This is a genomic window from Mycobacterium kyogaense, from assembly GCF_003254575.1.
In the GTDB taxonomy this organism is placed as follows: Bacteria; Actinomycetota; Actinomycetes; order Mycobacteriales; family Mycobacteriaceae; genus Mycobacterium; species Mycobacterium kyogaense.
Genome location: NZ_QJUA01000002.1, coordinates 113972 through 169554 on the forward strand (window position 1 = coordinate 113972; position 55583 = coordinate 169554).

59 protein-coding genes and 3 pseudogenes (2 of these 62 running past the window's edge) are annotated in these 55583 nt (G+C 68.8%); 28 read left to right on the forward strand and 34 right to left on the reverse strand.

The genetic code is table 11. The annotated features are described in order from the left end of the window. A protein-coding gene (gene eccCa, locus DMB80_RS02525; RefSeq protein WP_111508426.1) for a type VII secretion protein EccCa crosses the window boundary here: on the reverse strand, positions 1-1756 show its 5' portion. The gene continues 1748 nt to the left of window position 1, outside the view; 1756 of the gene's 3504 nt are visible here — the first part of the coding sequence; it begins with the start codon at positions 1754-1756; its stop codon lies beyond the left edge, outside the window. Between the two features lie 95 nt (positions 1757-1851). Here eccCa and eccD point away from each other — a divergent pair, with 95 nt between their 5' ends. Together eccD and mycP are read left to right on the forward strand one after the other, a co-directional pair. Further along, positions 1852-3150, forward strand: coding sequence for a type VII secretion integral membrane protein EccD (gene eccD / locus DMB80_RS02530; RefSeq protein WP_162938392.1), 1299 nt, complete (start codon positions 1852-1854; stop codon positions 3148-3150). Continuing rightward, positions 3147-4439 (forward strand): type VII secretion-associated serine protease mycosin, encoded by a 1293-nt coding sequence (mycP, locus tag DMB80_RS02535; RefSeq protein ID WP_276131512.1) that lies wholly within the window; start codon positions 3147-3149, stop codon positions 4437-4439. Before eccD ends, mycP begins: the two co-directional genes overlap by 4 nt. Here the strand turns inward: mycP and eccB are convergent. Both eccB and DMB80_RS02545 read right to left on the reverse strand, forming a co-directional pair. Next, positions 4404-5768, reverse strand: coding sequence for a type VII secretion protein EccB (eccB, locus tag DMB80_RS02540; protein ID WP_111508428.1), 1365 nt, complete (start codon positions 5766-5768; stop codon positions 4404-4406). The two genes, mycP and eccB, sit on opposite strands and share 36 nt — an antisense overlap. Positions 5769-5814: 46 nt before the next feature. Continuing rightward, positions 5815-6366, reverse strand: a complete 552-nt coding sequence (locus tag DMB80_RS02545; RefSeq protein ID WP_046366595.1) for a CGNR zinc finger domain-containing protein — start codon at positions 6364-6366, stop codon at positions 5815-5817. Between the two features lie 88 nt (positions 6367-6454). Here DMB80_RS02545 and DMB80_RS02550 point away from each other — a divergent pair, with 88 nt between their 5' ends. The 4 genes from DMB80_RS02550 to DMB80_RS02565 are packed head-to-tail and all read left to right on the forward strand — an operon-like array spanning position 6455 to position 9525. Next, positions 6455-7492: an EamA family transporter gene (locus DMB80_RS02550; RefSeq protein WP_111508429.1), complete on the forward strand. Its 1038-nt coding sequence runs from the start codon at positions 6455-6457 to the stop codon at positions 7490-7492. Continuing rightward, positions 7492-8157, forward strand: a complete 666-nt coding sequence (locus DMB80_RS02555; RefSeq protein ID WP_240430972.1) for a cutinase family protein — start codon at positions 7492-7494, stop codon at positions 8155-8157. The genes DMB80_RS02550 and DMB80_RS02555 overlap by 1 nt, the downstream gene beginning before the upstream one ends. 24 nt (positions 8158-8181) lie before the next feature. Next, a complete protein-coding gene (locus tag DMB80_RS02560; RefSeq protein WP_162938393.1) occupies positions 8182-8847 on the forward strand; it encodes a cutinase family protein in 666 nt (221 codons plus the stop codon). Positions 8848-8889: 42 nt separating this feature from the next. Then, entirely contained in the window at positions 8890-9525 is a 636-nt protein-coding gene (locus DMB80_RS02565; RefSeq protein WP_046366592.1) for a cutinase family protein, read from the forward strand. Here DMB80_RS02565 and truA read toward each other — a convergent pair. The 9 genes from truA to dosR all read right to left on the reverse strand — a co-directional run bounded on the left by truA (position 9522) and on the right by dosR (position 15021). Beyond that, positions 9522-10400, reverse strand: coding sequence for a tRNA pseudouridine(38-40) synthase TruA (truA, locus tag DMB80_RS02570; protein WP_111508430.1), 879 nt, complete (start codon positions 10398-10400; stop codon positions 9522-9524). The genes DMB80_RS02565 and truA overlap by 4 nt on opposite strands. Before the next feature lie 7 nt (positions 10401-10407). Beyond that, positions 10408-10995: a 50S ribosomal protein L17 gene (gene rplQ, locus DMB80_RS02575; protein ID WP_111508431.1), complete on the reverse strand. Its 588-nt coding sequence runs from the start codon at positions 10993-10995 to the stop codon at positions 10408-10410. A gap of 95 nt (positions 10996-11090) precedes the next feature. Continuing rightward, positions 11091-12185: a DNA-directed RNA polymerase subunit alpha gene (locus DMB80_RS02580; protein ID WP_276131514.1), complete on the reverse strand. Its 1095-nt coding sequence runs from the start codon at positions 12183-12185 to the stop codon at positions 11091-11093. Between the two features lie 48 nt (positions 12186-12233). Further along, the gene (rpsD, locus tag DMB80_RS02585; protein ID WP_046362732.1) at positions 12234-12839 is read right to left on the reverse strand and encodes a 30S ribosomal protein S4; all 606 of its coding nucleotides are present in this window, start codon (positions 12837-12839) and stop codon (positions 12234-12236) included. Between the two features lie 22 nt (positions 12840-12861). Beyond that, positions 12862-13275 carry a 30S ribosomal protein S11 gene (rpsK, locus tag DMB80_RS02590; RefSeq protein ID WP_043405918.1) on the reverse strand — a complete coding sequence of 138 codons (414 nt, stop codon included), beginning with the start codon at positions 13273-13275 and terminating at the stop codon, positions 12862-12864. 6 nt (positions 13276-13281) lie between these two features. Further along, positions 13282-13656, reverse strand: a complete 375-nt coding sequence (rpsM, locus tag DMB80_RS02595) for a 30S ribosomal protein S13 (RefSeq protein ID WP_046362731.1) — start codon at positions 13654-13656, stop codon at positions 13282-13284. 155 nt (positions 13657-13811) lie between these two features. After that, on the reverse strand, positions 13812-13925 hold the full coding sequence (gene rpmJ, locus DMB80_RS02600) for a 50S ribosomal protein L36 (RefSeq protein WP_003879483.1): 114 nt from the start codon (positions 13923-13925) through the stop codon (positions 13812-13814). Between the two features lie 35 nt (positions 13926-13960). Then, on the reverse strand, positions 13961-14182 hold the full coding sequence (gene infA / locus DMB80_RS02605) for a translation initiation factor IF-1 (RefSeq protein WP_003418601.1): 222 nt from the start codon (positions 14180-14182) through the stop codon (positions 13961-13963). A 188-nt stretch (positions 14183-14370) separates the two neighbouring features. Beyond that, on the reverse strand, positions 14371-15021 hold the full coding sequence (gene dosR, locus DMB80_RS02610) for a hypoxia response regulator transcription factor DosR/DevR (protein ID WP_111508433.1): 651 nt from the start codon (positions 15019-15021) through the stop codon (positions 14371-14373). A 123-nt stretch (positions 15022-15144) separates the two neighbouring features. On the opposite strand from dosR, the gene DMB80_RS02615 reads away from it, so the two are divergent. Continuing rightward, positions 15145-16017 (forward strand): universal stress protein, encoded by an 873-nt coding sequence (locus tag DMB80_RS02615; protein WP_111508434.1) that lies wholly within the window; start codon positions 15145-15147, stop codon positions 16015-16017. A 4-nt stretch (positions 16018-16021) separates the two neighbouring features. Here DMB80_RS02615 and DMB80_RS02620 read toward each other — a convergent pair whose 3' ends face one another. From DMB80_RS02620 to DMB80_RS02655, 8 genes and pseudogenes are all read right to left on the reverse strand, one after another. Next, positions 16022-17497, reverse strand: coding sequence for a sensor histidine kinase (locus DMB80_RS02620; RefSeq protein ID WP_276131513.1), 1476 nt, complete (start codon positions 17495-17497; stop codon positions 16022-16024). A gap of 3 nt (positions 17498-17500) precedes the next feature. Further along, positions 17501-18517: a zinc-binding alcohol dehydrogenase family protein gene (locus DMB80_RS02625; RefSeq protein ID WP_111508435.1), complete on the reverse strand. Its 1017-nt coding sequence runs from the start codon at positions 18515-18517 to the stop codon at positions 17501-17503. Between the two features lie 11 nt (positions 18518-18528). After that, positions 18529-18774, reverse strand: a complete 246-nt coding sequence (locus DMB80_RS02630; RefSeq protein WP_111508436.1) for an acyl carrier protein — start codon at positions 18772-18774, stop codon at positions 18529-18531. A gap of 7 nt (positions 18775-18781) precedes the next feature. Continuing rightward, complete coding sequence (locus DMB80_RS02635) at positions 18782-19915, reverse strand: dihydrolipoamide acetyltransferase family protein (protein WP_111508437.1); 1134 nt, start codon at positions 19913-19915, stop codon at positions 18782-18784. After that, the gene (locus DMB80_RS02640) at positions 19912-20892 is read right to left on the reverse strand and encodes an alpha-ketoacid dehydrogenase subunit beta (protein ID WP_111508438.1); all 981 of its coding nucleotides are present in this window, start codon (positions 20890-20892) and stop codon (positions 19912-19914) included. The genes DMB80_RS02635 and DMB80_RS02640 overlap by 4 nt, the downstream gene beginning before the upstream one ends. Continuing rightward, positions 20889-21863 carry a pyruvate dehydrogenase (acetyl-transferring) E1 component subunit alpha gene (gene pdhA / locus DMB80_RS02645; protein ID WP_111508439.1) on the reverse strand — a complete coding sequence of 325 codons (975 nt, stop codon included), beginning with the start codon at positions 21861-21863 and terminating at the stop codon, positions 20889-20891. Before pdhA ends, DMB80_RS02640 begins: the two co-directional genes overlap by 4 nt. Further along, positions 21860-23641 (reverse strand): annotated as a pseudogene (gene acsA, locus DMB80_RS02650) (acetate--CoA ligase). Before acsA ends, pdhA begins: the two are co-directional and overlap by 4 nt. Further along, the gene (locus DMB80_RS02655; protein ID WP_111508440.1) at positions 23638-23898 is read right to left on the reverse strand and encodes a hypothetical protein; all 261 of its coding nucleotides are present in this window, start codon (positions 23896-23898) and stop codon (positions 23638-23640) included. The pseudogene acsA and the gene DMB80_RS02655 overlap by 4 nt, the downstream one beginning before the upstream one ends. A 159-nt stretch (positions 23899-24057) precedes the next feature. On the opposite strand from DMB80_RS02655, the gene DMB80_RS02660 reads away from it, so the two are divergent. Further along, positions 24058-24489: a nitroreductase family deazaflavin-dependent oxidoreductase gene (locus DMB80_RS02660; RefSeq protein ID WP_111508441.1), complete on the forward strand. Its 432-nt coding sequence runs from the start codon at positions 24058-24060 to the stop codon at positions 24487-24489. Next, positions 24479-25627 (forward strand): Rv2629 family ribosome hibernation factor, encoded by a 1149-nt coding sequence (locus tag DMB80_RS02665; protein WP_111508442.1) that lies wholly within the window; start codon positions 24479-24481, stop codon positions 25625-25627. The genes DMB80_RS02660 and DMB80_RS02665 overlap by 11 nt, the downstream gene beginning before the upstream one ends. 7 nt (positions 25628-25634) lie before the next feature. On the opposite strand, the gene DMB80_RS02670 is transcribed toward DMB80_RS02665, so the two are convergent. Beyond that, positions 25635-26492, reverse strand: a complete 858-nt coding sequence (locus DMB80_RS02670; protein ID WP_111508443.1) for a universal stress protein — start codon at positions 26490-26492, stop codon at positions 25635-25637. A 169-nt stretch (positions 26493-26661) separates the two neighbouring features. Here DMB80_RS02670 and DMB80_RS02675 point away from each other — a divergent pair. Both DMB80_RS02675 and DMB80_RS02680 read left to right on the forward strand, forming a co-directional pair. After that, positions 26662-27321 (forward strand): annotated as a pseudogene (locus tag DMB80_RS02675) (dienelactone hydrolase family protein); the annotation flags it as partial. Then, a complete protein-coding gene (locus DMB80_RS02680) occupies positions 27318-27590 on the forward strand; it encodes an ANTAR domain-containing protein (protein ID WP_111508445.1) in 273 nt (90 codons plus the stop codon). The pseudogene DMB80_RS02675 and the gene DMB80_RS02680, both read left to right, overlap by 4 nt. Here DMB80_RS02680 and DMB80_RS02685 read toward each other — a convergent pair whose 3' ends face one another. Then, positions 27591-28268, reverse strand: a complete 678-nt coding sequence (locus DMB80_RS02685; protein WP_111508446.1) for an SRPBCC family protein — start codon at positions 28266-28268, stop codon at positions 27591-27593. 153 nt (positions 28269-28421) lie between these two features. On the opposite strand from DMB80_RS02685, the gene DMB80_RS02690 reads away from it, so the two are divergent. Genes DMB80_RS02690 through DMB80_RS02725 form a run of 8 tightly spaced genes read left to right on the forward strand, consistent with a single transcriptional unit; the run spans position 28422 to position 36801 of the window. After that, entirely contained in the window at positions 28422-28886 is a 465-nt protein-coding gene (locus DMB80_RS02690; RefSeq protein ID WP_111508447.1) for an Hsp20/alpha crystallin family protein, read from the forward strand. A 7-nt stretch (positions 28887-28893) separates the two neighbouring features. Next, positions 28894-29610: a hypothetical protein gene (locus DMB80_RS02695; RefSeq protein ID WP_240430973.1), complete on the forward strand. Its 717-nt coding sequence runs from the start codon at positions 28894-28896 to the stop codon at positions 29608-29610. A gap of 53 nt (positions 29611-29663) precedes the next feature. Further along, positions 29664-31328 (forward strand): NAD(P)/FAD-dependent oxidoreductase, encoded by a 1665-nt coding sequence (locus DMB80_RS02700; protein WP_111508448.1) that lies wholly within the window; start codon positions 29664-29666, stop codon positions 31326-31328. Between the two features lie 11 nt (positions 31329-31339). Continuing rightward, on the forward strand, positions 31340-32755 hold the full coding sequence (locus DMB80_RS02705; protein ID WP_111508449.1) for an ATP-binding protein: 1416 nt from the start codon (positions 31340-31342) through the stop codon (positions 32753-32755). Positions 32756-32767: 12 nt separating this feature from the next. Beyond that, complete coding sequence (locus tag DMB80_RS02710) at positions 32768-34255, forward strand: ATP-binding protein (RefSeq protein ID WP_111508450.1); 1488 nt, start codon at positions 32768-32770, stop codon at positions 34253-34255. Positions 34256-34293: 38 nt separating this feature from the next. Then, the gene (locus DMB80_RS02715; RefSeq protein WP_111508542.1) at positions 34294-35154 is read left to right on the forward strand and encodes an LLM class F420-dependent oxidoreductase; all 861 of its coding nucleotides are present in this window, start codon (positions 34294-34296) and stop codon (positions 35152-35154) included. Positions 35155-35179: 25 nt separating this feature from the next. Beyond that, on the forward strand, positions 35180-36175 hold the full coding sequence (rfbB, locus tag DMB80_RS02720; RefSeq protein ID WP_111508451.1) for a dTDP-glucose 4,6-dehydratase: 996 nt from the start codon (positions 35180-35182) through the stop codon (positions 36173-36175). Next, positions 36172-36801 carry a dTDP-4-dehydrorhamnose 3,5-epimerase family protein gene (locus DMB80_RS02725; RefSeq protein WP_111508452.1) on the forward strand — a complete coding sequence of 210 codons (630 nt, stop codon included), beginning with the start codon at positions 36172-36174 and terminating at the stop codon, positions 36799-36801. The genes rfbB and DMB80_RS02725 overlap by 4 nt, the downstream gene beginning before the upstream one ends. A gap of 103 nt (positions 36802-36904) precedes the next feature. Here DMB80_RS02725 and DMB80_RS28885 read toward each other — a convergent pair. After that, positions 36905-37816: pseudogene (locus tag DMB80_RS28885) on the reverse strand (CopD family protein); the annotation flags it as partial. A gap of 56 nt (positions 37817-37872) precedes the next feature. On the opposite strand from DMB80_RS28885, the gene DMB80_RS02735 reads away from it, so the two are divergent. From DMB80_RS02735 to mmsB, 3 genes are read left to right on the forward strand one after another with little or no spacing between them, the layout of a single operon-like run. Next, positions 37873-39393 (forward strand): CoA-acylating methylmalonate-semialdehyde dehydrogenase, encoded by a 1521-nt coding sequence (locus DMB80_RS02735; protein ID WP_111508454.1) that lies wholly within the window; start codon positions 37873-37875, stop codon positions 39391-39393. Positions 39394-39397: 4 nt separating this feature from the next. Beyond that, positions 39398-40555 carry an acyl-CoA dehydrogenase family protein gene (locus tag DMB80_RS02740; protein ID WP_111508455.1) on the forward strand — a complete coding sequence of 386 codons (1158 nt, stop codon included), beginning with the start codon at positions 39398-39400 and terminating at the stop codon, positions 40553-40555. A gap of 23 nt (positions 40556-40578) precedes the next feature. Next, a complete protein-coding gene (gene mmsB / locus DMB80_RS02745) occupies positions 40579-41451 on the forward strand; it encodes a 3-hydroxyisobutyrate dehydrogenase (protein ID WP_111508456.1) in 873 nt (290 codons plus the stop codon). Here mmsB and DMB80_RS02750 read toward each other — a convergent pair. Together DMB80_RS02750 and DMB80_RS02755 are read right to left on the reverse strand one after the other, a co-directional pair. Then, the gene (locus DMB80_RS02750; RefSeq protein ID WP_111508457.1) at positions 41448-42005 is read right to left on the reverse strand and encodes a TetR/AcrR family transcriptional regulator; all 558 of its coding nucleotides are present in this window, start codon (positions 42003-42005) and stop codon (positions 41448-41450) included. The two genes, mmsB and DMB80_RS02750, sit on opposite strands and share 4 nt — an antisense overlap. Before the next feature lie 36 nt (positions 42006-42041). Next, positions 42042-42815, reverse strand: a complete 774-nt coding sequence (locus DMB80_RS02755; protein WP_240430974.1) for an HAD hydrolase-like protein — start codon at positions 42813-42815, stop codon at positions 42042-42044. Positions 42816-42907: 92 nt separating this feature from the next. Here DMB80_RS02755 and DMB80_RS02760 point away from each other — a divergent pair, with 92 nt between their 5' ends. Further along, a complete protein-coding gene (locus tag DMB80_RS02760) occupies positions 42908-43582 on the forward strand; it encodes a response regulator (protein WP_046362707.1) in 675 nt (224 codons plus the stop codon). Further along, positions 43579-44775, forward strand: a complete 1197-nt coding sequence (locus DMB80_RS02765; RefSeq protein WP_111508458.1) for a GAF domain-containing sensor histidine kinase — start codon at positions 43579-43581, stop codon at positions 44773-44775. Before DMB80_RS02760 ends, DMB80_RS02765 begins: the two co-directional genes overlap by 4 nt. On the opposite strand, the gene DMB80_RS02770 is transcribed toward DMB80_RS02765, so the two are convergent. From DMB80_RS02770 to secY, 6 genes are read right to left on the reverse strand one after another with little or no spacing between them, the layout of a single operon-like run. Then, complete coding sequence (locus DMB80_RS02770) at positions 44772-45260, reverse strand: MarR family transcriptional regulator (RefSeq protein ID WP_046362705.1); 489 nt, start codon at positions 45258-45260, stop codon at positions 44772-44774. The two genes, DMB80_RS02765 and DMB80_RS02770, sit on opposite strands and share 4 nt — an antisense overlap. Before the next feature lie 16 nt (positions 45261-45276). Continuing rightward, a complete protein-coding gene (locus DMB80_RS02775) occupies positions 45277-45990 on the reverse strand; it encodes a zf-HC2 domain-containing protein (RefSeq protein WP_111508459.1) in 714 nt (237 codons plus the stop codon). Continuing rightward, entirely contained in the window at positions 45987-46502 is a 516-nt protein-coding gene (locus tag DMB80_RS02780; RefSeq protein ID WP_048424703.1) for a sigma-70 family RNA polymerase sigma factor, read from the reverse strand. Before DMB80_RS02780 ends, DMB80_RS02775 begins: the two co-directional genes overlap by 4 nt. 58 nt (positions 46503-46560) lie before the next feature. After that, the gene (map, locus tag DMB80_RS02785; RefSeq protein WP_111508460.1) at positions 46561-47358 is read right to left on the reverse strand and encodes a type I methionyl aminopeptidase; all 798 of its coding nucleotides are present in this window, start codon (positions 47356-47358) and stop codon (positions 46561-46563) included. Positions 47359-47360: 2 nt separating this feature from the next. Continuing rightward, a complete protein-coding gene (locus DMB80_RS02790; RefSeq protein WP_046362701.1) occupies positions 47361-47906 on the reverse strand; it encodes an adenylate kinase in 546 nt (181 codons plus the stop codon). Then, positions 47903-49240 (reverse strand): preprotein translocase subunit SecY, encoded by a 1338-nt coding sequence (gene secY / locus DMB80_RS02795; RefSeq protein ID WP_073682385.1) that lies wholly within the window; start codon positions 49238-49240, stop codon positions 47903-47905. Before secY ends, DMB80_RS02790 begins: the two co-directional genes overlap by 4 nt. A 258-nt stretch (positions 49241-49498) precedes the next feature. On the opposite strand from secY, the gene DMB80_RS02800 reads away from it, so the two are divergent. Genes DMB80_RS02800 through DMB80_RS02815 form a run of 4 tightly spaced genes read left to right on the forward strand, consistent with a single transcriptional unit; the run spans position 49499 to position 53180 of the window. Beyond that, positions 49499-50425, forward strand: a complete 927-nt coding sequence (locus DMB80_RS02800) for an SAM-dependent methyltransferase (protein ID WP_111508461.1) — start codon at positions 49499-49501, stop codon at positions 50423-50425. A 9-nt stretch (positions 50426-50434) separates the two neighbouring features. Next, positions 50435-51358 carry an SAM-dependent methyltransferase gene (locus DMB80_RS02805; protein ID WP_111508462.1) on the forward strand — a complete coding sequence of 308 codons (924 nt, stop codon included), beginning with the start codon at positions 50435-50437 and terminating at the stop codon, positions 51356-51358. Continuing rightward, positions 51355-52239 carry an SAM-dependent methyltransferase gene (locus DMB80_RS02810; RefSeq protein ID WP_111508463.1) on the forward strand — a complete coding sequence of 295 codons (885 nt, stop codon included), beginning with the start codon at positions 51355-51357 and terminating at the stop codon, positions 52237-52239. Before DMB80_RS02805 ends, DMB80_RS02810 begins: the two co-directional genes overlap by 4 nt. Beyond that, positions 52239-53180: a class I SAM-dependent methyltransferase gene (locus tag DMB80_RS02815; RefSeq protein WP_111508544.1), complete on the forward strand. Its 942-nt coding sequence runs from the start codon at positions 52239-52241 to the stop codon at positions 53178-53180. The genes DMB80_RS02810 and DMB80_RS02815 overlap by 1 nt, the downstream gene beginning before the upstream one ends. Here DMB80_RS02815 and sppA read toward each other — a convergent pair. The 3 genes from sppA to rplO all read right to left on the reverse strand — a co-directional run. After that, positions 53146-54915 carry a signal peptide peptidase SppA gene (gene sppA / locus DMB80_RS02820; RefSeq protein ID WP_111508464.1) on the reverse strand — a complete coding sequence of 590 codons (1770 nt, stop codon included), beginning with the start codon at positions 54913-54915 and terminating at the stop codon, positions 53146-53148. The genes DMB80_RS02815 and sppA overlap by 35 nt on opposite strands. Positions 54916-54947: 32 nt before the next feature. Beyond that, complete coding sequence (locus DMB80_RS02825) at positions 54948-55289, reverse strand: DUF732 domain-containing protein (RefSeq protein WP_111508465.1); 342 nt, start codon at positions 55287-55289, stop codon at positions 54948-54950. Positions 55290-55407: 118 nt separating this feature from the next. Beyond that, positions 55408-55583, reverse strand: the 3' portion of a protein-coding gene (gene rplO / locus DMB80_RS02830; protein WP_111508466.1) for a 50S ribosomal protein L15. 268 nt of this gene lie beyond the right edge of the window; the window shows 176 of its 444 coding nt (coding positions 269-444); its start codon lies beyond the right edge, outside the window; it ends in the stop codon at positions 55408-55410.

Here is a 55583-nt window from a genome sequence, read left to right on the forward strand (position 1 = left end):
GACGAGCGGGCAGGTGATGGGCGTCGGCCACCCCGAGGACCGCGCGGGAGTCGGCTGCCGAGAACGTCTTCAGACACACGCGATAGGACAGGTGGGCGTCCAGGCCCCGCAGCCGCCCTTCGTCGAGGCGTTGGCTGGCCAGCAGGAGATGGACGCCCAGCGAGCGACCGAGCCGGCCCATTGCGACGAACAGATCGGCGAAGTCGGGATGCTGGCTGAGCAGTTCGGAGAACTCGTCGACGACGACGAACAACGACGGCAGCGGCGCCAGGGCAGGATCCTTTGTGCGGGCGCGCCGGTACGCCGCGAGGTCGGCGAGATTGCCCGCTGCCCGGAGAACCTCCTGCCTGCGGGTGATCTCCCCGGAGAGCGCATCACGCATTCTCGCCACCAGCGGCGCCTCGTCGGCGAGATTCGTGATCACCGCCGAGACGTGGTTCACGGTGTCCAGGCCGAGAAATGTTGCGCCGCCCTTGAAATCGACGAGGACGAGGTTCAGATCGTCCGGCGAGTGCGTGGTGATCATGCCGAGGACGAGGGTGCGGAGGAACTCCGATTTACCGGATCCGGTGGCGCCGACGCACAATCCATGCGGCCCCATCCCGCCGGCAGCGGATTCGGAGATGTCGAGGTGGACCGTGCCACCGTCCTCGTCCACGCCGATGGGCACCCGCAACGGAGTGTCGGTCGGCTGCGACCATCGGACGACCGGGTCGAACACGCTCGGGTCCGCGATGCCCATCAGCGCCGGCCAGCCGTCGCGACCCGACGATGCCCGGCGCAGCGAGCAGCGGGCCACGCGCCGGGCACAGGTCAGCGCCTCCGGCAGAGACAGCTGGTCGTACCGGGCGGAGATCTCGACGCCGTCGGCGGCCAGGACGACCGGCGACCGTGCGGCACGGATGCGCACGACCGTCACGTCGTCGGCGGTCGGCGGTGCCGTACCGTCTGCGACGACCACTCGATGCCGCGTCCCGTCGCCCGCACGAGAATGCGGCAGCCATTTCAGCCAGTCCCATTCGGCGCCGCCGTCCCGGTCGGTCACGATCCCGAGCAGCGCGGGCGAATGCGCGACGGCGAGCTGGCAGACGAGCGCCCGCACGACCGCACGACACGTGTTCGACTCCCCGGTGACCGTCACCATTCGGGTGTCATGCAAAGGCACCAGCACCGGCATGTCCGGAACGAGCGACCGATTCTCGGCCAGGGTTCGCACCGCCGTCGCAGTCACCGGATCGGCGTTCTCGTCGGATGCGAGCTCCGGCAGCACAGCCGCCGTCAGCGGGTCGACATCACCGATTCCGGCTCGTACACAGAGAAAGTCGGGGTGGGTTTCGTCTCGCTGCCACATCTGCTGCGTGCCGGCGAGCGACCACAGCGCTTCCGGCTCGGGATGGTGCCTGTGCGACCATCGGTGCTGGGCCGCGGCGCCGGCCCGCAGGATGCCGTCGACGGTGTCGAGATAGCGCAGGTAATCGGCGCGCTGGGCGTTGATCTCGGCGGTGCGGGCCCCGCCGCGACCGCCGTGGGCCAGCATGCCGATCAGCGAGACCAGCATCATCACCGGCAGTGCGAGGAACATCGGACTTCGCGGCGACGATGCGCCCGATCGCAAATACAACGCGCTCATGCCGATCACGGCGGCGACCATCGCGACCGGCATCATCCGGGCCATGGGACTGACAGGTGAGGCCTCCGGCAGCTCGGGCGGCGCGTCGAGAGCGATCCGGCAGCCGGGCGGGCGCGCAAGTTCCATGTAGGAACAGACGCACCAGCGCGCTGTGCGGTTCCATCCAGCGACGAGAAATTTCGGTGCCTACCGGCCCCCTGTACGCCAGTTACGTTGCTGTGGTGACGAATACCGTGCGCCGAGTGGCTGTCCACCTTCCGCGGCAGCGGCTCAGCGCGGATCTGGTGCTGCCGGCGCAGTGTCCGGTCGCCCAGCTCCTGCCCGCACTGGTGGACGGCGTGGTGGGCGACCGCGCGTCCGTGGCGGAGGCGGCGCGGTGGTACCTGGCTCCGGTGGCGGGGCTACCGCTCGACCCGACGAAAAGCCTGCACGACAACGGTGTTCGTGACGGTGACCTGCTGCTGTTGACCGACGAACCCGCGCCACCTCCCCGAGTGACGACGGGAGCCCCCACGGACGCGATCATCGCCGCCGGCCGCCCTCCCGCTCCGCGCGCCGGCGGGTGGGAGGCTGCGATCGCGACGAGTGTGCTGCTCGCGCTGGCCTCGACTCTCTGCTGGGTGGGGTGCACGAGCGGAGACGAGCCGGCACTGTGGGTGAGCGCGGCCATCGCACTGTCCGCGGCGGTCGCCGCCGTCGCGGGCTGGGTCACCGCACCGCTGTCGGATGCACTGAGCGTCGGGGCGGTCGGCCACGCTGCGGTCACCGGGGCACTGGCCGCGGCCGGCTTCTCCTGGCCGGTCGTCGTCGCTGTCGCCGCGACGGCTGCCCTGGCGATGGCGGTGTGTCTGGCGATGGCGTCGGTCCGCAGCGGTATCGCTGCCGTGTCGGCGACGACCGGGTGTGCTGCAGCGGCCGGCGCGGTCATGCTCGCCGCGATCATCGGCGCACTGTGCAGCGGGGACGTCGCGGCGATCGGCGCGCTGCTGACCGGTACGTCACTGGCTGCGCTCGCCGGTGCTGCGTCGCTCGCGGTGACACTCGCCGGCATCGGGCCGGCACGTCGCGCGGTCGGAACACGACGCGCGCAGGTGGCGCACCGACTGCTCACGGGACTGACGGCGGGCTGGTGCGGTACAGCGATGGTCGGCGTCGCCCTGGTCGCCACCCAGAGCCGATACCCGGCGCTGACAGGCTTTTTCGCGGCTGCTGTCGGAACTGCGCTGACTCTGCGACGGCGTGTCCACCTCGACCCCGTCCGCCGGCGGGTCCTGACCGGCGCGGGTCTCGCAGCACTGGGGATCGCGCTGTTCGTCGCGGTGAGCGCGAGTCCGTCGACGGCGCCATGGTGGTGCTGTGGCGTCGCGGTCGCCGGCGCGACCCTGATACATCTGCGGGACAGACAATGGAACCCATTGATGCGCAGCGTGATCCGCGGCATCGAATACATCGCCATAGCTGCGGTTCTGCCGCTGGCCGCGTGGCTGGCCGGCGTGTACGACGCGGTGGGCCTGCCGTGACGCGGATCGGGCGCGTGCTGGCCGTCACGGCGCTCACCGTGGGGCTGACACCGCCGACACCGGCCGGCGCGTCGATCTCTCCGCCACCGATCGACGACTCGCGGTTGCCGCCCGCGGGGTCCGCACGACCGCCGCAGCCGACCGAACAACGAGTCGACTGTGTCGCGGTACACGACGCGACCTCCGCCGGCCGCCTTCTCGACGACGTGTCGCTGGTGTGGCCGCTGACCCGTGGTGACGGTCAGACAGTGGCGATTATCGACACCGGAGTGGCCCGCCATCGCCGCCTGCCCCACCTCGTCGCGGGCGGTGACTTCGTCAGCACCGGCGACGGGACCGCCGACTGCGACGGCCACGGCTCGATCGTCGCTGGACTGATCGGCGCGAGCCCGGACCCGTCGGACAGCTTCGCCGGTGTGGCACCCGAGGCTGCGCTGCTGTCGATTCGCCAGTCCAGCAACAAGTTCGATGTCACTCAGGGAAACGAGGGCTCGGGCGTCGGGGATGTGCAGACCCTGGCCGCGGCCGTCCGGCTGGCGGCGGATCTGGGCGCCACCGTCATCAACATCTCGTCGGTGGCCTGCCTGGCCGCGGACGCCGGGCTCGACGACCGGGCCCTGGGTGCGGCGCTGGCCTACGCCGTCGACATCACCAATGCCGTCGTCGTCAGCGCGGCGGGCAACGTGGGCGGCGCCGGTCAGTGCCCCGCACAGAACGGCGCCGACGTCACGGTGGTGGCCAGCCCGGCCTGGTACGACGACTATGTCCTGACCGTCGGCTCGTCGAGCGCCGACGGCTCCGCCTCTGACTTCAGCCTCGCCGGACCGTGGGTCGACGTCGCGGCGCCGGGCGAGAACGTCGTGTCGCTCGCCGCGGCACCCGACGGTCTGGTGGATTCCACCGTCAGCGGCGCTCGGCTGTCCGGCACCAGCTACGCGGCGCCGCTGGTGTCGGGGCTCGCCGCTCTGGTGCGGGCCCGGCACCCCGAACTCACCGCCCGGCAGGTGATGGCCCGCATCGAGGACACCGCGCGCCATCCCGCGGGTGGCTGGTCCCCCGCGGTCGGCCATGGGGTCGTCGACGTGCTGGCCGCGGTGGGCGACGTCGCGCCGCCGGTCCCGCGCCCGGCCACGACGATCTCCGGCATGCCGGCCGAGCAGCGTGAGAGAGAGCCGGCGTCGCCGGTACGCACCGTGCTGCTGTGCGCGGGACTCATCGGCGCGGTGGCTGTCGCCGGCGCGGCGCCCGGCCGGTCACGGCCCCGCGAGGATGACGTCGCGGCCGACTGACGCGGCCCGCACACTCAGCTCTGGCCCCCGCGGGAGGCCGGCCAGAAACACCCACGGAATCGGCGAAGCCGGCAGCGAGAAGCCCAATCGTCGCGCAGCATCGACATTCTCGATGCCGAACAGGACGCCGGAGTCGGCGAGCAGGAACAGAGGTCCCGCCTCGCCATCCGAATCGGACCCGCCGAGCGCGACCGAACGCACCAGCAGGGCGCCGCCAGAGAGCGCGACCGCGTCGACGGCCGGTCCGTCGCCGTCGGCCTGCGCCAACGCAACGCCGGGCGGCGGTGTCGTGTCGGTGACCACGACGGCGCTCTGCCCTTCGGCGTCGCCGGTGCGCGGCCCCCAGCGTGCGCACACGACCCGGGCCCTTCGCGTCCCCGCATGCTCGGGGTAGGTGGTGACGGGTAGCGAGTCCACCACCGGAACCGTGCCGAGGATGTCGGGCGGCACCACAGGCACCGTCGCGCCCGCCCGCCCGTCGGTGTAGCGAATCAGGTCGGCGGTGACCTCGCCGATGCGTTGCAGACCGCCACGCAGAACCACGAACTGCGCATCGGACACCGCGACCACGGTTCCGACCGGATACTCGCGTAGAGGACCCGGCCCCGGCGCACCGCGGTCGGGAATGCGCGGGGCCTCGATGGCGGGCGCCTCCGGCAGGGCGGCGAGGACGGCTTCGGAGATGGGAAGGGCCGCAACGCCGTCGAGTCGCAGCGCCCGGACCACGGCGGGGTGGCGCAGATCGACCCGGGCCCTGTGGCCGCCGGTGAGCAGATACGTCTGCGCGGGGTTGGCCCCGCGAGGGGTGACCAGCAGCGCCTGCTGTGGCACCGTGACGGCGGGGGCCGGCGCACCGACGATCACCGCGGTGCGCCCGTCCTCGTCGCACACCAGTGCCGACTCCGCGATCGGTGACGACGAAAGATTCTGCGGCGCAGCAGGTATGCCCATCAGCGCGCCGCGCTTCTGCGCGTCGACAGCCGACTGGGACACCACCCTCGGCGGCTCCGAACTGCCCGTGATCAGCCGTGCGGACGCCAGGTTCGAGACCGGGTGCAGGGTGTCGTCGACCCGTACGTAGAACGTGCCGGTCTCTCGGACCACGACGACGGGCGCGTCACCGATGTCGGCTGCCGGCCGGAACACCGCGATGACCGCGCACACGGCGACCCCGGCGGCCGCCAGCACCGCCCCGGCGGTGAGCGAGAGCGACTGTGCGCGTAGCGGATCGTCGAGCATTCTGGCGTCGCCGCGGACGAGCGCATGGGTCATGCGGCGCATCAGGAAGCGGTGACCGCTGACCTGCAGCCGTGTGGCCGGTTGACGCATGACACCCCCCGCAGGCCAGCGTAACGAGGCGCGGCCGGGGGTCAGATCACTTGTTGGAGCGCCGTTCCCGGTAGGCGGCGACGTGCTGGCGGTTGCCGCAGTTGCCGGTGTCGCAGAACTTCCCCGAGCGATTGCGCGACAGGTCGACCAGCACGGCCTCGCAATCCGGTGCGGCGCAGATCTTGAGTCGGCGAAGGTCACCGGCGCGGATCAGGTCAGCCAGCGCCATCGCGAATTCCGCGCCCATGCGCTGCCACAGCGGGTCGTGCACCGAGGCCAGGTGCAGGTGCCACTCCGGCATCTCGGGATGCCGCGTCAGCCACGGTGCCGCCCGGGTGTCGGCGAGCAGGGCGTTCACCTGCCCGACCGCCCGGGCCTCGTCGTCGGCGATCTCCCAGATCCCGCCGAGCCGGGTGCGCAGCCGGTGTACGGATTCGAGCTCAGCGGCGTCGTGGTCCCGCCGCCCGGTCCAGCCGAAGCTGTCCAGGTACTCGTCGAGCGCATGCAGGTCGGCGAGGTGCTCACCGTCCACCCGATCGGTGTTGATCAGCACCGCCGCTGCCCGCAGGGTCAGCTCGGTGTCATGACTGAAAATCATTTGACTCGTGACTCCTTCCGGCGGTAGCGTCACGACCAAAGTTCAGTTTACTCATGTCGTCGCAGATCAGACCAGTGGAGGTGCACCCATGTCCGTGCTGACGCCGCGCTCGCGGTTCCGTAGCGGCCTCCTCTTCGCAGTTGCCTCGGCGTTTGCCTTCGGCTGTTCGGGTCCGTTCGGCAAAGCTCTGATGACCGCCGGCTGGAGCCCGACGGCCGCGGTCACCGCCCGGCTGGCCGGCGGTGCGCTGACGATGGCCGTGTTCGCCACCGTCGCACATCCCGGCTGGTTGCGCGAGGCACGCCACCACGTGCGCACGATCGTCGCCTACGGTCTGATTCCCATCGCCGGAGCGCAGCTGTTCTACTACAACGCCGTCGCGCACCTCACGGTCGGCGTCGCACTGTTGCTCGAGTACACCGCGCCGGTCCTCGTGGTGGGCTGGCTGTGGGCGACCACCGGGCGACGCCCCAGCGCGTTGACCCTCTCCGGCGTGGTGCTGGCGGTCGCCGGCATCACCGCCGTGCTCGGTCTGATCGGCCCGCACGGCTTCTCCCCGGTGGACTTCGATCTCGTCGGCGTGGGGTTCGGCCTGGCCGCCGCCGTGTGCGCGGCCTGCTACTTCATGATGTCGGAGAAGGTGTCGGGATCCAGCGGTGCAATCGGGGACGAGCACCCCGACGCCCCGTTGCATCCGATCACGCTGGCCACGGCGGGCCTGTTCGTCGGCGCGGCCGCGGTCTCGCTCATCGGCATCACCGGCCTGATGCCGATGACGTTCACGGCCAACGACACGGTCGTCGCCGGCATCACCACGTCCTGGGTCCTCCCGGTCGCGGCGCTGGCCCTGTTCCCGACCGCGATCGCCTACACCCTCGGCATCGTGGGCATCGCCCGCCTGAAGCCGCGGTTCGCATCGCTGGTCGGCCTGTCCGAGGTCATGTTCGCCGTACTGGCGGCGTGGGTGCTCGTCGGCGAAGCGGTCACCGCCACCCAGGCAGTGGGCGGCGCGATCGTGCTCGCCGGGTTGGCGATCGCCCGGCAAGGCGACCGGAGCGATCTCGCCGAGGCGAGCACCGCGACCTGGCCTGACGCCCCGCTAGGTGAGCTAACATCACCGAGGTGATGATCGATCTTGATATGCGCCGGAGAGCCGGTGTCCTGACCATCGCCGCCACTGCCGTCAGCGCGGCAGCGATGGTCGCGGCACCGGTCCTCACCGCGCCCGTAGCGACGGCCCAGGGCTGCCCGGACATCGAAGTGGTCTTCGCGCGCGGCACGGATGAGCCGCCCGGACTCGGCCGGGTCGGCGGCGCGTTCGTCGACTCGCTGAGAGATCGCGTCGGGGGCCGTTCCCTCGGTACCTATGCCGTCAACTACCCGGCGTCGTTCGACTTTCTCCAAGTCGCCGCCGGCGCCAACGACGCCAGCGATCACATCCAGTACATGATCGCGAACTGCCCCAACACCCGACTGGTCCTCGGCGGCTACTCGCAGGGCGCGGCCGTCGTCGACGTCATCGCTGCGGTCCCCGTGCCGGGCGCCGGCTTCACCGCACCCCTGCCACCCAACGCCCCCGATCACGTGGCGGCGATCGCGGTGTTCGGCAACCCGTCGGCGAAGATCGGGCTGCCGCTGACATCGAGCCCGATCTGGGGAGGCCGGTCCATCGACCTGTGCACAGCCAACGATCCGGTGTGTTCGGGCGGCGACGACATCCCCGCCCACAGCAACTACGGGCCGTCCGGGCTGACAGATCAGGCCGCCGGATTCGTCGCGGGACTTTTGTAGACGAGCTATACGTTACGGTGCATTGTGCGATCTGACCGACTGCGCCGCCTCGCCGCGGCCGCTGCCGCGGCGGCCCTGCCCGTCGCCGCCACTGCCGTCCTGCCTGCTCCGACCGCCTCGGCCCAGCCCTGCTCGGACGTCGAAGTGATCTTCGCCCGCGGCACCAGCGAGCCGCCCGGTATCGGGCGCGTGGGCCAGGCGCTGACCGATGTGCTGAGCACGCAACTCGGTGGCCGGACGGTCAGCACCTACGGGGTCAACTACCCCGCCAGCTACGACTTCCTCAACACCGCGGTGGGCGCCACCGACGCCGCCGGCCGGATCGCCTCGCTGGCGGCGCAGTGCCCGAACACGAAGATCGTGCTCGGCGGGTACTCGCAGGGCGCTGCGGTGGTCGACATGCTCGCCGGTGTGCCGCCGCTGGGGAACAAGATCGGCGAGATCGGCTCGGCCCCTCCGCTGTCCTCCGGTCTGATCGGAAACGTCGACGCGGTCGCGGTGTTCGGCAATCCGGCCGCGAAGTTCGGCAACCCGGTCTCGGGCGCGGGCTCCTTCACCGGGAAGGCGATCGACCTCTGCGCCGACGGTGACCCGATCTGCTCGGACGGCCGAAACCCGTTCGCGCACACCCACTACGAGTCATCACCGTTCATCGGCCAGGCCGCAGGGTTCGCCGCAGCCCGAGTCTGACCTATCATCGGCAAGGTGACTGTCTCGCTCCGCCACGTTGTCATGTCGGTGGCGGCTGCCGTCACCATGGTCGCCGGGTTGGTCGGGCCCACGGCGCCCACCGCCTCGGCCGAGTCCTGCCCTCAAGCCGAATTGATCTTCGCTCGCGGACGCCTCGAGTCGCCGGGAGCCGGACAGATCGGCAACGCGCTGGCCTCGGCGCTGCGCAGCAAGACGGGTAAGGACGTCCGGCTCTACGCGGTGAAGTATCCCGCCGACACCGAGGTCGACATCGGCGCCAACGACATGAGCGGGCGCATCTCGTACATGACGGGCACCTGCCCCGACACCCGGCTGGTGCTGGGCGGCTACTCGCTGGGTGCCGCCGTCACCGATGTCGTGGTGGCCGTCCCGATCGCCGCCTTCGGATTCAAGAATCCGATGCCCGACGGCGCCGATTCGCACATCGCCGCGATCACGCTGTTCGGCAACGGCAGCCAGTGGGTCGGTCCGATCGCCAACTTCACCAACCCGGCGCTGCGCGAGAAGATCATCGAGCTGTGCCACGGGGACGACCCGATCTGCAATCCGACCGACCCGAACAACTGGCAGGACTACTGGCCCGACCACCTTGCTCCGGCCTACATCAAGGCCGGCATGGTGAACCAGGCCGCCGACTTCGTCGCAGGCAGGCTCTAGCTGACCTCGTCCGCGCTGCGCACGTCCCGGGTGATCGCGGTGCGCGCCGCCAATTCCTCGTCGGGCGGATAGTCCACACCCACGAGCGTCAGTCCCCGCGCCGGTGCCGCAGCGAAATCGCTCGACCGCCGGGTCTCGGTCAGCAGCGCTGAACACCATGCCGCGTCGCGGCGATGCTCACCGACCGCGAGCAGAGCGCCGACCAGCGAGCGCACCATGTTCCAGCAGAACGCATCGGCGCTGACGTGGATCGTGATGGCGTCCCCGGTGCGCACGACGTCGAGCCGCTGCAGGTCACGGATCGTCGTCGCGCCGTCGCGGTGTCGGCAGAACGCCGCGAAGTTCCGCAGCCCCAGCAGGTGCCGGGCCGCGGTCGACATCGCCGCGCTGTCGAGCGGGCGAGGCCACGCGGTGACGAAACGCGCCTCGGCCGGCAGCACACCGTAGGGAGCCGTCGACAACCAGTAGGTGTAGTGGCGACGCAGCGCCGCAAACCGCGCGTCGAATCCCGCTGCGGCGCGGGCGATCTGCATTACGCGCACGTCCTGCGGCAGTAGCCGGCCGAGTCGGCGGACCAGCGGGCCGAACTCGGGCTCGCCGGCACGCGAGGTGCGGGGGTAGGCATGAGAGAGCGCCTGCGCGGGCACGTCGACGTGCGCGACCTGACCGGTGGCGTGCACACCGGAGTCGGTGCGCCCTGCGGCGCGGGTGAGCACTGGGGTGCGGAACACCGTCGTCAACGCACCGTCGATGACGCCGGCCACCGTACGCTGCCCGGCCTGCGTCGCCCAGCCGGCGAATTCCGTTCCGTCGTAAGCGATGTCGAGACGAAGACGAACGAGCCCGCCATCGGAATCGATGACGGGCTCGTTCATGAAACTGCTACTTGGCGTCGTCGGATTCTGCGTCGACCTCGTCCTCAGCCTTGGCCTCCTGCGCCTCGACCTCGACGTCAGACTCGTCGGCGATCGGGGTCTCGTCGACGGCCTCGGCCTCTTCGGCAGACGGCCCCTCGGCCGCTTCCGGCTCGACGGCAGCCTGCGGGGCGGCAGCCGCCGCGACCTTCTGGGCGGAGTCGGCGCGGCGCGCCCGGTTGGCCTCAGACGTCACCGTCTTCTCCCGCACCAGCTCGATGACCGCCATGGGCGCGTTGTCGCCCTTGCGGTTCTCGACCTTGATGATGCGGGTGTAGCCGCCGGCGCGATCAGCGAAGAACGGGCCGATCTCCGCGAACAGGATGTGCACGACGTCCTTGTCGCGGATCTTCTTCATCACCTCACGCCGGTTGTGCAACTCGCCCTTCTTGGCGTGGGTGATGAGCTTCTCGGCGTACGGACGCAACGCCCGCGCCTTGGGCTCCGTCGTCTTGATGCGGCCGTGCTCGAAGAGCGAGGTGGCCAGGTTGGCCAGGATCGCCTTCTGGTGCGACGACGAACCGCCGAGGCGGGGTCCCTTGGTGGGCTTGGGCATTGCGACTGTCTCCTAGATGGGGCCGACCCCCGTATGAGGTAGGGCCGGGACGGGTTGTTCGGGCGGGCGAAGCTGGGCGGGAACAGACCCAGCGGTTAGAGCTGTTCGGTTTCTGCGTAGTCGGTGGTGTCGTCGGCCTCGTAGGACGACTCGTAACCGGCGTCGCTGTTCCAGGTGCCGGTGGCGACGTCGTACCCGGCGACCTCGGACGGATCGAAGCTGGCCGGGCTGTCCTTGAGCGACAGGCCGAGCTGGTGCAGCTTGATCTTCACCTCGTCGATGGACTTCTGGCCGAAGTTGCGGATGTCCAGCAGATCGGACTCCGTGCGGGCGACCAGCTCGCCGACGGTGTGCACACCTTCGCGCTTGAGGCAGTTGTACGAGCGCACCGTCAGGTCCAGGTCGTCGATCGGCAGCGCGAAGCTGGCGATGTGGTCGGCCTCGGCCGGTGACGGTCCGATCTCGATGCCCTCGGCTTCGACGTTGAGTTCCCGTGCCAGACCGAACAATTCGACCAGCGTCTTGCCCGCCGAGGCGAGCGCGTCACGCGCGGTGATCGAGCTCTTGGTCTCGACGTCGAGGATCAGCTTGTCGAAGTCGGTGCGCTGCTCGACGCGGGTGGCCTCCACCTTGTAGGTGACCTTCAGCACCGGCGAGTAGATGGAATCGACCGGGATACGGCCGATCTCGGCACCCGAGGCCTTGTTCTGCACGGCGGGCACGTAGCCGCGGCCGCGCTCGACGACCAGCTCGACCTCGAGCTTGCCCTTCTCGTTCAGCGTCGCGATGTGCATGTCCGGGTTGTGCACGGTGACCCCGGCCGGCGGCACGATGTCGCCGGCGGTGACGGCACCCGGGCCCTGCTTACGCAGGTACATGGTGACCGGCTCGTCCTCCTCCGAGGACACGACCAGGCCCTTGAGGTTCAGGATGATGTCGGTGACGTCTTCCTTGACGCCGGGGACGGTGGTGAACTCGTGCAGCACACCGTCGATGCGGATGCTGGTCACCGCTGCGCCCGGGATGGACGACAGCAGCGTGCGACGCAGCGAATTGCCGAGGGTGTAACCGAATCCGGGCTCCAGCGGTTCGATGACGAACTGGGACCGGTTCTCGGCGATGACCTCTTCGCTGAGTGTGGGGCGCTGAGAAATCAGCATGGTGTTGTTCTCCTTCTCGGCAACCGCTATTTGATGCCGTTAAGTGATCTGTGAAGCCGGTTGGCCCACAGACGTGTGTTACTTCGAGTAGAGCTCGACGATCAGCTGCTCGGTGAGCGGGACGTCGATCTGTGCGCGCTCGGGAAGCTGGTGCACGAGGATGCGCTGACGCTCGCCGACGACCTGCAGCCAGCCCGGGATCGGGCGCTCGCCGGCGGTCTGCCGGGCCACCTCGAAGGGCAGGGTGTTGATCGACTTGTCCTTGATGTCGACGATGTCGTACTGCGACACCCGGTAGCTGGGCACGTCGACCTTCACGCCGTTGACGGTGAAGTGGCCGTGGCTGACCAGCTGACGCGCCATGCGGCGGGTGCGGGCCAGGCCGGCGCGGTACACGACGTTGTCCAGCCGGCTCTCCAGGATGCGCAACAGGTTGTCACCTGTCTTGCCCGGGAGGCGGTTGGCCTCTTCGTAGTAGCGACGGAACTGCTTCTCCATCACGCCGTAGGTGAAGCGAGCCTTCTGCTTCTCCTGCAGCTGGGTGCGGTATTCGCTCTCCTTGATCCGCGCGCGGCCGTGCTGGCCGGGCGGGTAGGGGCGCTTCTCGAACGACTGATCTCCACCGACGAGGTCGACGCCGAGGCGGCGCGACTTGCGGGTGACGGGTCCGGTGTAACGAGCCATGAGTTCTAGTTCTCCCTATCCCTTAGACCCGGCGCCGCTTGGGCGGACGGCAACCGTTGTGCGGCTGAGGGGTGACGTCGGAAATCGCGCCCACCTCGAGGCCGGCGGCCTGCAGTGAACGGATGGCGGTCTCTCGACCCGAACCCGGGCCCTTGACGAACACGTCGACCTTCTTGACGCCGTGCTCCTGCGCCTTGCGGGCAGCGTTCTCGGCGGCGAGCTGGGCGGCGAACGGCGTCGACTTACGCGAGCCCTTGAAGCCCACGTGACCCGAGCTGGCCCACGCGATGACGTTGCCCTGCGGGTCGGTGATCGACACGATCGTGTTGTTGAACGTGCTCTTGATGTGCGCGGCGCCGTGCGGGACGTTCTTCTTTTCCCGGCGGCGGGTCTTGGCGGCACCCTTCTTGGGCGCGCCCTTCTTGGCTTGTGCCATCTCGGGTTACCTGGCCTTCTTCTTGCCGGCGATGGTGCGCTTCGGGCCCTTGCGGGTGCGCGCGTTGGTCTTGGTCCGCTGGCCGCGCACCGGCAGGCCGCGACGGTGCCGCAGGCCCTGGTAGCAGCCGATCTCGATCTTGCGGCGGATGTCGGCCTGCACCTCGCGGCGCAGGTCACCTTCCACCTTGAGGTTGCCCTCGATGTAGTCGCGCAGCTGGGACACCTGATCGTCGGTCAGGTCCTTGGTGCGCTGGTCCCGGCTGATACCGGTCGCCTCCAGGATTTCCTGGCTGCGGGTACGGCCGATGCCGTAGATGTAGGTCAGCGCGATCTCCATGCGCTTGTCGCGCGGGAGATCGACGCCCATGAGACGTGCCACAGGGGTGTTTCCTTCTCTATGCGGAGGTCTGATCCCAGTCCGTTCCCGCACTCTTGGCGGGGTCCGGCCTCCGTGCCGGACGTGTTCAGAAGGCCCTATGCCTTCAGTGGTACTGGGAGTTCGTCATTCAGTTGTGGTGCGGGCTGTAACTAGTACTAGCCCTGCCGCTGCTTGTGGCGGGGATCGGAGCAGATCACCATGACCCGCCCATGCCGGCGGATCACCCTGCACTTGTCGCAGATCGGCTTGACGCTCGGGTTCACCTTCACGGCTGTCGTCGATCCTTCTTCTCGTCGGTGTGCGGTTACTTGTAGCGGTACACGATGCGGCCACGGGACAGGTCGTATGGAGAGAGCTCCACCACGACGCGGTCCTCGGGGAGGATGCGGATGTAGTGCTGCCGCATCTTGCCGCTGATGTGGGCGAGGACCTTGTGTCCGTTCTCCAGCTCAATGCGGAACATCGCATTGGGCAGAGGTTCGACAACGCGGCCTTCGACCTCGATGGCACCGTCTTTCTTGGCCATACTGGTTAGCGATCCTTGCTTTTCGTTTCGTGTTGGCCTGGCTGGCACAGCTCGGGTCCGACTAGCAACGTGGGCCGGAGCTCGGGAATTCCCGACAGGACACGCAAGAAGTCGGCGCGCAAACCGCACCGTCGATCCATACTACTCGCTGGGCAGGCAGCCCCAAAATCGCCGAATCGCCCAGCGTGCTAGTCGTCGGCCGGCCGCCTCGGACGGTCGAGCCGGGACACGAACGCCGCCGCCTGGGTGCGCCGCTCCATACCCAGTTTTGCGAGCAGCCGCGACACGTAGTTCTTCACCGTCTTCTCGGCGAGGAACATCCGCGCCGCGATCTGCTTGTTGGTCAGTCCCTCGCCCAGCAGATCGAGCAGCACCTTCTCCTGGTCGCTGAGCCCTGAGAGCGGATCGGAGTGGTCGGCGGCGTTGCGCAGCTTGGCCATCAACGCGGCCGCCGCCCGGTTGTCCAGCAGCGAACGCCCCGCACCCACGTCCTTGACGGCTTTCGCCAGCTCCATCCCTTTGATGTCCTTGATCACGTAGCCGCTGGCGCCGGCGAGGATCGCGTCGAGCATCGCCTCGTCGGAGGTGAACGACGTGAGCATCAGGCAGCGCAGGTCGGGCAGGCTCGAGAGCAGGTCACGGCACAGTTCGATGCCGTTGCCGTCGGGTAACCGCACGTCGAGCACGGCCACATCGGGTTGCAGGGCCGGGATCCGGGCGAGCGCCTCGGCGACCGTGCCCGCCTCACCGATGACGTCGAGCTCCTCGTCGGCGCTGAGCAGGTCGATCAACCCGCGTCGCACCACTTCGTGATCATCGACCAGGAAGACACGGACCATGCCTTCAGTATGGCCACTCCCGGACTGCCGAGCGTGCATGATCGGGCGGAAGGGTCGAAGGCCCCTTGGCCGGGCCCGCTCGCCAGCCATAGTGTGGGTCGACACCGACGGGGAGGAACCGCGATGACCCAATCCGCGCGAGGATCTGAAATCGTTGTCGGAGTTGATGATTCACCGTCATCGCAGGCGGCGCTGACATGGGCGGCCGCGGAGGCGGTGCTGCACGGCGCACCTCTGACGCTGCTCTATGCGGCGCCGCCGCCCGTCTCGATGTGGCCGGCGACGCCGGTGCCCGCCGGGCTGCTGGAATGGCAACGCCAGGTCGGCCGGGAAATTCTGGCCGACGCCGAGAATATCGCGAAGGACATCACCAACGGTTCGGTCCCGGTCAGAGCCGAATTCACGGTGGCGCCGGCGACGGCGGGACTGATCGAGGCGTCCCGGACGGCCAAGCTCGTCGTCGTGGGTTCCCGGGGACGGGGCGCGCTCGCTCGCGTCATGCTGGGCAGCGTCAGCAGCGGACTGGTGCACCGCGCGCACGGCCCGGTCGCGGTGATCCACGATGGTCCGCGACCCGCGACCGATGCGCCGGTTGTCGTCGGGTTCGACGGCTCTGCGGACTCACGCGACGCCGTCGAGATCGCGTTCACCGAAGCCGCCCGCCGGGGCGTCGCACTCACGGTGGTGCACGCCTGGTGGTCGCCCGGGGCGTTCGACTTCCCCGGCTTCGACTGGGAGCAGATGCGGCCGGGCGTGGAACGCCAGCTCGGTGAGCAACTGACCGTCTGGAAGCAACGGTTCCCCGAGGTCGATGTGGTGCCGGTGGCGGTGCCCGATCAGCCTGCGCGCCGGCTCGTCGAACGGGGCGAAACGGCCCAACTCATCGTGGTCGGCAGCCGTGGCGAGGGAGCCGTCGCCAGCGCGCTGCTCGGCTCGGTCAGCAGCGCGGTCGTGCAGGCGGCCCGCGTCCCGGTCATCGTCGCGCGACCGGACTGACGCCTCACGGCGGATCGAGCGGGGCAGCCCACTCGACGACCGCGCCCGGACCCGGACTCGCGTTGTAGATCCTCGCACTGCCGCCCAGATTGGCCGCGCGGGTCGCGATGTTGGCTCGCCCGTTGCCCATCGTGTCGGCATCGGAAAGGCCGATCCCGTTGTCGCGCACGATGATCCGCAAGTCGAGACCGGTCACCGCGACCGTGACCGACGCGGCGTCGGCCTGTGCGTGGCGCGCCACGTTGCTCAGCGCCTCGCGCACCACGGCCAATGCGGCCGCATGGGCCAGGGGACGGACGTGGGCGTCGTCGACGGGCCCTTCGAACTGCAGCGCAGGGGTGAACCCCAGCGCACCCACGCTGCCCTCGACCACGTCGATGATCGCCGACCGCAAGCGGCTGGACCGCACCGGCGCCGAGATCGACTGGTGCAGGTTGAACACCACGTCGCGCAGGTCGTGGATGATCGCGTCGGTCTCGTCGATGAAGCCGTCCAGGTCGGGATTGCGCCGAGCGGCGGCCGAGGTGAGGCTCAGCCCGAGACCGAACACCCGCTGGATCACCCGGTCGTGCAGATCGGCGGCGATACGCGCCTGTTCGTCCCGGAGTTCGCCGTCGACAAGTCGGTCGGCGCTGGCCAGCAGGCTGAGCCGCATCTGTTCCACAGCGCGGGCCAGTTCTGCGGTCTCGCGCGGACCGGTGGGGTGGATCGGCTGGTCGTAATCCCCGCCGGCGACGGCCTTGACCTCGACGAGCAGATCATCGACCGGCCGGGTGAGGCGGCGCTTCACCACGATCACCGCGCCGATCACCACCAGCGCCAGCACCGCCACGCCGGTGAACTGGACGGCGTTCGCGATGCGTTGTGCCGAGTCGATACGCCTCAGCTGCGCGTCGGCGCGCTCAGTGGTGTAGGCCGTCATCGCGCGCAGGGGCGTACGCAGCTCGTCGAACAGGGTCTTCCCCTGCAGCGCCATGGCGGCCTGCTGCTCGGGCCCGAGGGGGCCGGCGCGGCGGGCCGCGATCTGCGGCTCGGCCACCTGTGTCCGCCACCGCGCCGCTGCGGTCGTGACCGCTCCGAGCAGTTCCCGCCCGCGCTCGTCGGCGACCAGGTCACCGGCCAGCGCGTCGGTCAGCGACGCGGCGGCCTCGGCCCCGGAGTCATAAGGCTGCAGAGACGCCGGGTTTCCGGTCAACATGAACCCGCGCTGCCCGGTCTCCTGATCGGTGTAGGCGCGCCGCAGCGCCTCCACATCGGTCTGCAACTCGCTCACGGGACCGCTGAGTTCGTCGACGGCGCGCGCCACGGTGGCCCGGCCGATGATGGACGCCGCCGAGACAGCGAGGAAGACGGTACTGACCACCGTCAGGCAGACCCAGATGTGCTGACGCAGCGAGTGCTGCCGGTTCTCCGTCCCCACCTCGGGGGTGTTCCCCCGGGCCAGCGCTTCAGTCCTGCGTATCGCCGATGTCGTCATCATCGGCTACACGATCAGTACCGCGGCCCCGGCGATACGCCCCGCACTGAGATCCGCCAGCGCCGTATCGGCCTGGTCGAGCGGATACTCGGGAGTCGTCACCTCGATGCGGTGGCGGCCGGCGAACTCCAGGAACTGGCGCGCGTCGGCCCGGGTGTTGGAGGTGACCGAACGTACCTGGCGTTCCTGGAACAGGTGCGACTGATAGTTCAGCGACGGGATGTCAGTGAGGTGTATCCCGGCGATCGCCAGCGTGCCACCCCGGTCCAGGGCCTCCAGAGCGGGCAGCACGAGATCGCCGACGGGTGCGAAAAGTATTGCGGCATCGAGCTTCACCGGCGGCGGTTCGGCCGCGCCCTGCGCCGACGCCGCCCCGAGAGCGAGCGCGAGCTCTCGCGCGTCGGCGCCGCGCGTCATGACGTGCACCTCCGCACCCTGGGCCAGCGCCACCTGGGCGGTGATGTGGGCGCTCCCTCCGAACCCGTAGATCCCCAGGCGGCCACCGGCGGGCAGATCGGCACGCAGCAGCGAGCGGTAGCCGATGATGCCCGCGCACAGCAGCGGTGCGAGTTCGCTGTTCGAGTAACCTTCCGGCAGCCTGTGCACGAATGCTTCAGGCGCAGTGACGAATTCGGCGTAACCGCCGTCGGCATCCCAGCCCGTGTACTGCGACTCGGGGCAGAGGTTCTCCTGATCCCGCAGGCAGAACCGGCACCGGCCACAGGTGTGCCGCAGCCAGGCCACGCCCACCCAGTCGCCCGTGGTGAATTGTGCGCCGGCACCGGGGCCCAGCGCCACCACCTCGCCCACGACCTCGTGTCCAGGCGTGACGTGCGCACGGTGAACCGGTAGATCTCCTTCCGCGACATGCAGGTCCGTGCGGCACACGCCGCAGGCATGCACGGCGATCAGCACCTCACCCGGACCCGGCTCGGGTACCTCGGTGGTGACGAGCTCGACCGGTCGGGTGTCCACCGGCCCGGGCGTACCGACCCGCCAGGCGCGCATGGTCGACGACGTCATACTCGCTAAGGCTAGCGACCTGCGCGTGTGCTGACGAGGGCGACGACGTCGCCCAGCGTCCGCAGTTTCCGGTAGTCAGCCTCCGGGATCTCAACCCCGAGTCGGTTGTGCACGCCGACAAGGAAATTGAGCCAGTCCATCGAGTCGAGATCCACCTGGTCACGCAACAGCGCGTCATCGTCGATGTCGGCGGGCTCGACCTCGGGGGCGATGCTCGTCAACACCGACAGCACCTCGTCGCGGATGTGATCGGTCATCGCAGCCTCACTTCTCGAGCAGGTCGGGTTCACCCAGCAGATCGTTGACAGCAGCCAGAAACAGTGCCCCCCGGTGGCCGTCACTGGCTCGGTGGTCGGCCGCCAGGCTGGCCTGCAGTGTCGTCGCGATGCGGATTCCGCCGTCGACGGCGCACACCCGCTGCGCCGGAGTGCCGAACCCGACCAGTGCCACCTGCGGCGGATAGATGACCCCGAACACGGTGTCGACACCCTGATCTCCGAGGTTGGTCACCGTGATGGTCGGATCCGACATCTCCGAGCTGCGCAGCGAACCTGCGCGAGCCCGCGCGACGAGATCGGTCAGGTCAGCCATCAGCTCGTCGAGCTTCTTGTCGGGTACATCGTGAATCGCAGGGGCGACCAGCCCGCCGCCGCGCAACGAGATCGCCACGCCGACGTGCACGGCGCTGCCCGCCTCGAATCCCGTGTCGCGCCAGAACCCGTTGAACTCGCCGAACCGCTGCGCCGCCAGCGCGACGGCCTTGAGCTGCAACACCGCCGGCAGGACACGCTCGGTGATGGAGCGCGCCGCGTTGCGCTCCGCGAGCCAGTCCAGCGCCGGGTCGAGCTGGACCTCGTGAGCGAGGTAGTAGTGCGGGATCTCGCGCTTGGACCGGCTCATCGCCGCCGCGATCGACTTGCGCATCTCTGTTCCGGGAACGTGCGCCGCGGGAACGACAGCGTGACTGTGTGCCGCGGCGTGCTCCACGTCGCTGATCACCACCGCGCCCTGCGGGCCGGTGCCGGAGACCACGTCGACGTCGACGCCCAGCGACGTGGCCAGCCGACGGGCCGCCGGGGACACCCACCGGCGGTGCGCCGCATCGACCGTCGGCGTTTCCACGGCCTGCGCGGGGACGGGCGCCGGTTCCGCCGGTCGCTCCCCCGGGGTCAGCAGCGTGGCCAACGGTGTTCCCACCGAGACGGTCTGGCCCACCGGCACGAGCAGCTCGCCGACGACGCCCTCCTGCCAGCATTCGATCTCCACGGCCGCCTTGGTGGTCTCGACGACCGCGACGATCTGACCGCGGGTCACGGTGTCACCCGGCTTGACCAGCCACTCGTTGAGCGTGCCCTCGTCCATGTCGGCACCGAGTGCAGGCATCCGGAACTCGGTCATGATCGTTGTCCGACAACAGCTCTGATTGCATCGACGATCGTCTCGGGCTGCGGCAGCGCGGCCTCTTCGAGGTGCTTCGCGTACGGGATCGGCACCTCGGCCGTGCACACTCGCGCCACCGGGGCGTCGAGGTCGAAGAACGCGTTCTCCATCAGCTGTGCGCTGATCTCGCCCGCGAGACTGCCGGTGCGCCAGCCCTCGTCGACGACGACCGCCCGGTGGGTGCTGCGGACCGACGCCACGAACGTGTCGGTGTCGAGCGGGCGCAGCGCGCGCAGATCGATCACCTCGCACTCGACGCCGCCCACCGCGAGTTCATCCGCGGCATCGAGCACCTTGGGCAGGCAGCCGCCGTAGGTGATCACCGTGACGTCGGAGCCCGGCCGACGTACAGCAGCTGTCGAGATGTCGGTCGGTCCCAGCGCGTCGACGTCAGCCGCAGCGTTGTACAGGCCGACGTGCTCGAAGATCACCACCGGGTCCGGATCGGCCAGCGCAGTGGCGAGCATTCCGTAGGCATCCTCGACGGTCGCCGGCGCCACCACCCGGATACCCGGGACGTGCGCGAACCAGCATTCGAGGCTGTGCGAATGCTGGGCGGCCAGCTGCCGTCCCGCGCCCGTGGCCATCCGGACCACCAGCGGGACCGAGAACTGTCCGCCGGACATGTGGCGCAGCGCCGCAGCGGTGTTCACGATCTGGTCCAGTGCGAGCAGACTGAAGTTGACCGTCATCACCTCGACGATCGGCCGCAACCCGCCCAGCGCCGCGCCGATGCCGACGCCGACGAATCCGAGTTCCGACAGCGGGGTGTCGCGGACGCGGTCCGGTCCGAACTCGGCCAGCAGACCCTTGGAGGCGGCGTAGGTTCCGCCGTAGGCGCCGACGTCCTCGCCCATCAGCAGCACGCGATCATCGGCGGCCATCGCATCTCGGATTCCGTCGTGCACGGCGCTGCGGTACGTCGTCTTCGTCATCGCGCCGCCTCCGCCGGCGTCAGGACATCACGGGTGAGATCGCCCACCGGCTCCCACGTTCCGGCCTCGGCGTAGGCCACGGCGTCGGCGAGTTCCTCGGCCACGGCTGCCCTGATGCCCGCGACGTCGTCATCGCCGAGCACCCCGGCCGTCACACACCTCGCGGTGAAAGTGCTGATCGGATCCCGCTCCTTGGCGTGCTCGACTTCCTCTCTGCTGCGGTACAACTCGGGATCGAACATCGAGTGCGGCCGGAACCGGTAGGTGCGGAACTCGAGGAAGAACGGGCCGCCTCCATTGCGCACGTGATAGGCGCCCTCCAACGCAGCCGCCCGGCACGCCAGCACGTCCATCCCGTCCACGGCCAAGGCCGGGATGCGGTAGGACGCCGCCTTCTCCGTCATGTCGGTTTCCGCCTGCTCGTGCGCGAGCTCCGTGCCCATCGCGTAATAGTTGTTCTCACAGCAGAACAGCACCGGAACCTGCCACAGCGCAGCGAGATTCATGGCTTCGTGGAACGCGCCCTCGGCGACGGCACCCTCACCGAAATAGCACGCCGTGACCCGTGATCGACCCAGCTGGGCGTCCGCCAGCGCCAAGCCCACCGCCACCGGCAGACCACCGCCGACGATCGCGTTACCGCCGAAGAAGCGGGTTCGCGCGTCGAACAGATGCATCGAGCCGCCCCGCCCCCGCGAACACCCCTCCTGCTTGCCGAACATCTCGGCCATGATCGAGGTCATCGGAATGCCGCGCAGCAGGGCGTGGGCGTGGTCGCGATAGGTGGCGACCACCGCGTCGAGATCCTCCAGAGCAGCCAGTGATCCGGCGGCGACCGCCTCTTCCCCGACATAGAGGTGCAGGAATCCGCGGATCTTCCCCGCGCTGTAGAGCTCGGCGCATTTCTCCTCCATGAGCCGGACCCTGATCATGTTCGTCAGGAGCGGCAGCGCGACGTCTCGCTCGATCACGACGCTGCCCCTGTCGTCTCCATGGTCGAGGTGTCCCCTTCGGGCAGGCCGAGTTCACGGGCTTTGAGCAAGCGCCGCATGATCTTTCCGCTGCGAGTGTGCGGAAGCGCGTCCGTGAATTCGATGATCTTGGGCGCCACGGCAGCGCCGAGACGCCGACGTGCGTGCGCCATCAGTGAGCGCATCGTGTCCTCGTCGGCAGGAAAGCCGTCTTTGAGCGTGACGAACGCCTTGACCACCTCGCCGACCGTGGGGTCGGGGACACCGATCACCGCCGCCTCGGCCACCGCCGGATGGTCGGTGAGAGCGTTCTCCACTTCGAACGGTCCGATCAGATGCCCTGCGGACTTGATCACGTCGTCCGCACGTCCGACGAACCAGAAGTATCCGTCGGCGTCGCGTCTGACGAGATCGCCGGTCAAGTACAGACCGTCGACGAAGCAGTCGCGATAGCGCTCCCCGGCATTGATGTACGCACGGAACATCGACGGCCAGCCTGGCGTCAGCGCGAGTTCCCCCTCGACGTCGGGTTCGTCGATGACCGATATCGTGCCGTCGTCGTGCCGGCGGACCACGCAGGCGTCCACTCCGGGCAGCGGCCGCCCCATCGAGCCGGGCTTGACATCGAAGGCCGGGGTGTTGGCGATCATGATGCCGCCGGTCTCTGTCTGCCACCAGTTGTCGTGGATCGGCAGTCCGAGTACCCGCTCCCCCCACCACACCGCCTCGGCGTTCAACGGCTCGCCCACGCTTGCCACGAAGCGCAAGTGCGGAAAACGATGCGCCGCAGCCAATTCCGGACCCGCCTTGATCAACATTCGGAGCGCGGTGGGTGCGGTGTACCACACCGTCACAGCCTGGGCGTCGAGGATGCGGTACCAGCGCTGCGCGTCGAAGTCCGCCTCGTCGACCACCGACGTGACACCGTGGAGCAATGGCGCGATGACGCCGTAGGACATTCCGGTGACCCATCCGGGATCGGCGGTGCACCAGTAGATGTCGTCGGCATGCAAGTCGAGGGCTTAGAGACCGGTGACGTAGTGCATCGCGGCGGCGCCGTGCACATGCAGTGCGCCCTTCGGGGTGCCAGTGGTGCCGCTGGTGAAGTGCAGCAGCGCTGGATCGTCGGCGGTGGTGTGGGTGACCGGTGCATGATCGGAGGCGGCGCTCATCCAGGTCCAGAAACCCAGCGTGCCCGGCTGCTCTCCGTCGCCGACGTCGATCAGCACCACGTGCTCGAGCGACGGCAACCGGTCACGGATCGCGGCGACCTTGCGCTCGTAGAGCGCGCGGGTGGTGACGAGAACCTGCGCCTGGCCCAGCGCCAGTCGTGTCGCGACCGGTTCGGGACCGAACGCCGAGAACAACGGACACACGACGCTGCCGTTGCGTAGCGCCCCGAGGATGGTCACGTACAGCTCCGGGCAACGGTTCATGAAGGTGAAGACGCGATCCCCCTTGCCGACCCCGAGGGATCGCAGAACGTTGGTGAAACGCATTGTCAAGCCGGCGAGTTCGGCATAGGTGAGATCACGCGTGACCAGACCCTCGTCTGCGGAGTCGGCCGATACGAAGCGCAGCGCGGTGTGTGCGGCAGCCGGGCCCCGCGCGTGTCGGTCGACTGCCGCGTACGCGATGTTGCAGCCGTCGCCGGGCATCCCGTCGCACACCCGCGGCACCGAACCCCAGCTGAAGTCGGCGCGGGTGTCGTCGTAGTCGGTGAAGTTGGGCCGGACACGCCAGTGCTGCGGCCGTTTCCTGATCAGTGCAGACGTCATCGCCGACGTGTCCTCGCCGGCAGTGCGCCATTGCGCACGGCGACCGAGATGTTGTCCATGACGTGGTCCAGCAGGTCCTGATACGCCGACCCGTTGTCGAGCAGCGTCCGATATCCGTTGTGCCGTAGAAAAACATCGAGTCGTCGGTCCAGCGACAAGTCCGCATACGTGCACCCGGCGAACTCCGATGACAGAAACTGCCACGCGATCTCTTCCATCGCGGCCGCGGACGTGACGACGCGCTCTGTCGGTGTCATGCGCGGCTCCTCTCGGGGGGCGACACGGGCCATCGTTTTCCACTTCAGGCGTCGCCAATAGGGCCCAAGGTCCTCCCGGCCGCTCCGATGTCCAAAGTCCCCCGCGCTGACGTCCGGTCGACCCTGTCTCACCTCTTGCGCCGGTCCCAGCATGGGAGCATGACCACGATTGAGCGCACCCACACGATTCGAGACGCGGTCCGGACGTTCAACAAATACGTGCTGAACCCGGCCATGCTGCGGGTGGCCGGCCGCCGCCACTGGTACGCCGGAGTGATCCACCACACCGGGCGCCACACCGGAAAGTCCTATGCGACACCCGTCGTCGTCGAGCGGTCCCCCGACGGGATCGTCATCCCGTTGCCCTATGGCGCCGACGTCGACTGGTTGCGCAATGCGATCGCGGCGGGACACGCCACCGTGACCGTGCACGGCGAGACCTTCGACGTCGCCGACCCGCAGATCGTCGGCCCGACGATCGCAGCGACACGCATGCCCGCCCACCGGGCCCGGGGTTTCCGCCGGCTGGGCATCGAGACGTTCGCCATGTTCACCACCGTCGACTCACAGCGGAGCAGCCATGAACAGTGATCGTCTGAGGGGTCTCGCCGAGGCGCCGGGCCCCTTTGTCTCCCTCTACGTCGAGGGCGCCGTGGACGATCGGTTCTCCGCGGCACGGTGGACCGCGATTCGCCGCCACCTCGAGGACTCGGGCGTCACCGAACGCACGACCGGCGCGGTCGAGCGGGCCCTGCTGAACTACCGCCCCGGCCCTCGTCGGCGGGGACACGCGATCATCGCCGGCGCCCACGGATTGCTGCTCGACGAACCTCTGGTCCACCCGCCTTCGGTGACCGTGCTGCGTGTCTCCGACTACCCGTACGTATTGCCGCTCTTCGGGGTCGGTGCGGCGCGGCCACCCTACGTCGTCGCCGCCGTCGACCGCCTCGGCGCCGATCTGACCGTGCACTGCGGCCAGAACACCGCCAGGGAAGTCGTTCACGGCGAGGGCTTCCCGGTGCACAAGCCGGCCAGCGCCGGACTCAACGGCTACGGAGACCACCAGCACAGCACGGAGGAGGCGGTGCGGATGAACATCCGCGCCACGGTGGACCGGATCACCGAACTCACAGATCAGTCCCATGCGGAACTGATCTTCATGTGCGGCGAGGTGCGGTCGCGTTCGGATGTCGTCTCCGAACTGCCGCACCGGATCGCCACCCGGGTGGTCGCCTTGCCCGCGTGCGCCGGAGGCGGCCGTATCGACGAGCACGAGATCGCGGAATCGATCGACCAGGAGTTGGACCGGCGGGGCAGCGACGCCGTCGACATGGTCGTGGCGCGCTTCCGGTCAGAGAGGAGCCGGCGCTCCGGCCTGGCCGTCGAGGGCCTGCCCGAGATCTGCGCGGCGCTGAGCGACGGCGCCGTCGACACCCTGATCATCGCCGACCTCCACAGCGCGACGGTGGTCACGGGTGACGACCGCACGGTGATCGCGTCCGACGCCTCAGCGCTGTCGATGTTCGGTGAGCCGGCACGCCGCGTCGCCCTCGCCGACGAGGCGCTCCCGTTCGTGGCGATCGCCACCGATGCATCGGTGGTGGTGTGCCCGGAGGGCTTCTTCAGCGCCGTCGACGGCGTCGCCGCTCTGCTGCGCTACCCCCACGTGGCCACCGGGGATTCGCCGGCTGATTCTCCTGCCCGGCGAAGCCCTGCCGTGCCGCTCTGAGCGGCCGTCACGATCGACCGACCACGATCACCGGATTGCGCATCTCGCCGGCGACAGTGGTACTCACCGAGCCGAGGAGCAAACCGGTCACCGCACCGCGACCGCGGCTACCCACGACGACGAGCTGCGCCCTCTCGCCCTGTATCAACAGCTGGCGGGCCGGGTCCTCGAACCGGATCAGCGTGTGCACCGTCACCGAGGGATGACGGTCCCGCAGAGGTGCCAACGACTCGGCGAGAATCCCCTGGCCCTCCTCGATCGAGAACGATGACCGGCTCCCCTTTCCCGGTGGCTGCTCAGGCTCGTCACACACGTACAGCGCCAGGACATTCACGCGCCGCGCGGACGCTTCGACGAAGGCGACCTCTGCGGCAGCACCCGACCACCGCGAACCGTCGATCCCGACGAGCACCGGCTGCCGTTTCGTGCGCGTCGATCGGCGGACCGGCGGCGGGTCGGCGTGCACCACAGCCACCGGGCAGTGCGCGTGATGCAGCACCCCGGTGGTGACCGAACCGAGCAGACGTTGGAACCGCGTCGCGTTACCGTGCCTGCCCACCACGACCATCGCCGCGTCGTGCGACTGCCCAGCGAGCAGCGGCGTCGGTGCTCCGGTCAGCCGGAGGCCTTCGACGTGCGGCGCGCCGTCGACGGTGTGGGTTGCCGCGATCGCCAGCGCTTCGTCGAGAACGTCATCGGGTGGTTGGCCGCAAGAACTGTCGTGGGTGTCCTCGACGACATGGATGACCTCGAGAGTGGTTGCGCGCATCCGCGCTTCGTCGACAGCCCAGCGCAGCGCCGCGGTGGCCGATGCGGAACCGTCCACGCCGACGAGCACACCTCGCGAGGAGGAAGTTCCGGACATCGTTCTCCTGAAGGGACGTCTGATGAGGAAGTCATCTGCGACGACGGTACGGTCGAACGGCTCGGCGCCACAGGAGTCGATGGCGGGGACAAAGGAGAGCCGATAGTCCCTACTCCCGTGGCTGTTTCATGATCACAGTGGTGCTATGACGCGTGCAGAGATCACGGGCGAGGATGTCGCGGTGCCGACCGCTGGAGCAACTGTGGCCGGGAACCTCACCGTGCCCGACGGTGCCGTGGGGATCGTCGTGTTCGCCCACGGGAGTGGAAGCAGCCGACGCAGTCCACGGAATCGCTATGTCGCAGAGGTGCTCAATGACGCGGGTCTGGCCACCCTGCTGTTCGATCTGCTGACCCCGGCCGAGGAGCAGGATCGAGCCAACGTCTTCGACATCGACCTGTTGGCCGAGCGTCTGATCGGGGCGACCCGCTGGCTGGCCGGACGCGACGAGACACGTGCGCTGCCCGTCGGGTACTTCGGTGCGAGCACCGGCGGCGGCGCCGCCGTGGCGGCGGCAGCCGATCCCCGCGTGACCGTCGCCGCCGTCGTATCTCGGTGCGGTAGAACGGATCTCGCCGGACCGGCGCTGTCGCGGATCTCCGCGCCGACCCTGCTGATCGTCGGAGCGCGCGACCCGGATGTCGTCGCACTGAATCGGCAGGCGCAGAAGGCGATGTCGTCTGCCGAGTGCACGCTGGCGATCGTTCCCGGCGCGACCCACCTGTTCGAGGAACCGGGCACGCTCGAGGCCGTCGCCGCATTGGCCAGGAACTGGTTCGTCGACCACATGGAACTCGTCGGCGCGACATCGCAGCCTCCGCGGTCATGACGTCGACGACCGCCGACGGCCGACGCACATTGTGCGCGGCGCAGGGAGCGCTGGCCGTTGTGCTGCACTGCAGCATCGATGATGCCTTTGCCGACATCGTGCGTACCGCGCAGCGCCACAACGTCGCCCCGCTGCGGCTGGCCGAAGCGCTCCTCGCCGTCGCTGCGGGCGGCACGAGCACGTGTACCGATCTGGCCGCTGCTGCGGCGGTCGACATGACGTGGGGCGAACTGCTGCGCACAGCACAGCGGCAACTCCCGCTGTCGTGATCAGCCCGTGTGGTGCAGACTCGCGCTGGCCGCCGCAGCCGCCGCCTCGGCCTGGCGCTGACGTTCGACGCGCCGGGTGATTCCGAGGAGTATGCCGCGGGTCAACAGCGCGCGGGCCGGCCCCATGAGCTCTGCGACCACCACTTCTCCCGGATGACGCAACGCCAACCGCCATCGGATCAGCAGTCGGCACTGATCGTCGCCACACGGCACGAGGTGCATCGACCACACCACATCCCAGACTCGCCGCAACGCATCGATCCGCAGCACGATCGCCTGGCCGTCGATGACGGTGACGACCCGCGCAGTGAGACCGCCCGGCAGGCCCATCCAGCCTTTCGGCACGAGTCGAATCTCGTCGTCGGCCTCGAGGTGCTGCCATTCCGGATGCACCCGGTCGGCGTTGCGATACTGCAGCCCGAAAGCGTTCTCGACTGGTGCGAAGCTGTACAGCCCACCGCGGTTCTGGCCCATCTGCACCAGCCAGGGCCACACCTGCTCGGCGGGGGCATTGATCGTCACCGCCTCGGTGGTCCGCAGCATCGGCGGCCGCACCCGTTCGTCACCGGGCAGAATGTCCTGCGACTCGGCCTTGGTCGTGCCCCAGTCGCGGAAATAGCGGCGGGCCGCGTACAGCACCCCTGCAGCGACGAGCGTCGGCACCAGTCTGTGCGTCATGCCCTCAGCCTGGGTCGGCGCAGGTGATTCCGCTAGGGCCGGTGGTCCTTTCGCGCGCGACATCCACCTCACGGCTCGGGACTTCGGTCCCTGGTGCGTGAACACGATTCGGTGGTCGGATGGAGTCCGTCAAGCACTTCGAGAGGAGACGACATGACCGGGCAGACGAAGACCGCCGACTCCGAGAACGCCGTTGCGACACAGCACCACCGACCTGCCTGGCCGGACTTCTCCGAGTTGTTCGCCGGCTTCCCGACCTGGGCGGAGATACGTCGTCCGGGGGTCGCCAGCCACCATCCGATCAAGATCGAGGACGAGCTCGCCGATGGCATCTACACGGTGCGCGCCGAGCTTCCCGGGATCGACCCTGCCACCGACGTCGATGTCACCGTGCGCAACGGGGTTCTGACCATCAAGGCCGAGCGCAGCGAGAAGAAGGAATCCCACGGCCGCTCGGAATTCCACTACGGCTCGTTCACGCGTTCGCTGACGTTGCCGACCGGAACCGAGGAGGAATCGATCACCGCGCGGTACGAGAAAGGCATTCTCACCGTGTCAGCGCCGATCGCCGAACCCGAGACACCCGCGCGACGCGTGGCCGTCCGGGCGGCTGACTGAGCTCACGATGGGCAAGCAACGACCTTTTCTCACCGAGGCGATGGCCGCGATCGGAATCGCCGCGCTGTATCGACACCACGTCGCCCCCTGGATACACACCTGGGGTGCGCGTCGGGAGGAGATGACGGCTGTCCTGCCCGGCGACGAACTCGTCGACCCCGACGCACTGCGGACCACCAGGGCAGTGACCATCGACGCCCGGCCCCGCGACGTCTGGGCGTGGCTGGTGCAACTCGGTGAGGGCCGCGGCGGCTTCTACAGCTACTCACTGCTCGAGCGCGCCGTGGGCGCAGACATCCACAACGCTGACGCGATCCATCGGGAGTGGCAGCGACTCGACGTCGGCGACACGATCTGGCTGGCTCGCCGGTACGGGCGTCGGGCGTCGATGATCGTGGCCGCGATTGAGCCGGAGTCGTATCTGGTGCTGGTCTCCCCCACCGACAGCGAACGCCTCGGTCGAGGCGAAAAAGCGCTGGGCAGTTGGTCTTTCGTGCTGCGCCGGGAGCAGGACTGGACGAGGCTGCTGGTGCGCGGCAGCGGCGAGGCGGTCGGCCACTTCTGGTTCGACATCCCGCACTTCGTGATGGAGCAGAAGATGATGCGCGGTATCGCCGCGCGCGCGGAGCGCACCCGGCGCGGAGAGATCGTCGAAGCGATACGCACCGCGCATCCCGTGCCCGAGACGGTGCTGACGACTGACGTACGTATCGATGGACGATGACCGCACCGGACTGACCGCATATCCGCTGGACACCGGGCGCATAATTGGTGGCGATGACAGGCTCGGCCGCTGCGCCCCGTAAACCCGTGATTATCACCGTCGACGACGATCCCGCGGTCTCCCGCGCGGTGGCTCGCGACCTGCGCCGCCACTACGGCGAGAAGTTCCGCATCGTCCGGGCCGAGAGCGGTCCCGATGCACTGGAAACCCTCAACGAGCTGAAGTTGCGCGGCGAGACGGTCGCGGTGTTCGTCGCCGACTATCGGATGCCGCAAATGAGTGGCATCGAGTTCCTGGAAGCGGCGATGGACATCTTCCCGATGGCACGCCGCGTGCTGCTCACCGCCTACGCCGACACCCACGCCGCGATCGACGCGATCAACGTCGTCGATCTGGACCACTACCTGCTCAAGCCGTGGGATCCACCGGAGGAGAAGCTCTACCCGGTGATCGACGCGCTGATCGAGGCGTGGCGCGCCACGGGCGAGCGGGCCATCCCGCACACGAAGATCATCGGGCACCCGTGGAACGCCCGATCGTCGGAAGTGCGCGAGTTCCTGGCCCGCAACCGGCTGTTCTACACCTGGTTCCGCTCCGACGAACCCAAGGGCGCCGCCCTGCTCGAGGCCGCGGGCCAGGACGGGCTGACGTTGCCGGTGGTGATCACCGAGCAGGGCGAAACGCTGGTCGACCCCACCGACGCCGAACTGGCCGCGACGCTGGGCCTGACCACGACTCCGTCCGGTGATTTCTACGATCTCGTGGTGATCGGCGGCGGCCCGGCGGGCTTGGCGGCCGCCGTCTACGGCGCTTCCGAAGGCCTCAAGACCGTGCTGATCGAGCGCACCGCCACCGGTGGGCAGGCCGGGCAGAGCTCACGCATCGAGAACTACCTCGGATTCCCCGACGGCCTGTCCGGCGCGCAACTTGCCGAACGCGCCCGCCGCCAGGCCGAGAAGTTCGACGCCGAGCTGATCACCGCCGCTGAGGTGGTCGCCCTTGAGGTGGACGGCAATGCCCGCACGGTGCATCTGTCCGACGGGCGCGCCATCGGCACCCGGGCGGTCATCCTCGCCATGGGCGTGGAGTACCGACAGCTGCCCGCCGAAGGATGCGAGATCCTGACCGGCGCCGGCGTCTACTACGGCGCGACGACCTCGGTCGCATCGGAATGCGATGACGACGAGGTCTACGTCATCGGCGGCGCGAACTCGGCAGGCCAGGCCGCGATGTTCCTGTCGCGCACCGCGAAGTCGGTGACCATCGTCAGCCGCCGCACGCTCGAAGACTCGATGTCGCATTACCTCGTCCAGCAGATCCGCGCGCAGGACAACATCAAGGAGATGCCGAACACGGTCGTGCACGCGGTCAAGGGCGACGGGCACCTCGAAGGCATCTGCCTGGAGCACCGTGACACCGGCGAGCGCGAGGAGTTCGCCTGCGGGCGGATGTTCATCTTCATCGGCGCCGAACCGCGCACCGACTGGCTCGACGGCGTCGTCGTGCGCGACGGCCACGGCTTCATCGTCGCCGGACCGGACCTGCGCGACGTGAGCGGCTGGACGCTGGATCGCCCACCGCACCACCTCGAGACGAGCGTGCCGGGCGTGTTCGTCGCCGGCGATGTTCGCGCGGAATCGGCCAAGCGGGTCGCCGCAGCCGTCGGCGAAGGGTCGATGGCGGTCATGCTCGTGCATCGCTACCTGGCTGAGACCTGAGGCGCGTCTCCATGACCGGCTCGTGCGACGTCAGCGAACTCCGCGATCTCTTCATCTTCGAGGGCCTCACCGACGAGCAACTCGCGGCGCTGTGTGCCGGCGGGCGGATCGCGACGTTTCCGGCCGGTGAGCTGTGCCGCGAGGGTGAACCCGCCGCCTTCTTCTACGTCCTCCTAGACGGCGAGATCGCACTGTCGAAGCGGTCCGGCGCGCGGGACATCCCGATCTGGCGGGCCTGCGCACCCGGCTCGTACTGCGGCGCGTGGTCGGCGTTCCTCCTCGATGAGACGACGACGTACGAGAACACCGCGACCCTCACCAAGCCATCACGGCTGTTCGAACTCGACGCCACCACCCTGGGCACCTTCCTGACCACGCAGTTCCCGATGGCCACGCATCTGCTCGTCGGTCACTCGCACGGCCGGTACCACCAGCGTCGCATCCTCGGGCCGCACGACCGTCTCGTGCAGTTGGTACAGATGACCGCCGGGTTGACGCACGAGCTGAACAACCCCGCGGCCGCCGCGATGCGCGCCGCAGGGGGACTACGCACCCAGATCGCGGGGATGCGGCACCGGCGGGCCGAACTCCCCGACCGCTCGCTGCCACCCGAGGCCATGCAGTCGCTCGTCGAGTTGCAGGACCGGGTCGCCGAGGTGGCCGGCAAGCCCCACGATCTGACGTCGGTGCAGAAAGCCGACCTGGAGGAAGCGCTCGGCGAGTGGCTCGAACGCCACGGCGTGCCCGACGCCTGGGCGCACGCCGCGATCTTCGCCGAAGCCGGGCTGGACATCGATTGGATGGAGCGCATCTCGGCGGCGCCATGCTGCAACACGCCGAGCTCCTTGGGACCCGTCGTCCGCTGGCTCGCCAGCACCGCGGAGACCGAATTGCTGCTGACCGAGATCACCGACGCGACCATGCGCATCTCCACTCTCGTCGACCAGGCCAAGCAGTTCACCCAACTCGACCGGGCCCCGTCGGACGTCGTCGACGTGCACGGCCTGCTCGAATCGACGCTGGCGATGCGGTCGCACCGGCTGGGTCCCCACATCGCCGTCGTGCGCGACTACGACGAGAGTCTGCCCGCGCTGCCCTGCTACCCGGCCGAACTGAACCAGGTGTGGACCCATCTGATCGACAACGCTCTCGACGCGATCGGCGACTCGCCGGGCACGCTGACGCTACGCACGCTGCGGGACCTGGACCGGCTCCGCGTCGAGGTGTGCGACACCGGTCCCGGCATGTCCGACGACGTGCTGGCCCGCGTCTTCGACCCGTTCTTCACCACCAAACCGTTCGGGGAGGGCACCGGGCTGGGCCTCGACGTCGCCGCGCGCATCGTCGACCGGCACGACGGCAGCTTGTGGGCGGAATCAACTCCCGGCGATACGCGTTTCATTACTTCACTGCCGATCGGGCCATAGGAAGGACCTGTCATGGGCGAAAAGTGCCTTCCCGACGAGTTGCGCACGCTGTTCCTCTTCGAGGCACTCGACGACGAACAGCTGGCGACGCTGTGCGCCAACGGTCACATCGCCACCTTCGAACCCGGCCCGATCCACTCCGAGGGTGATCCCGCGACGTGCTTCTACGTGCTGATCGAGGGCGAGCTGGTGATGTCGAAGCGCTCAGGCGGGGTCGACATCGAGACCAACCGCACCTCGCAGCGGGGCGTGTACTGCGGCGCGTGGTCGGCCTACATCCCTGGCGCCGAGCACGTCTATCAAGCCTCGGTACGGGTGACTCGGCCGTCGAAGTTCTTCGTCCTCGACGCGAACGCCTTCGCGGAATTCATGCAGAAGGAATTCCCGATGGCCGTGCACCTGCTCGAAGGTCAGATGGTCGGCGGCCTGCGGCAGCGCCAGATCCTCGGGCAGCGCGAGAAGCTGCTGGCGTTGGGCCAGCTGTCGGCGGGCCTGACGCATCAGCTGAACAACCCGGCCGGGGCCGCTGCCCGCGCAGTCGCCGATCTGCGTGAAGGCGTCGGCAAGATGCGGCACAAGCTCGCGATGCTCGCCGACGGCAAGTTCACCCCCGCCGCGCTGAAAACGCTGATCAGCATCCAGGACGAGGTCGCCGAGCAGGTGGCCAAATCGAAGTCGCAGGAGCTGACGGCACTCGAGACGTCAGACCGTGAGGACCAGATCGGCGACTGGCTCGACGAGCACGGTATCGACAGCGCGTGGGACTACGCGCCGACATTCGTCGAGGCCGGTCTGGACGTCGACTGGCTGGAACGCGTCGAGGCCTCCATCGACGACGTCGACTGCTCGGCCACGCTGCCGGGTGCGATCGGCTGGCTGAAGTACACGATCGACACCGAGCTGCTGATGAACCAGATCGCCGAGGCGAGCAAGCGCATCTCCGCGCTCCTGGCCGGCGCCAAGCAGTACTCGCAGATGGATCGCGCGGAGTACCAGAGCGCCAACATCCACGAACTGCTGTTCAGCACGGTCAAGACGATCTTCGGCGACAAGCTGGGCAAGGACAAGCCGGTCGCGCTGCACTGGGAGAAGGACAAGACGCTGCCCGAATTGCTCTGCTACCCGGGCGACCTGAACCAGGTCTGGACCAACATCATCGACAACGCGATCCAGGCCATGAACGGCCACGGCAACCTGACGATCCGGACCATGCGGGAGAACGAGTCCACGGTGCGTGTGGAGATCTGCGACGACGGACCGGGCATCCCCGAAGACATCGTCGACCGGATCTTCACCCCCTTCTTCACCACCAAGCCGTTCGGCGAGGGCACCGGGCTCGGGCTGGACCTGGCCTGGCGCATCGTCGTCGAGAAGCATCACGGCAACCTGTCCGTGCAGTCGACGCCCGGCGACACCCGGTTCATCGTGTGCCTGCCGCTGGAGGCGCCCGCGCCCGCGGAAACGGCCACAACCGGTATGACCGAGCCCGCTGCCGGGTAGTGACCTTCAGCGACGCATTCCTACGACGAGAGGTCCCGATGTCCGAATCCGAAGGTCCATCGCTCAAGCCCGCACTGGGCCGATACGGGGTGTGGACCGGCCAGCCGGTCACCCCGGAACAGGCCGTGGACATCGAGAAGCTCGGCTACGGCACCGTGTGGGTGGGGGCGTCGCCGACTGCAGATCTGGCGTTCGTCGAACCGATCCTCGAGAAGACCAAGTCGCTGCAGGTGGCCACCGGCATCGTCAACATCTGGACCGCTGACGCCAACGAGGTGGCCGAGTCGTATCACCGCATCGAGAAGGCCTTTCCCGGCCGGTTCCTGCTCGGCGTCGGCGTCGGCCATCCCGAGCACCAGCAGCAGTACACCAAGCCGTACCAGGCACTTATCGACTATCTCGACGTGCTCGACGCCGCGAAGGTGCCCACCAGCCGCCGCGTGCTGGCCGCGCTCGGGCCGAAGGTGCTGAAGTTGGCCGCGCAGCGCAGCGCCGGCGCGCACCCGTACCTGACGACCCCGGTGCACACCGGCCAGTCCCGCGAACTGCTCGGGCCGACGGTGCTCATCGCGCCGGAGCACAAGGTGGTTCTCACCGACGACCCGGCCGCTGCGCGAGAGGTGGGCCGGCAGACCGTCGACTTCTATCTGGGGTTGTCCAACTACGTCAACAACTGGAAGCGGTTGGGTTTCACCGACGACGACCTCGAACGGCCCGGCAGTGACCGGTTCATCGACGCGGTGGTCGCGTACGGATCACCCGACGAGATCGCGGCGCGACTCGACGAGCACCTGCAGGCCGGCGCGGACCACGTGGCCATCCAGGTGCTCGGCGGCGACGACGAGCTGCTGTCGACGCTGGAGGAGCTGGCCCGGCCGCTGGGCCTCACGCAGGATTGACTCCCGCCGGATAGAGTCGGCAACCATGCGATTGCTGGTTACGGGGGGCGCCGGCTTCATCGGTGCGAATTTCGTTCATGCCACCGTGCGTGAACGCGACGACGTGCACGTCACCGTGCTCGACGCGTTGACGTATGCGGGCAGCCGCGAGTCGCTCGCGCCGGTGGACGGGGACATCCGCCTGATCGAGGGTGACATCACCGACGCGGACCTGGTCGGCAGGCTGGTCGCCGAGTCCGATGCGGTGGTGCACTTCGCTGCCGAGACCCACGTCGACAACGCACTCGCCGACCCCGCTCCGTTCGTTCACACGAACGTCCTGGGAACGTTCACGGTGCTCGAAGCGGTGCGCGCCAATGACGTTCGCCTGCACCACATTTCGACCGACGAGGTGTACGGCGATCTCCCCCTGGGGGATCCGGTGCGATTCACCGAGGCCACGCCGTACAACCCGTCGAGCCCGTACTCGTCGACCAAGGCCGCGTCCGACATGCTGGTGCGCGCCTGGGTGCGGTCGTACAACGTCGCCGCAACGCTGTCGAACTGCTCGAACAACTACGGCCCGTATCAACACGTGGAGAAGTTCATTCCGCGGCAGATCACCAACATCCTGACGGGGCGGCGACCGCGCCTGTACGGCGCCGGAGCCAATGTGCGGGACTGGATTCACGTCGAGGACCACAACAGCGCGGTGTGGCGCATTCTGACCGACGGCCAGATCGGCCGCACCTATCTGATCGGGGCGAACGGCGAGCGCGACAACCTCACGGTGCTGCGCACCATCCTGCGGCTGATGGACCGCGCCGACGACGATTTCGACCACGTCATCGATCGAGCGGGCCATGATCTGCGCTACGCCATCGATCCCGGCCCGCTCCGCGATGAACTGGGGTGGGCGCCACGGCACACCGATTTCGAGGAGGGGCTCCGCGAGACGATCGCGTGGTACCGCGACAACGAATCGTGGTGGGCGCCACTGAAAGACGCGGTCGAAGCGCGCTACCTGGTGCGCGAAGGATGAAGGTGCGCGAGCTCGCGGTTCCGGGCGCGTGGGAGCTGACGCCTACGGTGCACGGTGACTCACGCGGCGGGTTCTTCGAATGGTTCACCGACGCGTCCTTCAGCGCCATGACGGGGCATTCCCTTGACGTGAAGCAGGCGAACTGCTCGGTGTCGTCGACGGGCGTGCTGCGCGGCCTGCACTTCGCACAGCTGCCACCGAGTCAGGCCAAGTACGTGACCTGCATGCGAGGCGCTGTCGTGGATGTCGTGGTCGACATCCGGGTCGGCTCCCCGACCTACGGCACGTGGGACGCGGTGACGCTGGACGACGACACTCACCGCGCGGTGTACCTGTCAGAGGGCTTGGGTCACGCTTTCCTTGCGCTACAGGACAATTCGGTGGTCACCTACCTGTGTTCGGCCGGCTACGACCCCGCACGGGAGCACACCATCGATCCTCTCGACCCGGCGATCGGCATCGACTGGTCCTCGTGGCTCCCTACCGACGAGTTGATCCTGTCCGACCGGGATCGCGCCGCTCCGTCGCTGGCCGAGGCGCGGGAGGCCGGGGTGCTGCCGACGTGGGATGAGGCGCAGGCTTTCGTGGCGGGACTCGGGTCCCGGCCCACAGCGCCGCCGCGGTGATCGCGACGAGGACGGCGCCGCAGCCGAACACCGTCAGGTCGAATGGACCTGCCGCGGCAACGCCGGCCTGACTGCGGGCCGAGCCGCGCAGGAACGGGACGACCGCGAGGACCGCGACGGCGATCACCGACTCGGCGGCGACCACCGTGGGGAAGTGATCCACGGCCAACCGCAGCATCATGCGGGTGTCACCGTCGGCCCGTGCGGCGCGGATGCGCGGCAGCAGCACCCTGGTGTTGTACGCACCTGCCGCGAGCAGCAGACCCACGAGTACGAGCTTGATCGTCAGGTGCCGGCCGTACGGGGTGGTCACCAGCTGGGCGGGCGAGCCGACGTGTGTCCACGCCAGCCACGCGCCGGAGACGATCATGGCCCCGACCGCCCACAGCGCCAGCACGCTGAACCGTTCCCAGCTCTGCGCCCAGTCGTGCACGGCGTCCGGCCTCTGCGCACCCGCCCGCCGGCTGAGTAGTCCTGCGACCGCCAGGACCACCAGGCCACCGACCCAGACCAGCGCCCCGAGGACATGGACGATGGTGAGCACACCGCGGGGTGCAGCGGCCAGCGATGACGGCATGACCGGCAGCAACGCAGCGCCCGCCCCAGCGAGCGCGGTGACCGCGGCGAGTCCCCGCGACGGGCGCGAGCACAGCGCAGCGAGCCCGAGAACGGCCACGGCATCCAACGCGACCTGAGCCGTCGAGGTCGATCGCGCGGTCCAGACCTGCACCGCAGTCGCCACCACCAGAAGCACCGATGCCGGAACCGCCAACGTGCGCACCCGCGCCGCGACGGTGCCGCCGGGCTCCGCGACGACGGCAAGGGTGATGCCGATCGCCACCGGCAGGGACGCGGCAAGGAAGAGAAGGACCGAGGAGAGGATCTCGATCAGCGTCGGATCGGGCGGGACGAAAACCGGCATGCTCATCGACGGTAGGCACCGTGGATGAGAACGGGGTTGGCGCCGGCTGTGAACGTCTGTGCGCGGATCGGCAGGCCTCTTGTCACCGACCATCCCTCATTACTAGGATATCCAACTATCTACACTCGGTCGCTCCTGGAAGGCTCCTCATGACCAAGCGAATCCCCCACTTCATCGACGGTAAGCGCAGCGAGCTGGCATCCACTCGGACCGCAGATGTGTTGAATCCGAGCACGGGCGAGGTCCAGGCTCAGGTATTGCTCGCCAGCAAGGCCGACGTGGACACCGCGGTCTCTTCTGCCGTCGAGGCGCAGAAGGAGTGGGCGGCGTGGAACCCGCAGCGCCGGGCCCGCGTCATGATGAAGTTCATCGAGCTGGTCAACGCCAACACCGAAGAACTCGCCGAACTCCTGAGCATCGAGCACGGCAAGACCGTCGCCGACTCCAAGGGCGACATCCAGCGCGGCATCGAGGTGATCGAGTTCGCGATCGGCATCCCCCATCTGCTCAAGGGCGAGTTCACCGAAGGCGCCGGCGGCGGCATCGACGTCTACTCGATCCGCCAGCCCCTCGGCGTGGTCGCCGGCATCACGCCGTTCAACTTCCCCGCGATGATCCCGCTGTGGAAGGCCGGTCCCGCGCTCGCATGCGGAAACGCGTTCATCCTCAAGCCTTCTGAGCGTGACCCGTCTGTTCCGCTGAGGCTCGCCGAACTGTTCCTCGAGGCGGGTCTGCCCGCCGGCGTCTTCCAGGTGGTGCAGGGCGACAAGGAGGCCGTCGACGCGATCCTCACCCACCCCGACATCCAGGCCGTCGGCTTCGTCGGCAGCTCCGACATCGCGCAGTACATCTACTCCACCGCCGCCGCCAACGGTAAGCGCAGCCAGTGCTTCGGCGGCGCCAAGAACCACATGATCGTCATGCCCGACGCCGATCTCGACCAGGCCGTCGATGCGTTGATCGGCGCCGGCTACGGCAGCGCGGGCGAGCGGTGCATGGCGATCAGCGTCGCGGTCCCGGTCGGCGAAGAGACGGCGAACCGGCTCCGTAATCGCTTGGTGGAGCGAGTGAATCAGCTCCGCGTCGGGCACAGCCTGGATCCGAAGGCCGATTACGGTCCGCTCGTCACCGCTGCCGCACTCGAGCGGGTGAAGAGTTACATCGCCCAGGGTGTGGATGCCGGTGCCGACCTGGTGGTCGACGGTCGCGAACGCACGACGGACGAGCTCTCCTTCGACGATCAGAGCCTGGAGAACGGCTACTTCATCGGTCCCACGCTCTTCGACCACGTCACCACCGACATGAGCATCTACACCGACGAGATCTTCGGCCCGGTGCTGTGCATCGTCCGCGCCCACGACTACGAAGAGGCACTGAGCCTTCCGAGCAAGCACGAGTACGGCAACGGCGTCGCGATCTTCACCCGCGACGGCGACGCCGCGCGTGACTTCGTCTCGCGGGTACAGGTCGGCATGGTCGGCGTGAACGTCCCGATCCCGGTGCCGGTGGCCTACCACACCTTCGGCGGCTGGAAGCGGTCCGGCTTCGGCGATCTCAACCAGCACGGCCCCGCGTCGATCCAGTTCTACACCAAGGTCAAGACCGTCACCGAGCGGTGGCCGTCAGGCATCAAGGATGGCGCGGAATTCGTCATCCCGACCATGAAGTGACGACGTGGACTTCTTCAGCCTCGGCGACGACGACCGCGTGATCGCCGAGACGGCAGCGGCGTTCGCCACGAAACGGATGGCGCCCCACGCCTTGGAGTGGGACGAGACGCATCACTTCCCCACCGACGTCCTGCGGGAAGCCGCGGAACTGGGCATGGCCGCGATCTACTGCCGCGAGGACGTGGGCGGCAGCGGCCTGCGTCGCATCGACGCGGTGCGCATCTTCGAACAACTCGCCACTGCCGATCCGACCGTCGCAGCGTTCCTGTCCATCCACAACATGTGCGCGTGGATGATCGACACCTTCGGCTCACCCGAACAGCGCAAGACGTGGGTGCCCCGGCTGGCGTCGATGGACGCGATCGCCAGCTACTGCCTGACCGAGCCGGGCGCCGGCTCCGACGCGGCCGCCCTGCGCACCAAGGCTGTTCGCGACGGAGACGGGTGGGTGCTCGACGGGGTCAAGCAGTTCATCTCCGGGGCCGGTAGCTCCGACGTCTACGTCGTGATGGCGCGCACCGGAGCCGATGGCCCCAAAGGCATCTCCGCCTTCGTCGTCGACAAGGACACGCCGGGACTGAGTTTCGGTGCCGACGAACAGAAGATGGGGTGGAACGCTCAACCCACCCGGCAGGTGATCCTCGACGGCGCGCGGGTGCCCGCCGAGGCACTCCTCGGCGGCGAGGAGGGCACCGGCTTCGGCATCGCGATGAAGGGACTCAACGGCGGCCGCATCAACATCGCGGCCTGCTCGCTGGGCGGCGCGCAGGCGGCCTACGACAAGGCGACCGCCTACCTGGCCGACAGGCACGCCTTCGGCGGCGCACTCATCGACGAGCCCACGATTCGGTTCACGCTGGCCGACATGGCGACCGCGCTGGAGACGTCACGAATGATGTTGTGGCGAGCGGCGACTGCGCTCGACGAGGATCACCCGGACCGGGTGGCGCTGTGCGCGATGGCCAAGCGCTACGTCACCGACGCCTGCTTCGACGTCGCCGACCAGGCGCTGCAACTCCACGGCGGGTACGGCTACCTGCGCGAGTACGGACTGGAGAAGATCGTCCGTGACCTGCGGGTGCATCGAATCCTGGAGGGCACCAACGAGATCATGCGCGTGGTGGTCGGGCGGGCAGCCGCCGCTCGGGCCCGCGCGTCGTAGACGACGACGTAAAGAGGAGAGGCATGACGACGATCGCATTCCTGGGACTCGGCCACATGGGCGGCCCGATGGCGGCGAACCTGGTCGCCGCCGGGCACACCGTGCGCGGCTTCGACCCGGTGGTCGCGCTGCGGGACGCCGCCGAGGAGAAGGGCGCGGCGGTGTTCCACACCGGCGCCGAGGCAGTCAGCGCAGCCGAGGTCGTGATCACCTCGCTGCCCAACGGAGCCATCGTCAAGGCTGTGTACGACGACGTGCTTCCGGCCGCCCCCAGCGGCGCACTGCTCATCGACACGTCCACGATCTCGGTCGACGACGCGCGCACCATCCACACTCAGGCAGCAGATCGCGGCCTCGCTCAGATCGACGCACCGGTCTCGGGAGGTATCAAAGGCGCGACCGCCGGCACGCTGGCGTTCATGCTCGGTGGGGACACCGAGGCCGTCGAACGGGCCCGCCCGGTACTGGAACCGATGGCGGGCAAGATCATCCACTGCGGCGCTTCGGGCGCCGGGCAAGCAGCCAAGCTGTGCAACAACATGGTGCTCGCGGTGCAGCAGATCGCGATCGGCGAGGCGTTCGTCCTCGCCGAGAAGCTCGGCCTGCCCGCGCAGTCGCTGTTCGACGTGATCACCGGTGCGACCGGCAACTGCTGGGCTGTCCACACCAATTGCCCTGTGCCCGGGCCGGTTCCGACGTCTCCGGCCAACAACGACTTCACGCCCGGTTTCGCGACAGCGCTGATGAACAAGGACCTCGGCTTGGCAATGGCCGCCGTGACGTCGACGGGAGCGCAGGCTCCGCTGGGGACGCATGCTGCAGACATCTACCGGCAGTTCACCGAAGATCACGCCGACAAGGACTTCAGCGCTGTGATCGAGATGCTGCGCGGCTAGACAGGCCCCAGCAGGATCTGCCGGATCACCGGACGGGCGAAGCGAATCAGCTCGTCACGGCTCAGCTCGGCGACGGCGGGATTCACCATCACATAGCGGGTGACGGCCAAGCCGATGACGAACGCGCCCATCAGGCCTGCGCGTTGGGCCGCGTGGTCGGGGGTGACCACCGCCAGCGCCGGCCCCACCTGGGTGGCGAACACCCGTCGCATCGTCTCGACGGCGGACTCACTCGTCATCGCCGCCCGCAGCAGCGCGACGAACGTACTGTCCTGCTCCCAGACCGCGAAGAACCGGGACAGCAGGACGTCGGCGACGTCGTCGGGCGCCACGGCCGTGAGATCGGGCAGCTCGAGGGTGAAGTCCGCGGCCTCGGCGAACAGCTCCTGCTTGCTACCGAAGTAGCGGTTGATCAACGCCGGGTCGACGCCCACATCGGCGGCCACCGCGCGCATCGTGGTGGCTTGATAGCCCTCGGAGCCGAACCGCGCGCGGGCCGCCGCCAGGATGTCGGCGCGCGTCTTCGACGCGTCGCGGGATCGGGTCGAGCTCACCCGCGCAAGGATAAGACCCCGAGTACGCGCGGAAAGCTAGGCAGCGGTCGGGGTGGGATGGGTGTCGCGCCAGGAATCGTGGATCTGCCGACAGTCCGCGATGCGATGCAGGATGCCCGCTCCCTCTGCATCGACTGCACCGACCGAGATCGTCGCCACCCCCGCGGCGTTCGCGGACTTGAAGCTCGCCGACGAACCCGCGAACGCCAGCGAACTGCGGGCCGTGACGCCCAGTTCGGCCAGCGCGGCGCGGAACAGGTCGGTGCCCGGCGCATCGTCGGCGGTGACGATCGCGGTGACCACACCGTCGCCGACGAGCTGCCGAACCAGCGGCGCCACCCAGGAGTGGCTGCCGGAGCTCACCACCCCGACGCTGATCCCCGCGGCATAGGCCTCGGTGATCAGATCCGCCAGGCCGGCGCGGGCGGTGATGTCGGCGTCGAGGATCGTCTCGGCGAGAATCCGGTTCTTCCGTGCGCAGATGTCGTCGACGAGGAGTTCGGCGAGCACATCGCAGTCGGAGCGGACGCCGCGCTTGCGCAGTTCGGCGGCCACGCGCCGGCGCTCGTCGCTCAGTGTGAGCAGCTGCCGGTACCGCGCCTCGGACCAGACGATGTCGAGGCCGAGCTCGGCGAACGCCGCGTTGAACGCGAGTCGATGCCCGGCGCAGTCGAGGTCGGCGATCGCGTCGAGGTCGAAGATCACCGCCTGAAGGGAGGGCTTCAGCGTCGGTGCGAGGCTCTCGCTGGGGCTGGGCCAGTCCCACCAGAAGCGACCGGCGCGCCAGGTTTTCTGCTGTGAGGGCTCCATGACCGTCATGGTGTCCCAGGTCACAACTCGGCCGCCTCCCCCATTAGGGGGATTCGGCGGGGAATCGCGGGTGCGCCTCTAAGGTGAGGGCCATGACCAGCCCCTCGGATCGCCCCGGCCCGGTGCGAATCGTGCTGGTAGACGACCACGAGATGGTGATCGAAGGCCTCAAGGCCATGCTCACCGCGTTCGCCAGCAGGGTCACCGTGGTGGGCCAGGCCGTCGGCGCGGAAAAGGCCATGGACGTGATCGCCGACCTCGATCCCGACATCGTGCTGTGCGATGTGCGCATGCAGGGTTCGAGCGGTCTCGATCTGTGCCAGCGGCTGCGCGAGCGCGATCCGGGCCGTCGCGTCGTCATGCTCTCGGTCTACGACGACGAGCAGTACCTGTTCCAGGCGCTGCGTGTCGGGGCGGCCGGCTATCTGCTCAAGAGCATCAGCAGCGAAGAGCTGGTGCGGCAGCTCGAGTTCGTCCACACCGGGGCGACGGCGATCGATCCGGTGATGGCCGCGCGCGCAGTCGATACGGCTGCCCGCCTGCAGCGCGACGAGTTCTGGCCCGGCGCACGCCAGGGCCTCACCCAACGCGAGAGCGAGATCCTGGCGCTGGTGGTCAACGGTCTGTCCAACCGCGCCATCGCGGCCAAGCTGGTGATCGGTGACGAGACGGTCAAAACCCATCTGAGCTCGCTGTACCGCAAACTCGGCGTCAGTGACCGCACCGGTGCGGTGGCCACCGCTCTGCGCGAAGGCATCTACCAGTGAGCGCGCGGCCGGTCCTGACCGCCGACCGGGAACTGGCGCTGCTGCGCGAACTGATCCAGGCTGCCTCGCGCGGCCCCGGCGTGGAGCCGCTGGCCGCCGCGGCGGCCCGGATGATCACCGCGGCCACCGACAGCGACGTCTGCTTCGTCCACGTCCTCGACGACACCGAGCGATCACTGACGCTGGCCGGTGCCACCCCACCGTTCGACGCGGAGGTCGGCAAGATCCGGCTGCCCCTGGGCCAGGGAATCTCGGGGTGGGTGGCCAGTCACCTGGAACCGGTGGTGATCCGCCGCGACAAGGAGTCCGACCCTCGCTATCTGCCGTTCCAGTCGCTGCGCGGACGTGACTTCACCTCGATGGTCTCGGTGCCGATGGAGTCGACCCCGGGCGGGCTGGTCGGCGTGCTGAACGTGCACACCGTGGCCGAGCGGGACTTCGGGGACCGCGACGTCGAGCTGCTGCTGGTGATCGGCCGACTCATCGCCGGGGCCATGCATCAGGCCCGCCTGCATCGCCAGCTGGTGGCCCGCGAACGCGCACACGAGAACTTCGTCGAGCAGGTCATCGAAGCCCAGGAGATCGAACGGCGCCGGCTCGCCGGCGACATCCACGACGGCATCTCCCAGCGGCTGGTCACCCTGTCCTACCGGCTCGACGCCGCCGCTCAGGCCGCCCGCTCCCCCGATGACCGCGAGGCGCTGACCGAGCAGCTGGATCGTGCCCGCGAGCTGGCGGAACTCACGCTGCAGGAGGCCCGGGCCGCGATCAGTGGTCTGCGCCCGCCGGTGCTCGACGACCTGGGTCTGTCCGGCGGGCTGGCCAGCCTGGCGCGGTCGATCCCGCAGGTCAAGATCAACACCGACCTCGCCGACACCCGGCTGCCCGACCACATCGAGCTCGCGCTCTACCGGATCGCCCAGGAGTGCCTGCAGAACGTCGTCAAACATGCGCGCGCGACGGTGGCCCGACTGGCGTTCCACGCCGACGACCAGACCGCCCGCCTCGAAATCGCCGACGACGGCGTCGGTTTCGACACGTTGGAGCGCCCGCTGGGTAGCGACGAGATGGGCGGATACGGTCTGCTGTCGATGGCCGAACGCGCCGAGATCGTCGGGGGCCGACTCAACATCCGCTCGCGCCCCGGGGCGGGCACCACCGTCACGGCGACAATCCCACTTCCCAGCCGCTAGAAGTCTCCGGCGCCGCGGCGCAGCGTCTCGATCGCCGACGACAGGGCGAGGGACTGCTCGTCGGTGATGCCGAGATCGGCGAACACCTCGGTGTTGAGCGTGACAGTGGCGTCCTCGACCGTGGACCGCCCCAGGTCGGTGAGGCGCACCAACGTCGTGCGCCCGTCGGTCGGGTGCGGGATGCGCTCGACCAGACCGTCGGCCTCCAGCCGGCGGATCGCGTGCGTGACGCTGGTGACGTGGACCTGCAGCCGGTCCGACGCCTTGGTGATCGGCAGCGCGCCGGTCCGGCTGAACGCCAGCAGCCGCAGGAGTTCGAACCGCGAGAAGCTCAGGTCGTAGGGCCGCAGCGCGGCCTCGACTCGGGCCAGCAGGATCTGGTGGGCGCGCATCACCGACGTCACTGCGACCATGCCGTCGGCCACCTCACCCCACCCCGAGGCCTCCCAGTTGGCGCGGGCGGCAGCGATCGGGTCACGGGGCACGCCTCTTCTTACCGCATCACAGCTGCTTCTCCAGCAGCACCTTTCCGTCGGTCATCGAGACCATCTGCACCGCGGAGATGTCATCGCGCTGCATCGGGGTCGTCCCGCTGGGGAGCGCCGTCGCCCCGGGGATCCCCAACCAGGTCGCGATCTGAGATCGGGTGCCGTCGCGGCCGACGACCACCATGCCGAGGTCCTTGGGCGGCGTGTTGTCGTCGCCCCACTGGCCGTAGGAGCAGGACATGTCGATGCGGGTGCCCCAGCCGAAGTCGGTCAGCGCGATGCTGGCGTTGATCGGCGTCGGAGCCATCTTGGTCATGTCGGCCATCTGTGCGGTGTTCTGGGTGGTGGCGCCATCCTCGAACCCCATGATCGCGGGCCGTGCCACCAGCAGAATGCCGACGGCCAACACCGCCGCGGCCAATCCGACGACGGCCGAGGTGACCCACCGGCTGCGGCGGCGGCGCCATCGCACCTTGGCCAGCACGTTGTCGAGCACCTCGGGGCGCAGCGGCGGGTACGGCTGCTCGTCGTCGAGAGCGGTCACGTCGTCGAGGTCGAGCAGTCCCAGCAGCCCCGGCATCCCGGACATCTCGGCCACGGCGTCGCGGCATTGCGCGCAGCCGGCGAGGTGGTCTTCGTATTCGAGGCGCTCGTCGCTGCTCAGCGAGCCCAGCACGTAGGCGGCGTCCCAGGTCAGGTAGCGGTCGTCGCGCTCGTGGACGGTCATCGCGTCACCCCCATCTCCTGGAGTCCCAGTCTCAGGGCCCGCATGGCGTAGTGCAGCCGGGATTTGACCGTGCCCTCGGCGATGCCGAGGTCGGCGGCGATCTGAGCGGTCGTCCAGCCCTGGTAGTAGGCGCGGCGGACGACGGCGCGGTGTTCCTCCGTCAGCTGGGCCAGCGCGGTGGAGAGCAGGATGCGGTTCAGCGCGGTGTCCACCTCGTCGGACGAGGCGCGGTCGACGACCTCTTCCGGCACCGGTTCGGCGGCCTCGTTGCGAAATCGGGCGCTGCGCCGCTCGTCGATGATCATGTTGCGCGCGACGGTGAACAGCCAGGCCCGCGCGGAGCGCTCCGCGTCCGCGGTGACCGAGGGGTGTCGCCACGCCTTCAGCAGCGTCTCCTGCACGACGTCCTCGGCGCGGGCGCGGTCACCGGTCAATCGCAGCGCATAGCGCCACAGCGCATCGCCGTGTTCGTCGTAGAGCACGCGCATCATGGCGGCCTCCGGATCGTCCATTCCCAACCTCCGTGTACTACACGGTGTCGGCGGCGTTCCGGTTCACCCGCAGCCCGAATCAGAGGGTGAGAATCCTCGGCCCGTCGTCGGTGACCGCAACGGTGTGCTCCCAGTGTGCGGCCCGGGAGCCGTCGGTGGTGACCACAGTCCAGTCGTCGTCGAGGATGCGCGTCTTCGCCGTGCCCAGAGTCAGCATCGGTTCGATCGCGAGCACCGAACCCACGGCCAGGTGCGGTCCCCGCCCGGGCGAACCCTCGTTGGGCAGGAACGGGTCCATGTGCATCTCGCGGCCGATGCCGTGGCCGCCGTAGCCGGCGACGATGCCGAAGCTGCGGTCGTAGCGCTGCTCGGCGGCGTGGGTCCCGGACTCGATGGCATGCGAGACGTCGGTCAACCGGTTCCCGGGCACCATCGCCGCGATTCCGGCTTCCATCGACTCGCGGGTCGCGGCCGAGAGGTTGGCGTCAGCCTCGATCAGGTCGCCGATGCCGAAGGTGATGGCGGAGTCACCGTGCCAGCCGTCCAGGATCGCCCCGCAGTCGATCGACACCAGGTCGCCGGCGGCGAGCGTCTCCGTCGCCGACGGGATGCCGTGCACGACGCGGTCGTTCACCGACGAGCAGATGGTGGCCGGAAATCCGTGGTAACCCAGGAACGACGGCACCCCGCCGCCGTCGCGGATCACGGCTTCGGCGACTCGGTCCAGGTCGAGGGTCGACAGGCCGGGCGCGGCAGCCTCCCGGACGGCACGCAGCGCGGCGGCCACCAACGCACCGGCGGCGGCCATCGCGTCCAGTTCCCCGGCGGTCCGCTGGGGAACGACCTTGCGGCTGCGCAGCCCGGGTAGCGACACCATGGCTAGCGGCCGAGCGCCTTCAACGCGCGCGCGAACACCTCGTCGAGCTCGCCGACGGCGTCGACCGTGGTCAGCGAGTCGCGGTAGTGGTCGAGCAGCGGAGCCGTCTCCTCGCGGTACACCTTGAAGCGATTGCGGATCACGTCCTCGGTGTCGTCGGCGCGGCCGCGGCCCTGCAGCCGGGACACCAGTTCCTCTTCGGGCACCTTGAACTCGACGACGGCGTCCAGCGACAGGTTGCGCTTGGCGAGCATCTGGTCCAGCGCCTCGGCCTGCTCCACCGAGCGCGGGTACCCGTCGAGGATGAAGCCGGCCTGGGCGTCCTCGTCGTCGAGCCGGTCGTCGACCAGCGCGTTCGTCAGCGAGGCGGGGACGAGATCGCCGGCGTCGAGGTACTTCTTGGCTTCCACACCCAGCTCGGTGTTGTTGCTGATGTTGTACCGGAACAGGTCGCCGGTGGAGACGTGCGGGACGCCGAGCTTGTCGGCCAGCTTCTGAGCCTGGGTTCCCTTGCCCGCGCCGGGCGGTCCCAACAACACGATTCTCACTTCAGGAACCCTTCATAGTTGCGCTGCATGAGCTGGCTTTCGATTTGCTTGATGGTGTCCAGGGCGACGCCGATCGCGATCAGCACGGCGGTGCCACCGAACGGCAGGTTCTGCACCGAACCGGTGTTGCCGATCTCCAGGAACAGGTTGGGCAGCACCGCGATGACGCCCAGGTAGATCGAGCCGGGCAGCGTGATGCGAGACAGCACGAACCGCAGATAATCCGCGGTCGGCTTGCCCGGCCTGATGCCCGGGATGAAGCCGCCGTACTTCTTCATCTCGTCGGCGCGTTCGTCAGGGTTGAACGTGACCGAGACATAGAAGTAGGTGAAGAACACGATCAGCCCGAAGTACAGGGCGATGTAGACCGGGTCCGCCGGGTTGGTCAGGTAGTCGGCGACGAACGTCTGCCACCAGCCGTTGCCGGGGTTGTCACTGGCGCTCTGGATCAACTGGGTGATCAGGTGCGGGATGTAGATCAGCGACGACGCGAAGATGACCGGGATGACGCCCGCCTGGTTCACCTTCAGAGGCAGGTAGGTCGACGTGCCGCCGTACATCCGGCGGCCGACCATGCGCTTGGCGTACTGCACCGGGATACGGCGCTGCCCCTGCTCGACGAACACGACGCCGACGATGATGATCAGCGCCGCGACGCAGACCAGCGTGAACACCATGCCGCCGCGGCTGTCCAGGATGGTCTTGCCCTCGCTGGGAATGCGGGCTGCGATGCCGGCGAAGATCAGCAGCGACATGCCGTTGCCGACGCCGCGCTCGGTGACCAGCTCGCCCATCCACATCACCAGAGCCGAACCGGCCGTCATCACCAGCACGATGATGATCAGGCGGAACAGGTTCATGCCCTCGCTCTGCCCCTCGATGATGTCGAGCGTGCAGCCCTGCAGCAGACCGCCGTTGGCGGCCAGCGCCACGATCGAGGTGGACTGCAGGATCGCCAGCGCGATCGCGAGGTAGCGGGTGTACTGCGTCAGTTTCGCCTGGCCGGCCTGTCCTTCTTTACGCAACTGCTCGAAGCGCGGGATCACCACGCCGAGCAGCTGCACGATGATGCTGGCCGTGATGTAGGGCATGACGCCGACGGCGAACACCGACAGCTGCAGAAGAGCGCCGCCGGAGAACAGGTTGATGAGCGAGTAGATCTGTGCGGAGTCGCCGCCACTGACCTGCGCGATGCACTGCTGCACGTTGGGGTAGTTGACCCCGGGGGACGGGACCGTGGCACCCACCCGGTAGAGGATCACGACGCCGAGCGTGAACAGGATCTTTCGCCTCAGATCAGCTGTCCGCAGTGATGAGATGAAAGCCGAGAGCACTCTTTCCTCCTGCACGGCCAGCTGACGTTCGCGGCGTGCTCATGTGGCTGGCGTGACCAGCGTCGGTTAAGTCTTGTGCGCGACGGTCCCAGGCAGGCGAACGGCCTGCGCAGGTCACGCGTTGGAACAGTCTACGAGACTAACAGTTGCAACTTGGTTGCCCCGAATCTGACAGCCCCTCTCAGTCTGGGGGAATACAGTGCCGAGAGAACTTCGTTAACCGAACTAGCTAATTTTTGACGACAGGGAGGAGCCGCTGTGGCGCGCACCGACAACGACACCTGGGACCTGGCATCCAGCGTGGGAGCCACCGCGACGATGGTCGCCGCCGCACGAGCTGTGGGTAGCCGGGCCGACGAGGCCGTCATCAACGATCCGTTCGCCGAGCCCCTGGTTCGCGCCGTGGGTGTCGACTTCTTCACCAAGCTCGCCACCGGCGAGCTGACCGCCGAGGACCTCGACGTGAACTCCGACGGCCAGAACCCCGTCGGCGTCACCAACTTCGCCGACATGATGGCCGCCCGCACCAAGTTCTTCGACGAGTTCTTCGCCGACGCCGCGGCAGCCGGTGTCCGCCAGGCCGTCATCCTGGCCTCCGGCCTGGACGCGCGTGGTTACCGCCTGACCTGGCCCGCCGACATGGTGCTCTACGAGATCGACCAGCCCGACGTGATCGCGTTCAAACGGCAGACGCTGGCCGGTCTCGGGGCCGAACCCCGCACCGACCTCAGAACGGTGGCGATCGATCTGCGCGAGGACTGGGCGCGGGCTCTGGCCGAGGCCGGCTTCGACGCGAACCGGCCGACAGCGTGGATCGCCGAGGGCCTGATGGGTTATCTGCCGCCCGAGGCGCAGGACCGACTGCTGGACCAGATCGGCGAGTTGAGTGCGCCGGGCAGCCGGCTGGCTGTCGAGGCGGTGCCCTCACAGCAGGAGGCCGATCAGCAGGAGGCGCGTGAGCGCATGCAGGCCTCCACGGAGCAGTGGCGCGAGCACGGCTTCGACCTGGAATTCTCCGAGTTGGTGTTCTTCGGGGAGCGGGCCGACGTGGTCGAGTATCTGAGCGGCCACGGCTGGACCGCGCACGGCACGCCGGCCAATGATCTGCTGCGCCGGTACGGGTTGACGCCCATCGACGCGGAGCAGGGCTTCGCCGACGTCTCCTACGTGAGCGCATCGAAGTAGGACCCCGTCATGGCCAGCGGCGCGAGGACAGACAACGATCAGTGGGATCTGGCGTCGAGTGTCGGCGCCACCGCGACGATGGTCGCGGCCGCCCGGGCGGTGGCCAGCCGCGAACCGGATCCGCTGATCGACGACCCGTTCGCCGCGCCGCTGGTGCGTGCGGTGGGCATCGACTTCTTCACCAAACTGGTCGACGGTGAGTTGACGCTCACCGAGACCGACGAGTCCGGAGCTGCCCAAGTCATGACGGACGTCATGGCAGTGCGGACTCGGTTCTTCGACGACTTCTTCGCCGACGCGGCTGCAGCCGGCATCCGGCAGGCGGTGATCCTGGCCTCGGGCCTGGATTCGCGGGCCTACCGGTTGGACTGGCCCGCGGGCACCGTGGTGTTCGAGATCGACCAGCCGCAGGTTCTCGAGTTCAAGGACGCCACATTGGCTGCGATCGGGGCGCGCCCGTCCGCCGACCGCCGCGCGGTGGCCGTCGACCTGCGCGACGACTGGCCCGCGGCGCTGCGCGAGCACGGCTTCGACCCTTCGGCACCGACGGCGTGGACCGCGGAAGGTCTGCTCGTCTACCTTCCGCCCGAGGCACAGGACCGGCTGTTCGACGCGATCACCGACCTGTCGGCGCCTGGTAGCCGACTGGCCACCGAATACCACCCCGACGCCGGCGCCTCCCTCGGGCGACGGTCCCGCGCGATGCGTGAGCTCTGGAAGAAGCACGACAAGGACGGCAGCATCCCCGACCTCGGCGAGCTGTTCTATCCCGGGGAACGCACTCCCCCGGCCGATCACCTGACAGGACTCGGGTGGACGGTCAGCACCCGCCCGCGGCCCGAGGTCTTCGCCGCCTATGGGCGCACATTCGGTAGCGGAGAGGCGTTCGAGACGCTGAAGAACTCACTGGCGCTGACGGCGGTGAAATCGTGAGCCGCACCGATGGAGACTCCTGGGACCTCGCGACCAGCGTCGGCGCGACCGCGACGTCGGTGGCCGCCTCGCGTGCCGCCGCCTCACGCGGACCCGATCCGTTGATCGACGATCCGTACGCGCAACTGCTCGTCGACGCCGTCGGCATGCCCGAATTCACCGCGTTGGCCCGCGGTGATGCCGAAGCACTCGACGGTGCCCGCGAGTACATCGCCGTGCGGACCCGGTTCTTCGACTCCGCGCTGACCGATGCCGCTTCCGCGGGGGTGCGTCAGATCGTGATCCTGGCCTCCGGCCTGGACACCCGGGCTTACCGGCTGAGCTGGCCGGCCGGCACGACGGTCTTCGAGCTCGACCAGCCCCGCGTCGTCGAGTTCAAGACCCGAGTGCTCTCCGACGCCGGGGTGACGCCGTCGGCGCACCGGGTGGCCATCGGCGTCGACCTGCGCGACGACTGGCCACAGGCATTGCGGGACAACGGTTTCGATTTTGGTCAGCCCAGCGCGTGGATCGCCGAAGGTCTGCTGATCTACCTTCCGCCCGACGCCCAGGACCGGCTGCTCGACCACATCGGTGAGCTGTCGGCGCCGGGCAGCGTACTGGCCACCGAGCACATGGACACCGGCGCGATGACCGCGGACTGGGCCAAGGAGTTCAGTGAGCGCAGCCGCCGCCGTGGCAGCACGATCGATCTGTCCGCACTGTTCTACGCCGGCGAGCGCACCCCGGCCGGCGACCACCTGGCCCGGGCCGGCTGGCAGATCGCCGTGCTGTCGAACGCCGACGCGTACGCCGCCCAGGGCTTCACCCCGCCCACCGACAATCTGCTCAGCATGCTCGGCGATTCCGGATATCTGACGGCCCGACGACAGGAGTGGTGATGGGCAGGCACGACCAGGATTCGTGGGACCTCGCCTCCAGTGTCGGGACGACGGCGACGCTGGTCGCCGCCGGCCGGGCGATGGCCACGGCCGCGCCCGACGCCCTCATCGACGACCCGTTCGCCGCTCCCCTGGTCCGTGCCGTCGGCATCGACTTCTTCACCGCGATGGTCGACGGCCGGTTGGATGTGGCCGCGATGAGCGCGCTGGACCCGGCGCGGGCCGAGGCGATGATCAACGGGATGGCGGTCCGCACCCGGTTCTTCGACGACTGCGTGCTGGCCGCGACGGCCGCCGGCATCCGGCAGGTGGTGATCCTGGCCGCCGGCCTCGACGCGCGCGCCTACCGGCTGGCGTGGCCCGAGGACACGGTCGTGTTCGAACTCGACCAACCCGAGGTGATCGCGTTCAAGTCCTCGACGCTGGCCGCGCTGGGCGCCGAACCGACGGCCGACCGGCGTGCCATCGCCGTCGACCTGCGCGATGACTGGCCGAAGGTGCTGCGCGACAACGGCTTCGACGCAGGCGCCCGCACCGCCTGGCTGGCGGAGGGTCTGCTGATCTATCTGCCACCGGACGCGCAGGACCAGCTGTTCGACCGCATCACCGGCCTGTCGGCGCCGGGCAGCACGATCACCACCGAATACGTGCCCGGCATCGTCGACCTCGACGAGGAGCGGGCACGCGCGGCCTCGGCGCCGCTGCGCGAGCACGGCCTCGACATCGACATGCCCTCGCTGGTCTACACCGGGCCGCGCACCCCGGTCCCTGACTACCTGCGGTCGGCAGGCTGGCAGGTCACCGCCGCACCACGTGACGAGCTGTTCACGCGGTACGGCAGGCCGCTGCCAGAAGACGGTGACGCAGGCGATCCGCTCGGCGAGATCGTCTACATCAGCGCCGAGCTCAGTAGCGAGACGCCCCCAGCCACAGCACGTTGACCCCGGTCAGCGATCGCTGAGACTGCTCGACCACGTCGGTCAGCGAGCGCACCGCCACCGCACTGAACAGCTCCGACAGCGACGCCGCCGCGGGCTGTGATGACGCCTTGGGCCGCAACATGTCTCGCAGGGACGACCCGGGCAGCTGCGTGATGGCGACCTTGGTGTCCTCGGCGATACCGGCCAGGGCCTTGGCCCGGGTGATCGCCGTGCGCAGGCCGCCGAGCTCGTCGACGAGGCCGCGCTCGAGCGCGTCGGCGCCCGTCCACACCCGGCCGCGGGCCACCGCGTCCACCGCCTCGGGGGTCATGCCGCGCCCCTCGGCCACCCGATGCACGAAGTCGGTGTAGAACAGGTCGGCCTCGGCTTCCACGTGGGCCTGCTGCTCGTCGGTGAACGGCGCATTGCTCGACCATGCGTCGGCGTTGGCGTTGGTGCGGACGGTGCCGGATCCGACGCCGAGCCGGTCCTTGAGCTCGCGGGCCACCAGCTTGCCGGTCACGACCCCGATCGAGCCGGTGATCGTGGCGGCGTTCGCGACGATCGCGTCGGCGGCCATCGACACGTAGTAGCCGCCCGAGGCGGCCACCGCACCCATCGACGCGACCACCGGCTTGCCCTGTTCCCGCAGCCGCACCACCTCACGCCAGATGGTCTCCGACCCGGTGACCGAGCCGCCGGGACTGTCGACGCGCAGCACGACGGCAGCCACATCGTCGTCGGCGCCGGCCTGCCGCAGCGCCGCGGCGATGGTGTCTCCGCCGGCGCTCGCAGCGCCCAGCGGCGAGACGGGACGCCCCTTCCCGCTGACGATCGGACCGGCCAGCGTCACCACCGCGATCCCCCGCCGGCTGCGACCCGGCAGCGGCGGCGTCGGCATCGACGGGCGAATGGTGCGGGCGTAGCGGGACAGGAACAACCGCGGTGCGGCCTCGCTGTCGTCGGCCGGCGCACCGGCCAGATCCGCGATCCGCGTGTAGGCCTCGTCGCGGAACCCGATGCGGTCCACCAGCTTCGCCGTCACCGCGTCGTCCCGCAGCAGCGGCGCCCGGTCCGCGAGACCGTCGAGCGCGTCGGGGTCGATGCCCCGCGACGCCGCGACCGCCTCCCACACCTGCGCGCGCAGGCTGTTGACCAGCGCCGTGTCCGCCTCACGATGGGCCTCGGTGTAGCCGTCCTGGGTGAAAAGGTTTGCCGCGGACTTGTATTCACCGCGGGCGGTGAACTGCGCCTCGACGCCGAGCTTGTCGAGCGCATCCCGGAGGAACAGCGCGCTGGTCGCGAATCCGACCAACCCGACGGTGCCTGAGGGCTGCATCCACACCTCGCCGAACGCCGACGCCAGGTAGTACGACAGCGTGCCGGGATAGGTTTCCGCCCACGCCACTGACGGCTTGCGCTCGGTGAACGCCGCGATCGCCGCGCGCAGCTCCTGCACGGGTCCCGGTGGGGCAGCGTCGATCTGGACGCGCGCGATCAGGCCGGCAACGCGCGGGTCTTCGGCGGCACGGTGGATCGCGGCGACGGTCTCGCGCAGCAGCAGCGGGCGGCTCGACCCGAGGATTCCCGTCACCACCGCGACGGGATCGAACCCGGCGGTCTCCGGGGGCGCCTGCTGCAGATCGATCTCCAGGATGACGCCGTCGGGCACCCCTTGATGACGGGCGGTGTCGACCTTACGAACCAGTTCGCGGACGTCGTCCAAGCCGGGGACGCCGGAGAGCACAGAAACCATGGCTCCGAGCGTACCGACGCCCGGACCGACGCTCAGCGCCCGACGAAGCGGGCCTGCTGCGGGCAGTACGCCTGCACCGACAGTTTCAGCAGGCTGCCTGCTTGCGCGCGATCGAGACCGCGGCTGGACAGTTGGGTGACCACCCCGCGAACCGCGGGCACCGGGTTGACGCTGTTGGCGGCCAGGCTGGAGGTCAGCAGCTCGCACACCTGCTTGCCGACGGCAGGCAGATCTGTGTTCGGCGCGAAGGGGATGCCCAGCTTGGTCACCGCGGCGGTGAATGCCTCATCGGTGGTCTGGGCGTGCGCGGGCGCCGCCATGCCGAGGGCGATCCCGCCGGCGATGATCGCCGCGACTGCGCGCCGGTGCTTCATTGTCGAACTGCTCCTTCTTGTGGCCCCGTCGGTGGTTCTTCGTCTGTCGCCGCCCCGACGTTACCGTCCACACACCAAAAACCCCCGCCGGAGCGGGGGTCAGTGGCTGTGTATCGCCTTACAGTTCGGTGGCGCTGCCGCCGGCGGCGGTGATCGCCTCGCGGGCACTACCGCTGAACTTGTGCGCGGTGACGTCGACCTTGGCCGACAGCTTGCCGTCGCCGAGAACCTTCACCAGAACGTTCTTGCGGACCAGGCCCTTGGCCACCAGCTCGTCGACACCGATGGTGCCGC

Bases quoted from the DNA above. Each gene is read 5' to 3' on its own strand.
- eccB (WP_111508428.1), bottom strand. From the start codon at position 5,768: ATGCGTCAACCGGCCACACGGCTGCAGGTCAGCGGTCACCGCTTCCTG.
- DMB80_RS02545 (WP_046366595.1), bottom strand. From the start codon at position 6,366: ATGATTTTCAGTCATGACACCGAGCTGACCCTGCGGGCAGCGGCGGTG.
- DMB80_RS02550 (WP_111508429.1), top strand. From the start codon at position 6,455: ATGTCCGTGCTGACGCCGCGCTCGCGGTTCCGTAGCGGCCTCCTCTTC.
- DMB80_RS02555 (WP_240430972.1), top strand. From the start codon at position 7,492: ATGATCGATCTTGATATGCGCCGGAGAGCCGGTGTCCTGACCATCGCC.
- DMB80_RS02565 (WP_046366592.1), top strand. From the start codon at position 8,890: ATGTCGGTGGCGGCTGCCGTCACCATGGTCGCCGGGTTGGTCGGGCCC.
- truA (WP_111508430.1), bottom strand. From the start codon at position 10,400: ATGAACGAGCCCGTCATCGATTCCGATGGCGGGCTCGTTCGTCTTCGT.
- rplQ (WP_111508431.1), bottom strand. From the start codon at position 10,995: ATGCCCAAGCCCACCAAGGGACCCCGCCTCGGCGGTTCGTCGTCGCAC.
- rpsD (WP_046362732.1), bottom strand. From the start codon at position 12,839: ATGGCTCGTTACACCGGACCCGTCACCCGCAAGTCGCGCCGCCTCGGC.
- rpsK (WP_043405918.1), bottom strand. From the start codon at position 13,275: ATGGCACAAGCCAAGAAGGGCGCGCCCAAGAAGGGTGCCGCCAAGACC.
- infA (WP_003418601.1), bottom strand. From the start codon at position 14,182: ATGGCCAAGAAAGACGGTGCCATCGAGGTCGAAGGCCGCGTTGTCGAA.
- dosR (WP_111508433.1), bottom strand. From the start codon at position 15,021: ATGGTCCGTGTCTTCCTGGTCGATGATCACGAAGTGGTGCGACGCGGG.
- DMB80_RS02615 (WP_111508434.1), top strand. From the start codon at position 15,145: ATGACCCAATCCGCGCGAGGATCTGAAATCGTTGTCGGAGTTGATGAT.
- DMB80_RS02620 (WP_276131513.1), bottom strand. From the start codon at position 17,497: ATGATGACGACATCGGCGATACGCAGGACTGAAGCGCTGGCCCGGGGG.
- DMB80_RS02625 (WP_111508435.1), bottom strand. From the start codon at position 18,517: ATGACGTCGTCGACCATGCGCGCCTGGCGGGTCGGTACGCCCGGGCCG.
- DMB80_RS02630 (WP_111508436.1), bottom strand. From the start codon at position 18,774: ATGACCGATCACATCCGCGACGAGGTGCTGTCGGTGTTGACGAGCATC.
- DMB80_RS02635 (WP_111508437.1), bottom strand. From the start codon at position 19,915: ATGACCGAGTTCCGGATGCCTGCACTCGGTGCCGACATGGACGAGGGC.
- DMB80_RS02640 (WP_111508438.1), bottom strand. From the start codon at position 20,892: ATGACGAAGACGACGTACCGCAGCGCCGTGCACGACGGAATCCGAGAT.
- DMB80_RS02655 (WP_111508440.1), bottom strand. From the start codon at position 23,898: ATGACACCGACAGAGCGCGTCGTCACGTCCGCGGCCGCGATGGAAGAG.
- DMB80_RS02660 (WP_111508441.1), top strand. From the start codon at position 24,058: ATGACCACGATTGAGCGCACCCACACGATTCGAGACGCGGTCCGGACG.
- DMB80_RS02665 (WP_111508442.1), top strand. From the start codon at position 24,479: ATGAACAGTGATCGTCTGAGGGGTCTCGCCGAGGCGCCGGGCCCCTTT.
- DMB80_RS02670 (WP_111508443.1), bottom strand. From the start codon at position 26,492: ATGTCCGGAACTTCCTCCTCGCGAGGTGTGCTCGTCGGCGTGGACGGT.
- DMB80_RS02680 (WP_111508445.1), top strand. From the start codon at position 27,318: ATGACGTCGACGACCGCCGACGGCCGACGCACATTGTGCGCGGCGCAG.
- DMB80_RS02685 (WP_111508446.1), bottom strand. From the start codon at position 28,268: ATGACGCACAGACTGGTGCCGACGCTCGTCGCTGCAGGGGTGCTGTAC.
- DMB80_RS02690 (WP_111508447.1), top strand. From the start codon at position 28,422: ATGACCGGGCAGACGAAGACCGCCGACTCCGAGAACGCCGTTGCGACA.
- DMB80_RS02695 (WP_240430973.1), top strand. From the start codon at position 28,894: ATGGGCAAGCAACGACCTTTTCTCACCGAGGCGATGGCCGCGATCGGA.
- DMB80_RS02700 (WP_111508448.1), top strand. From the start codon at position 29,664: ATGACAGGCTCGGCCGCTGCGCCCCGTAAACCCGTGATTATCACCGTC.
- DMB80_RS02705 (WP_111508449.1), top strand. From the start codon at position 31,340: ATGACCGGCTCGTGCGACGTCAGCGAACTCCGCGATCTCTTCATCTTC.
- DMB80_RS02710 (WP_111508450.1), top strand. From the start codon at position 32,768: ATGGGCGAAAAGTGCCTTCCCGACGAGTTGCGCACGCTGTTCCTCTTC.
- DMB80_RS02715 (WP_111508542.1), top strand. From the start codon at position 34,294: ATGTCCGAATCCGAAGGTCCATCGCTCAAGCCCGCACTGGGCCGATAC.
- rfbB (WP_111508451.1), top strand. From the start codon at position 35,180: ATGCGATTGCTGGTTACGGGGGGCGCCGGCTTCATCGGTGCGAATTTC.
- DMB80_RS02725 (WP_111508452.1), top strand. From the start codon at position 36,172: ATGAAGGTGCGCGAGCTCGCGGTTCCGGGCGCGTGGGAGCTGACGCCT.
- DMB80_RS02735 (WP_111508454.1), top strand. From the start codon at position 37,873: ATGACCAAGCGAATCCCCCACTTCATCGACGGTAAGCGCAGCGAGCTG.
- mmsB (WP_111508456.1), top strand. From the start codon at position 40,579: ATGACGACGATCGCATTCCTGGGACTCGGCCACATGGGCGGCCCGATG.
- DMB80_RS02755 (WP_240430974.1), bottom strand. From the start codon at position 42,815: ATGGAGCCCTCACAGCAGAAAACCTGGCGCGCCGGTCGCTTCTGGTGG.
- DMB80_RS02760 (WP_046362707.1), top strand. From the start codon at position 42,908: ATGACCAGCCCCTCGGATCGCCCCGGCCCGGTGCGAATCGTGCTGGTA.
- DMB80_RS02775 (WP_111508459.1), bottom strand. From the start codon at position 45,990: ATGACCGTCCACGAGCGCGACGACCGCTACCTGACCTGGGACGCCGCC.
- DMB80_RS02780 (WP_048424703.1), bottom strand. From the start codon at position 46,502: ATGGACGATCCGGAGGCCGCCATGATGCGCGTGCTCTACGACGAACAC.
- map (WP_111508460.1), bottom strand. From the start codon at position 47,358: ATGGTGTCGCTACCCGGGCTGCGCAGCCGCAAGGTCGTTCCCCAGCGG.
- DMB80_RS02805 (WP_111508462.1), top strand. From the start codon at position 50,435: ATGGCCAGCGGCGCGAGGACAGACAACGATCAGTGGGATCTGGCGTCG.
- DMB80_RS02815 (WP_111508544.1), top strand. From the start codon at position 52,239: ATGGGCAGGCACGACCAGGATTCGTGGGACCTCGCCTCCAGTGTCGGG.
- sppA (WP_111508464.1), bottom strand. From the start codon at position 54,915: ATGGTTTCTGTGCTCTCCGGCGTCCCCGGCTTGGACGACGTCCGCGAA.
- DMB80_RS02825 (WP_111508465.1), bottom strand. From the start codon at position 55,289: ATGAAGCACCGGCGCGCAGTCGCGGCGATCATCGCCGGCGGGATCGCC.